The sequence below is a fragment of the Kitasatospora sp. NPDC059795 genome (assembly GCF_042732175.1).
In the GTDB taxonomy this organism is placed as follows: Bacteria; Actinomycetota; Actinomycetes; order Streptomycetales; family Streptomycetaceae; genus Kitasatospora.
The window spans coordinates 262,008-316,742 of sequence record NZ_JBHWID010000001.1 but is presented as its reverse complement, the minus strand read 5'-3'; the positions used below and the strand labels follow the sequence as shown (position 1 = coordinate 316,742).

General features: G+C 73.9%; 53 protein-coding genes, 2 pseudogenes and 1 riboswitch (1 of these 56 cut by a window edge). Of the genes and pseudogenes, 20 read left to right on the top strand and 35 right to left on the bottom strand.

Features of this window, described 5'->3' with window-relative positions:
* Together ACFV4P_RS01490 and ACFV4P_RS01485 are read left to right on the top strand one after the other, a co-directional pair.
* On the top strand, positions 1-361 hold the end of the coding sequence (locus ACFV4P_RS01490) for a hypothetical protein (protein WP_380466092.1). 1,196 nt of this gene lie to the left of the window's left edge; only the last 361 of its 1,557 coding nucleotides appear in the window; its start codon lies beyond the left edge, outside the window; its stop codon occupies positions 359-361.
* A gap of 234 nt (positions 362-595) precedes the next feature.
* On the top strand, positions 596-970 hold the full coding sequence (locus ACFV4P_RS01485; RefSeq protein ID WP_073816413.1) for an RNA polymerase-binding protein RbpA: 375 nt from the start codon (positions 596-598) through the stop codon (positions 968-970).
* Between the two features lie 169 nt (positions 971-1,139).
* Here ACFV4P_RS01485 and fxsA read toward each other — a convergent pair whose 3' ends face one another.
* From fxsA to ACFV4P_RS01465, 4 genes are all read right to left on the bottom strand, one after another.
* Positions 1,140-1,709 (bottom strand): FxsA family membrane protein, encoded by a 570-nt coding sequence (fxsA, locus tag ACFV4P_RS01480; RefSeq protein WP_380466090.1) that lies wholly within the window; start codon positions 1,707-1,709, stop codon positions 1,140-1,142.
* A gap of 137 nt (positions 1,710-1,846) precedes the next feature.
* Positions 1,847-3,421, bottom strand: coding sequence for an apolipoprotein N-acyltransferase (lnt, locus tag ACFV4P_RS01475; RefSeq protein ID WP_380466088.1), 1,575 nt, complete (start codon positions 3,419-3,421; stop codon positions 1,847-1,849).
* A gap of 97 nt (positions 3,422-3,518) precedes the next feature.
* Positions 3,519-5,132, bottom strand: a complete 1,614-nt coding sequence (locus ACFV4P_RS01470; protein ID WP_380466086.1) for an amidohydrolase — start codon at positions 5,130-5,132, stop codon at positions 3,519-3,521.
* 31 nt (positions 5,133-5,163) lie between these two features.
* Positions 5,164-5,604: an Lrp/AsnC family transcriptional regulator gene (locus ACFV4P_RS01465; protein WP_380466084.1), complete on the bottom strand. Its 441-nt coding sequence runs from the start codon at positions 5,602-5,604 to the stop codon at positions 5,164-5,166.
* A 208-nt stretch (positions 5,605-5,812) separates the two neighbouring features.
* On the opposite strand from ACFV4P_RS01465, the gene ACFV4P_RS01460 reads away from it, so the two are divergent.
* The 3 genes from ACFV4P_RS01460 (at position 5,813) to ACFV4P_RS01450 (ending at position 9,044) form a co-directional block, all read left to right on the top strand.
* Entirely contained in the window at positions 5,813-6,214 is a 402-nt protein-coding gene (locus tag ACFV4P_RS01460; RefSeq protein ID WP_380466082.1) for a hypothetical protein, read from the top strand.
* Positions 6,215-6,292: 78 nt separating this feature from the next.
* A complete protein-coding gene (locus tag ACFV4P_RS01455; protein WP_380466080.1) occupies positions 6,293-6,916 on the top strand; it encodes a uridine kinase in 624 nt (207 codons plus the stop codon).
* Between the two features lie 316 nt (positions 6,917-7,232).
* Positions 7,233-9,044 (top strand): AAA family ATPase, encoded by a 1,812-nt coding sequence (locus tag ACFV4P_RS01450; protein WP_380466078.1) that lies wholly within the window; start codon positions 7,233-7,235, stop codon positions 9,042-9,044.
* 11 nt (positions 9,045-9,055) lie between these two features.
* Here the strand turns inward: ACFV4P_RS01450 and ACFV4P_RS01445 are convergent, their stop codons facing one another.
* The gene (locus ACFV4P_RS01445) at positions 9,056-9,709 is read right to left on the bottom strand and encodes a TetR family transcriptional regulator (protein ID WP_380466076.1); all 654 of its coding nucleotides are present in this window, start codon (positions 9,707-9,709) and stop codon (positions 9,056-9,058) included.
* A gap of 68 nt (positions 9,710-9,777) precedes the next feature.
* Between ACFV4P_RS01445 and ACFV4P_RS01440 the strand changes: the two genes are divergently transcribed.
* Entirely contained in the window at positions 9,778-10,656 is an 879-nt protein-coding gene (locus ACFV4P_RS01440; protein ID WP_380466074.1) for an SDR family NAD(P)-dependent oxidoreductase, read from the top strand.
* A gap of 51 nt (positions 10,657-10,707) precedes the next feature.
* Here ACFV4P_RS01440 and ACFV4P_RS01435 read toward each other — a convergent pair whose 3' ends face one another.
* From ACFV4P_RS01435 to ACFV4P_RS01395, 9 genes are all read right to left on the bottom strand, one after another.
* Complete coding sequence (locus ACFV4P_RS01435) at positions 10,708-11,739, bottom strand: hemolysin family protein (protein ID WP_380466072.1); 1,032 nt, start codon at positions 11,737-11,739, stop codon at positions 10,708-10,710.
* A complete protein-coding gene (locus tag ACFV4P_RS01430; protein ID WP_380466070.1) occupies positions 11,736-13,076 on the bottom strand; it encodes a hemolysin family protein in 1,341 nt (446 codons plus the stop codon). The genes ACFV4P_RS01435 and ACFV4P_RS01430 overlap by 4 nt, the downstream gene beginning before the upstream one ends.
* A gap of 194 nt (positions 13,077-13,270) precedes the next feature.
* Positions 13,271-13,711 carry a PH domain-containing protein gene (locus ACFV4P_RS01425; protein WP_380466068.1) on the bottom strand — a complete coding sequence of 147 codons (441 nt, stop codon included), beginning with the start codon at positions 13,709-13,711 and terminating at the stop codon, positions 13,271-13,273.
* Between the two features lie 58 nt (positions 13,712-13,769).
* The gene (hisG, locus tag ACFV4P_RS01420) at positions 13,770-14,618 is read right to left on the bottom strand and encodes an ATP phosphoribosyltransferase (RefSeq protein WP_380466066.1); all 849 of its coding nucleotides are present in this window, start codon (positions 14,616-14,618) and stop codon (positions 13,770-13,772) included.
* Positions 14,619-14,657: 39 nt separating this feature from the next.
* Entirely contained in the window at positions 14,658-14,930 is a 273-nt protein-coding gene (locus ACFV4P_RS01415) for a phosphoribosyl-ATP diphosphatase (RefSeq protein ID WP_073816433.1), read from the bottom strand.
* A gap of 105 nt (positions 14,931-15,035) precedes the next feature.
* A complete protein-coding gene (gene ribH, locus ACFV4P_RS01410; RefSeq protein WP_073816435.1) occupies positions 15,036-15,521 on the bottom strand; it encodes a 6,7-dimethyl-8-ribityllumazine synthase in 486 nt (161 codons plus the stop codon).
* Between the two features lie 26 nt (positions 15,522-15,547).
* A complete protein-coding gene (locus ACFV4P_RS01405; RefSeq protein ID WP_380466063.1) occupies positions 15,548-16,822 on the bottom strand; it encodes a bifunctional 3,4-dihydroxy-2-butanone-4-phosphate synthase/GTP cyclohydrolase II in 1,275 nt (424 codons plus the stop codon).
* Entirely contained in the window at positions 16,819-17,460 is a 642-nt protein-coding gene (locus ACFV4P_RS01400; RefSeq protein WP_380466061.1) for a nicotinamide riboside transporter PnuC, read from the bottom strand. The genes ACFV4P_RS01405 and ACFV4P_RS01400 overlap by 4 nt, the downstream gene beginning before the upstream one ends.
* Positions 17,457-18,116, bottom strand: a complete 660-nt coding sequence (locus tag ACFV4P_RS01395; protein ID WP_380466059.1) for a riboflavin synthase — start codon at positions 18,114-18,116, stop codon at positions 17,457-17,459. The genes ACFV4P_RS01400 and ACFV4P_RS01395 overlap by 4 nt, the downstream gene beginning before the upstream one ends.
* A gap of 187 nt (positions 18,117-18,303) precedes the next feature.
* Positions 18,304-18,431, bottom strand: a riboswitch (FMN riboswitch).
* A gap of 147 nt (positions 18,432-18,578) precedes the next feature.
* Here ACFV4P_RS01395 and ACFV4P_RS01390 point away from each other — a divergent pair.
* The 3 genes from ACFV4P_RS01390 (at position 18,579) to ACFV4P_RS01380 (ending at position 21,068) form a co-directional block, all read left to right on the top strand.
* Positions 18,579-18,827, top strand: a complete 249-nt coding sequence (locus ACFV4P_RS01390; protein WP_073816441.1) for an SCO4226 family nickel-binding protein — start codon at positions 18,579-18,581, stop codon at positions 18,825-18,827.
* Positions 18,828-18,871: 44 nt separating this feature from the next.
* Positions 18,872-19,510, top strand: coding sequence for an MSMEG_1061 family FMN-dependent PPOX-type flavoprotein (locus ACFV4P_RS01385; protein ID WP_380466057.1), 639 nt, complete (start codon positions 18,872-18,874; stop codon positions 19,508-19,510).
* A 178-nt stretch (positions 19,511-19,688) separates the two neighbouring features.
* Positions 19,689-21,068 (top strand): FAD-dependent oxidoreductase, encoded by a 1,380-nt coding sequence (locus ACFV4P_RS01380; RefSeq protein ID WP_380466055.1) that lies wholly within the window; start codon positions 19,689-19,691, stop codon positions 21,066-21,068.
* 148 nt (positions 21,069-21,216) lie between these two features.
* Here ACFV4P_RS01380 and ACFV4P_RS01375 read toward each other — a convergent pair whose 3' ends face one another.
* Positions 21,217-21,867, bottom strand: a complete 651-nt coding sequence (locus tag ACFV4P_RS01375) for an ABC transporter ATP-binding protein (protein WP_380466053.1) — start codon at positions 21,865-21,867, stop codon at positions 21,217-21,219.
* Complete coding sequence (locus ACFV4P_RS01370) at positions 21,864-22,976, bottom strand: ABC transporter permease (protein ID WP_380466051.1); 1,113 nt, start codon at positions 22,974-22,976, stop codon at positions 21,864-21,866. Before ACFV4P_RS01370 ends, ACFV4P_RS01375 begins: the two co-directional genes overlap by 4 nt.
* Before the next feature lie 103 nt (positions 22,977-23,079).
* On the opposite strand from ACFV4P_RS01370, the gene ACFV4P_RS01365 reads away from it, so the two are divergent.
* The gene (locus ACFV4P_RS01365) at positions 23,080-23,667 is read left to right on the top strand and encodes a TetR/AcrR family transcriptional regulator (RefSeq protein ID WP_380466049.1); all 588 of its coding nucleotides are present in this window, start codon (positions 23,080-23,082) and stop codon (positions 23,665-23,667) included.
* Positions 23,668-23,844: 177 nt separating this feature from the next.
* On the opposite strand, the gene ACFV4P_RS01360 is transcribed toward ACFV4P_RS01365, so the two are convergent.
* A complete protein-coding gene (locus ACFV4P_RS01360) occupies positions 23,845-25,254 on the bottom strand; it encodes an FtsW/RodA/SpoVE family cell cycle protein (protein WP_380466047.1) in 1,410 nt (469 codons plus the stop codon).
* 153 nt (positions 25,255-25,407) lie between these two features.
* Between ACFV4P_RS01360 and ACFV4P_RS01355 the strand changes: the two genes are divergently transcribed.
* From ACFV4P_RS01355 to ACFV4P_RS01340, 4 genes are all read left to right on the top strand, one after another.
* Complete coding sequence (locus ACFV4P_RS01355; RefSeq protein WP_380466045.1) at positions 25,408-26,367, top strand: cytochrome c oxidase assembly protein; 960 nt, start codon at positions 25,408-25,410, stop codon at positions 26,365-26,367.
* A gap of 165 nt (positions 26,368-26,532) precedes the next feature.
* Positions 26,533-26,925 (top strand): DUF302 domain-containing protein, encoded by a 393-nt coding sequence (locus ACFV4P_RS01350; RefSeq protein ID WP_380466043.1) that lies wholly within the window; start codon positions 26,533-26,535, stop codon positions 26,923-26,925.
* Between the two features lie 140 nt (positions 26,926-27,065).
* Entirely contained in the window at positions 27,066-29,234 is a 2,169-nt protein-coding gene (locus ACFV4P_RS01345) for an MMPL family transporter (protein ID WP_380466041.1), read from the top strand.
* Between the two features lie 27 nt (positions 29,235-29,261).
* Entirely contained in the window at positions 29,262-29,429 is a 168-nt protein-coding gene (locus tag ACFV4P_RS01340; RefSeq protein ID WP_198953479.1) for a hypothetical protein, read from the top strand.
* Positions 29,430-29,490: 61 nt separating this feature from the next.
* On the opposite strand, the gene ACFV4P_RS01335 is transcribed toward ACFV4P_RS01340, so the two are convergent.
* The 6 genes and pseudogenes from ACFV4P_RS01335 to ACFV4P_RS01310 all read right to left on the bottom strand — a co-directional run.
* Positions 29,491-33,294, bottom strand: coding sequence for a hypothetical protein (locus ACFV4P_RS01335; RefSeq protein WP_380466039.1), 3,804 nt, complete (start codon positions 33,292-33,294; stop codon positions 29,491-29,493).
* Positions 33,291-33,689, bottom strand: coding sequence for a hypothetical protein (locus tag ACFV4P_RS01330; RefSeq protein ID WP_380466037.1), 399 nt, complete (start codon positions 33,687-33,689; stop codon positions 33,291-33,293). The genes ACFV4P_RS01335 and ACFV4P_RS01330 overlap by 4 nt, the downstream gene beginning before the upstream one ends.
* A 39-nt stretch (positions 33,690-33,728) precedes the next feature.
* Positions 33,729-35,738: a PQQ-binding-like beta-propeller repeat protein gene (locus ACFV4P_RS01325; RefSeq protein ID WP_380466035.1), complete on the bottom strand. Its 2,010-nt coding sequence runs from the start codon at positions 35,736-35,738 to the stop codon at positions 33,729-33,731.
* A 143-nt stretch (positions 35,739-35,881) separates the two neighbouring features.
* Positions 35,882-36,550 (bottom strand): endonuclease, encoded by a 669-nt coding sequence (locus tag ACFV4P_RS01320; RefSeq protein WP_380466034.1) that lies wholly within the window; start codon positions 36,548-36,550, stop codon positions 35,882-35,884.
* Positions 36,551-36,650: 100 nt separating this feature from the next.
* Positions 36,651-37,346 (bottom strand): HAD family hydrolase, encoded by a 696-nt coding sequence (locus ACFV4P_RS01315; RefSeq protein WP_380466032.1) that lies wholly within the window; start codon positions 37,344-37,346, stop codon positions 36,651-36,653.
* A 495-nt stretch (positions 37,347-37,841) separates the two neighbouring features.
* A pseudogene (locus tag ACFV4P_RS01310) lies at positions 37,842-38,723 on the bottom strand (ADP-ribosylglycohydrolase family protein); the annotation flags it as partial.
* Positions 38,724-38,834: 111 nt separating this feature from the next.
* On the opposite strand from ACFV4P_RS01310, the gene ACFV4P_RS01305 reads away from it, so the two are divergent.
* Positions 38,835-39,623: a phytanoyl-CoA dioxygenase family protein gene (locus ACFV4P_RS01305; protein ID WP_380466030.1), complete on the top strand. Its 789-nt coding sequence runs from the start codon at positions 38,835-38,837 to the stop codon at positions 39,621-39,623.
* Between the two features lie 93 nt (positions 39,624-39,716).
* Positions 39,717-39,926, top strand: coding sequence for a hypothetical protein (locus tag ACFV4P_RS01300; RefSeq protein ID WP_380466028.1), 210 nt, complete (start codon positions 39,717-39,719; stop codon positions 39,924-39,926).
* A 7-nt stretch (positions 39,927-39,933) separates the two neighbouring features.
* Here the strand turns inward: ACFV4P_RS01300 and ACFV4P_RS01295 are convergent, their stop codons facing one another.
* Together ACFV4P_RS01295 and ACFV4P_RS01290 are read right to left on the bottom strand one after the other, a co-directional pair.
* On the bottom strand, positions 39,934-40,677 hold the full coding sequence (locus tag ACFV4P_RS01295) for an SOS response-associated peptidase (RefSeq protein ID WP_380466026.1): 744 nt from the start codon (positions 40,675-40,677) through the stop codon (positions 39,934-39,936).
* Positions 40,678-40,729: 52 nt separating this feature from the next.
* Positions 40,730-41,701, bottom strand: a complete 972-nt coding sequence (locus ACFV4P_RS01290) for an aldo/keto reductase (RefSeq protein WP_380466024.1) — start codon at positions 41,699-41,701, stop codon at positions 40,730-40,732.
* A 114-nt stretch (positions 41,702-41,815) separates the two neighbouring features.
* Here ACFV4P_RS01290 and ACFV4P_RS01285 point away from each other — a divergent pair, with 114 nt between their 5' ends.
* Entirely contained in the window at positions 41,816-42,496 is a 681-nt protein-coding gene (locus ACFV4P_RS01285; protein WP_380466022.1) for a (2Fe-2S)-binding protein, read from the top strand.
* Between the two features lie 78 nt (positions 42,497-42,574).
* On the opposite strand, the gene ACFV4P_RS01280 is transcribed toward ACFV4P_RS01285, so the two are convergent.
* Both ACFV4P_RS01280 and ACFV4P_RS01275 read right to left on the bottom strand, forming a co-directional pair.
* Positions 42,575-43,678: a serine hydrolase domain-containing protein gene (locus tag ACFV4P_RS01280; RefSeq protein ID WP_380466020.1), complete on the bottom strand. Its 1,104-nt coding sequence runs from the start codon at positions 43,676-43,678 to the stop codon at positions 42,575-42,577.
* 80 nt (positions 43,679-43,758) lie between these two features.
* Complete coding sequence (locus tag ACFV4P_RS01275; RefSeq protein WP_380466018.1) at positions 43,759-44,538, bottom strand: helical backbone metal receptor; 780 nt, start codon at positions 44,536-44,538, stop codon at positions 43,759-43,761.
* A gap of 238 nt (positions 44,539-44,776) precedes the next feature.
* Between ACFV4P_RS01275 and ACFV4P_RS01270 the strand changes: the two genes are divergently transcribed.
* Entirely contained in the window at positions 44,777-45,283 is a 507-nt protein-coding gene (locus tag ACFV4P_RS01270; RefSeq protein ID WP_380466016.1) for a hypothetical protein, read from the top strand.
* A gap of 66 nt (positions 45,284-45,349) precedes the next feature.
* On the opposite strand, the gene ACFV4P_RS01265 is transcribed toward ACFV4P_RS01270, so the two are convergent.
* Both ACFV4P_RS01265 and ACFV4P_RS01260 read right to left on the bottom strand, forming a co-directional pair.
* Entirely contained in the window at positions 45,350-46,882 is a 1,533-nt protein-coding gene (locus ACFV4P_RS01265; RefSeq protein WP_380466014.1) for an ATP-binding protein, read from the bottom strand.
* On the bottom strand, positions 46,872-47,558 hold the full coding sequence (locus ACFV4P_RS01260; protein WP_380466012.1) for a response regulator transcription factor: 687 nt from the start codon (positions 47,556-47,558) through the stop codon (positions 46,872-46,874). Before ACFV4P_RS01260 ends, ACFV4P_RS01265 begins: the two co-directional genes overlap by 11 nt.
* Positions 47,559-47,685: 127 nt before the next feature.
* Between ACFV4P_RS01260 and ACFV4P_RS01255 the strand changes: the two genes are divergently transcribed.
* Entirely contained in the window at positions 47,686-49,065 is a 1,380-nt protein-coding gene (locus tag ACFV4P_RS01255) for a DUF2079 domain-containing protein (protein WP_380466010.1), read from the top strand.
* A gap of 45 nt (positions 49,066-49,110) precedes the next feature.
* On the opposite strand, the gene ACFV4P_RS01250 is transcribed toward ACFV4P_RS01255, so the two are convergent.
* A complete protein-coding gene (locus tag ACFV4P_RS01250) occupies positions 49,111-50,331 on the bottom strand; it encodes a PucR family transcriptional regulator (protein WP_380466008.1) in 1,221 nt (406 codons plus the stop codon).
* A gap of 311 nt (positions 50,332-50,642) precedes the next feature.
* On the opposite strand from ACFV4P_RS01250, the gene ACFV4P_RS01245 reads away from it, so the two are divergent.
* On the top strand, positions 50,643-51,077 hold the full coding sequence (locus tag ACFV4P_RS01245) for an SsgA family sporulation/cell division regulator (protein WP_380466006.1): 435 nt from the start codon (positions 50,643-50,645) through the stop codon (positions 51,075-51,077).
* Here the strand turns inward: ACFV4P_RS01245 and ACFV4P_RS01240 are convergent.
* The 5 genes and pseudogenes from ACFV4P_RS01240 to ACFV4P_RS01220 form a co-directional block, all read right to left on the bottom strand.
* Positions 51,067-51,399: pseudogene (locus ACFV4P_RS01240) on the bottom strand (transposase); the annotation flags it as partial. The gene ACFV4P_RS01245 and the pseudogene ACFV4P_RS01240 overlap by 11 nt on opposite strands.
* Before the next feature lie 25 nt (positions 51,400-51,424).
* Complete coding sequence (locus tag ACFV4P_RS01235) at positions 51,425-52,072, bottom strand: hypothetical protein (protein ID WP_380466004.1); 648 nt, start codon at positions 52,070-52,072, stop codon at positions 51,425-51,427.
* A gap of 285 nt (positions 52,073-52,357) precedes the next feature.
* Positions 52,358-53,218 (bottom strand): ABC transporter permease, encoded by an 861-nt coding sequence (locus ACFV4P_RS01230; RefSeq protein WP_380466002.1) that lies wholly within the window; start codon positions 53,216-53,218, stop codon positions 52,358-52,360.
* The gene (locus ACFV4P_RS01225) at positions 53,178-54,023 is read right to left on the bottom strand and encodes an ABC transporter ATP-binding protein (protein WP_380466000.1); all 846 of its coding nucleotides are present in this window, start codon (positions 54,021-54,023) and stop codon (positions 53,178-53,180) included. Before ACFV4P_RS01225 ends, ACFV4P_RS01230 begins: the two co-directional genes overlap by 41 nt.
* Complete coding sequence (locus ACFV4P_RS01220) at positions 54,020-54,538, bottom strand: MarR family winged helix-turn-helix transcriptional regulator (RefSeq protein WP_380465998.1); 519 nt, start codon at positions 54,536-54,538, stop codon at positions 54,020-54,022. The genes ACFV4P_RS01225 and ACFV4P_RS01220 overlap by 4 nt, the downstream gene beginning before the upstream one ends.
* Between the last annotated feature and the right edge of the window lie 197 nt (positions 54,539-54,735).

Sequence of the window (54,735 nt, the reverse complement as noted above, 5' to 3'; positions counted from 1 at the left end):
CGACCTGGAGGCCCGGGACCGGATCTCCGCCACCGTGCACACCTGCACCCGGGCCCGGGTGGTGCTCGGCCCGGTCACCTCCGAGTCCGGCTCGGCCGGGCTGGGCGTCCCGCTGGACATCGCGCCCGCCGCGCACACCCCGCCCGGCCGCGGCTACGCCCGGATCGGCACCGCGGCCCCGGTCCGGGTCCAGGTCCCGGCGACGGCGGACCCGCTGGACGAGGACTCCCCGCAGGCGCTGCGCGACGCGGTGATCGCACTGCTGCCGCACCGCGACACCCGCACCGAGGCCCCCGCGCCGGCCGAACCGGACCGGGCCGAGGTGAATCTCACCAAGGACGCCGCCCCGACCCACCCCTGACCGTCCCGGTTCCGGCCCCGCTCGCACCGAACCAGAACTACACAAAATGTGACACGCCGGGTGATATCACCGCTCAGATGTGACAAATCGGGCGACCATGGGTACAAACAGGGGCGGCACGACAGGCGGCGTATGTCCCGGACGGGAATCTTCGTCGGAGGTCGGGCGTTGGACCCATCGACGAAGAACAGCGACCACTAGTCCTGTGGGCAAGAAGCCCGGGAGGCACGATTCATGAGCGAGCGAGCTCTCCGCGGCACGCGACTCGGGGCGACCAGCTACGAGACCGACCGCGGCATTGACCTGGCACCGCGCCAGACCGTCGAGTATGCATGTCAGAACGGACACCGCTTCGAGGTGCCGTTCTCCGTCGAGGCGGAAATCCCCGTGGTGTGGGAATGCCGCTTCTGTGGCCAGGAGGCCGCACTCCTCGACGGTGAGGAGCCCGAGGAGAAGAAGACCAAGCCGACGCGCACCCACTGGGACATGCTCATGGAGCGCCGGACGCGCGAGGAACTGGAGGAGGTCCTGGCCGAGCGCCTGGCCGTGCTCCGCTCGGGCGGGATGAACCTGGCGGTCCACCCGCGCGATTCCCGCAAGTCCGCCTGACGGACGAAACACCGCACCACTGCCGAAGGGCCCCGGAAGTTCCGGGGCCCTTCGGCGTTGTCCAGTCACAGTCTCAGCGCTGTCCAGTCTCAGAAGGCCCGGCCGGGCTCGGCAGGCCCGGTAGGGGCCCAGCCGGTCTCAGAAGGCCCGACCGGGCGGCCCAGCGGACTCAGGGAGCGATCGGCGGCCGGTACTCGGTGTCCGGGCCCTTGGGGCCGGCCGGCGGGTCGACGACCTCGCCCTGGACGACCTTGCCGTCGGGCCGGTGGATGCGCAGCTGCTCCTGCAGCCGCATCGCGTCGGCGAGCCGGTCCGCGCCGACCGGGGCGGTGGAGCGCAGCACGCTGCCGGTCAGCCGGCGGGCGCCGGCCCGCCACAGGGCGCGGGTCGGCGGGAGCAGCAGGGTGACGGCCAGCAGGTCGGACAGGAAGCCCGGCAGCATCAGCAGCAGGCCGGCCAGCACCGTCATCGAGGTGCCGGTCTGCGGCTGCGCGGACTTCGGGTCCTTGGAGAGTTCGACGGCGGCGCGGAACGCCCGCGCCCCGGCGCGCTTGATCACCGTGCCGCCGAGGAACACCCCGGCCAGCAGCAGCACCAACGTCAGGAACCAGCCCACCGAGCCGGCCACCACCGTGATCAGCCAGATCTCCAGCACCAGCCAGGCGGCAATCAGCAGCGGCACGAACCGGGCGATGCGCCCGCGCCGGGTCGGACGGGCCGGGGTTGCTTGCTGGGACACGGTACGGATCCACTCCAACGCGGTGCTCTCAGCGGCGGCCGGCGGCTCCGGCTGCGTTCACGGCACCACTGTGCACAACGGCCCGGCGACGCGTCGTGTTCCGCCGCCGGGCCGCCGGCCTGCCGCGGCGCGCCGCCTCAGGACCGCTTGCCGGCCCGCCGCCGCTGCCACCCGGTGGCGGCGGCGAAGCCGCAGGCCAGCAGGCCGCCGAGGGCGAGCACCCACTCCGGTCCGGCGCCGACCTTGTCGGCGATCGTCTGGCCGTCGCGCAGCGGCACCACGGCGCTCAGCACTTCCTGGTCGAGTTCCGCGGTGCGCTGCTGCACCGTGCCGTCCGGGGTGATCACCGCGCTGACGCCGCTGGTGGCGGCGATCAGCACCGCGCGGCCGTGCTCGACGGCGCGCAGCCGGGACATCGCGAGCTGCTGCTCGGTCTGCCCGGTGCGGTTGTAGGTGGCGTTGTTGGTCTGCACGACCAGCACCCGGCCGCCCTGGTTGACGGTGTCGCGGACGATCTCGTCGTACGCGACCTCGAAGCAGATGACGTCGCCGATCCGGGCCGGGCCGAGGTGCATGACGCCGCTGCCGGTGCCGGGGTAGAAGTCGCGGCCGACCCGCTGCAGCCGGGTGATCACCTTGGACAGTTCGGCGCGGAACGGCACGTACTCGCCGAACGGCACCGGGTGCTGCTTGGTGTACGACTCCCCCGGGCCGGAGGACGGGTCCCAGACGATGCCCTCGTTGCGCACGTGCTGCTGGTCGGGTCCGTCGACCAGCGCGCCGACCAGGGTGGGCACGCCGATGGTCTTCACGGCCTGGTCGATCCGGGCGTAGGCCGCCGGGTCGGTGAACGGGTCCAGGTCGGAGGCGTTCTCGGGCCAGATCACCACGTCGGGCTTCGGCACCCGGCCGGCGGCGACGTCCGCGGCGAGCTGTTCGGTGGTGCTCGCATGGTTGTTCAGCACCAGCATCGGGCGGCCGAGGAAGTCCATGCCGGGACGGTCCACGTTGCCCTGGACGATCGCGACCTTGACGGTGTCGGCGGCCGTGGTCGGCACCGGCACCGCGTAGCCGATCAGCACCAGGGCGACGGCCGCCAGGCCGCCCGCGGCGGCGCGCCACGGCAGCACGGCCCCGTCGGAGCGGCGGGCCCGCAGCGCGCACAGCGCCGCCCAGGCCAGCAGGACGCCGCAGGACGCCACCGCGAAGGTCACCAGCGGGGCGCCGCCGAGCGCGGCGAGCGGCGTGAACGGGCTGGCGGTGTTGGCGAACGCCAGCCGGCCCCACGGGAAGCCGCCGAACGGCAGCCGGTCGCGCGCCCACTCCTGGGTGACCCAGAGCATCGCCGCCCACAGCGGCCAGCCGCGCAGCTTCGAGGTCAGTGCGAGGCCCGCGCCCATCAGCGCGAGGAACAGCGCCTCGATCGCGGACAGGCCGACCACGCCGTCCCAGCCCACCACCCGCAGCCAGGACAGCAGCACCACGAAGAACGGCACGCCGAACACGAAGCCCAGCCAGGCGCCGTGCCGGGCCCGCCGTCCCCGGGTCAGCAGCGTCAGCGCCGTCACCCCGAGGATCGACAGCGGCCACACGTCGTAGGGCGGGAACGCGAACGCCATCGCCGTTCCGGACACCGCGGCCAGCCCCGTCCGGGCCCACCATCCGCCGCGGCCGCGGCGCTTCGGCGCCCCGTCCTGCTTCCCCTCGGCCACCGGCCGCTCCTGCGAAACGGGCAGTGACACCTGCGCACCATCTCTCTGCTTCGTACGACGTTCCCCGAAAGGTACCTCACCCGTTCGGGCGGTCCGGCTACCCGTGGCGGGTGTGCACGGTCCGGCCGCGGACGACGGTGCGCAGGCAGGTGGGGAGGGGTTCGCCGGGGGTGAGGTCGGGCAGGCCGGGGGTGCCGGAGCGGGGGTCGGTGGACCAGCCGGCGATGCGGGTGTCGGGGGCCTGGACGACCAGGTCGGTGGTGGCCCAGACGGCGTAGGAGGCGATCGCGCCGGGGACGAGGACGCCGTCGGTGTCGTGGCCGAGGGCGCGGTGGCCGCCGCGGGTGTGGGCGGTGAACGCGGCGCGCACCGAGATCCGGTGCTCGGGGGTGCGGTGGAACGCGGCGGCGCGGACGGTGCCCCACGGGTCGAGCGGGGTGACGGGCGCGTCGGAGCCGAACGCCAGCGGGATGCCGGCCCGCAGCATCGCGGCGAACGGGTTGAGCTGCGCGGCGCGTTCGGCGCCGAGGCGGGCGACGTACATGCCGTCGGGGCCGCCCCAGGCGGCGTCGAAGGCGGGCTGGACGGAGGCGGTGAGGCCGAGTTCGGCGAACGCGGCGAGGGTCTCCGGGGTGAGCGCCTCGGCGTGCTCGACGCGGTGCCGCATCGCCTTGACGCGCTCCGCGCCGAGCCTGTCGGCGGCGGCCCGGACGCCCTCGACGACGGCGGCGATCGCGGCGTCGCCGATGGCGTGGAACCCGGCCTGCAGGCCGGCCTCGGTGCAGGCGGCGACGTGCTCGGCGATCTGCTCGGCATTCAGGTAGGAGACGCCGGTGTGGTCGGTATCGGCGTAGGCGTCGTGCAGGCAGGCGGTGTGCGAGCCGAGCGCGCCGTCGACGAACAGGTCGCCGCCGGCGCCGACCGCGCCGAGCCGCTTCGCGGTGGCGACGCCCTCCGCGCCGAGCTCGCCCCAGTAGCCGAAGACCTCGGGGCCGTCCGTCGCGGCGGCCAGCGCGAGCAGCGCGGCGAGGTCCTCGGCGGAGGAGATGTCGGGGCCGGCGCACTCGTGCAGCGCGCCGATGCCGAGTTCGGCGGCGCGGCGCAGCGTGGCGAGTTGGGCGTCGCGGCGCTGGGCGGGGGTGAGGTGGGCGAGCGCGGCGCGGCGGACGGCGTGGTGGGCGTCCTGGGTGAGCGGGCCGTCGGCGGAGTACCCGGCGCAGTCGGCGAGCGCGGGGACGAGGGCGCGCAGGGCGCCGGTGGCGAGGCCGGAGTGGACGTCGGTGCGGGACAGGTAGAGCGCGGCCCCGCCGGCGGCGGCGTCGAGTTCGGCGAGGGTGGGCGCGCGGTGCTCGGGCCAGCGGGTCTCGTCCCAGCCGTGGCCGAGCAGGACGCCGTCGGCACGGCGCTCGGCGAACGCGGCGATCGCGGCGAGCGCGTCGGCGAGCGAGGCGCTGTCGGTGAGGTCGAGGCCGGTCAGGGCGAGGCCGGTGGAGGTGGCGTGCACGTGCGCGTCGACGAACGCGGGGGTGACCAGGGCGCCGTTCAGCTCGACGATCTCGTCGGCGACGTCGGCGTACGCCTCGGCGGCTCCGTCGCTGCCGACCCAGGCGATGTGTTCGCCCTCCACCAGCATGGCGGTGGCGAAGGGGTCGGCGGGGCTGTAGACGTTGCCGCCGCGCAGCAGGACGGTCCGGTCGGTGCGTTCGGTCATGGCGACCAGTCTCGCACTACGGACAGTCCCGCTAGAGCTTCGGGGGGCGGGCCTCGTAGGGGGTGGAGAGGACGACGGTGGTGCGGGTGGAGACGCCGGCGGCGGCGCGGATGCGGGCGAGCAGGTCCTCCAGGTCGCCGGGGGTGGGGACGCGGACCTTGAGGATGTAGTTCTCGTCGCCGGCGACGCTGTGGCAGGCCTCGATCTCGGGGAGGGCGACCAGGCGTTCGGGGGTGTCGTCGGGGGCGCTCGGGTCGAACGGTTTGACGGAGATGAACGCGGTGAGCGCCAGGTCGACCGCCTCGGGGTCGACGATGGCGGTGTAGCCGCGGATGACGCCGCGCTGTTCGAGGCGGCGCACCCGCTGGTGCACCGCCGAGGTGGACAGGCCGGTGGCCTTGCCCAGGTCGGTGTAGCTCATCCGTCCGTCCTGCAGCAGCAGCTGGACGATGCGCTGGTCGAGTTCCTCCACAAGGCGTCAACCTACTCGATGCGGGCGGGGCTGTGCAGACAGCTCATCGGGGGCGCATTCGGGGGGCACATGCCAATGGAATGTGGCGAGGAACACACTTGGTGCATCACCGTGCGCCGGGGCGCAGGGTTATGACGCGGTGTCAGCGGGAAGTGCTGGTGGTGGCGCGGACGACGAGTGAATCCGGCCCGATCCGAGGGGGATCAAAATGCCTTCCACCGACCAGCGTCCCGACGTCGAGGACGAACGCGGCGCGCCCGAGCCGTCCTTCGGGGCGGACGCGGGCGCGGCCGACAACTGGGAGATCGTCCGGGTGGACTGCCCGGCCTGTGACCGCCCGATCGCGTTGATCGGGGACGAGGAGCGGCTGCCGCAGCACGCGGTGCTGCCCTCCGCGTGGAACCCCTTCCAGTCGGCGATCTGCCGGGGCACCGGCACGCCGACGGCCGACCTGCCGGAGTCCGTGGACCAGCCGGAGCAGGACGGCGCCGAGAACCTGGTGCCGCTGCCGACGGCGTTGGACTGGCGCACCCAGCCGTTCTCGCACGCGGGCGCCCACCGCGCGGTGCGGGCGCTGCTGCCCGTCCAGCGCGACCGCCGGGCGGCCTGAGCGCCGCCTCTCCCGCCGAGGGCGCCGTCGCCCCGGCGCCCTCCGGGACTCCCCCGCCCGGCCCCGTAGGCTGGCCGGATGACCGACGCCTTCCCCGACCTGTCCGCGCTCGCCGCGGGCCTGCTCGCGCTGCCCCCGTCGCTGGGCCCGGTGCGGCTGGTCGCGGTGGACGGGCACGCCGGTTCCGGCAAGACCACGTTCACGGGCCGGTTGTCGCAGGCGCTCGGCGGTGCGCCGGTGGTGCACCTGGACGATCTGGCGACCCATCGGGAGCCGTTCGGCTGGGTGGGCCGGCTGCGCGCCCAGGTGCTGGAGCCGCTGGGGCGGGGCGAGGCGGCCCGGCACGGCCTGTACGACTGGACGGCACGGGAGTTCGACGGTGTCGCGGTGGTGCCGCCGGCCCCGGTGGTGCTGCTGGAGGGGGTCGGCGCGGGCCGGCGGGCAGTGCGCCCGGCGCTGGCGGCGCTGCTGTGGATGGAACTGGACGCGGCGGCGGCGCGGGCCCGCGGGGAGCTGCGGGACGGTCCGGAACTGGCCGAGTTCTGGGCGGGTTGGGCGGTGGCGGAGCGGGCGCATTTCGCCGCCGATCCGAGCCGCCCGTTCGCCTCGCTGCGGGTCGACGGGATCACCGGGCGGATCGTCGGGGACACCCTGAGTGAACCGGTTGAACCGCTCTTGACCTGCGGCGTCGTCAGGATTTAAGTTCTGCGTGTCGCGGAAATCAGTTGAATCCGCAACCACAGACACGGCGTCTCCGGTTTGTTCCCCCGTGAGCCGGAGACGCCGTTCTCCTTCGCGCCGGGTGCCGCTCAGCACCCCAACACCCGATCGTCTCGCGCCATTTGACCCGCGCGGCACCCTCACGGATCAGCTCCGCGCCGGTACCATGCCCACGCAGGCCCGTTTGAAGCGGCCCGAGGTCTGGCGGGGGGCGTCAGTGACGGTGGAGAGTTCCGGCGGCAAGGGGCCCGCCGCGGCGGGGCCGGATCCGGAGGCCGACCGCTTCTGGACGCGTGCCATGGATGCCTACACGGCGGGCTCGTACGCCCGTGCCGAGGAGGAGTTCCGGGCCGCGGTGCGGATCGATCCGGGCATGGCGGACGCCTGGCTGGGCCTGCACGCGCTGCGCAGCGACACCGCGGGCGCGCTGCTGGCGATGCACCGGCACCGCGAGCGGTTCGGCGAGCAGCGCGAGCGCCACCGCCGTCCGCTCAGTTCCTGGTACTGGCTGGGCTGGTGGGTGCAGCCGGTGCTGGAGACCGCGCAGGACCTCGCCCTGGCGCATGCCTCGCACTGGCTGGACGGGCGTCATCTCACCGAGCTGGACCAGGCGTTGGCGGCCTGTCCGGAGCCGGAGCAGGTGCCCGCGGTGCGGTTCCTGCAGGCCTGCCGCTCCTACCTGTTGAAGGACTGGGAGCAGCTGATCCGGGACACCGACCGCCTGTTGGACGATCCGGTGCTGGGCATCGAGGCAGGCCTGTTCGCGGGCATGGCCCGGGTCCGGCTCGACATGTGCGCGCAGGCGCAGCGCCCGCTGGCGGCGTCGCTGGCGCGCTGCCGCTCCGAGCAGCCGCAGCGCAAGGAGTTGCGGTACTGGCTGGGCCGGGCGTACGAGGGCGCGGGGCGCAGCGCGGCGGCGTTGCCGCTGTACCGGGCGGTGCACCGGGCCGATCCGGCGTTCATGGACACCGAGCAGCGGCTGGCGGCGATCTCCGCCGAGGACGGGCTGCTGGACGGGGCGGCGCTGGGCGAGTACGGCGAGTACCGGGGCACGGCGGTGGAGACCGCGGTGGAGACCGCGCTGGAGACGGTGGAGGATCCGGAGCCGGAGCGGGCGCAGCCGTCGGGCGGGGAGTCGCGCGGCGGGCAGGTGCCCGAACGGGCGTCCGGTGCTTCGCCGTTACCCCTGCGGCTGGGCAACTGGCCGGCGGCGGCGGCGATTCCGCCGGCCGGTCCGAACCCGGCGCCGGCGGCCCGGATGGAGCTGGACCAGGCGTTGGCGGAGCTGGAGGGGATGGTCGGCCTCGATCCGGTGAAGCGTCAGGTCCGAGCGCTGTCGGCGCAGTTGAGGATGGCGCGGCTGCGCGCGGACCGCGGTCTGCCGGTGCAGCCGCCGAAGCGGCACTTCGTCTTCTCGGGGCCGTCGGGCACCGGCAAGACCACGGTGGCGCGGATCCTCGGCCGGGTGTTCCACGCCCTCGGGCTGCTCTCCGGGGACCACCTGGTGGAGGCCCAACGGGCCGATCTGGTGGGCGAGTTCCTCGGCCAGACGGCGGTGAAGGCGAACGAGCTGATCGACTCGGCGTTGGACGGCGTGCTGTTCATCGACGAGGCGTACTCGCTGGCCAACTCCGGGTACAGCAAGGGCGACGCGTTCGGCGACGAGGCCCTGCAGGTGCTGCTGAAGCGCGCCGAGGACAACCGGGACCGGCTGGTGGTGATCCTGGCCGGCTACCCGGAGGGCATGAACCGGCTGCTGGCGACCAACCCGGGGCTGAACTCGCGGTTCACCACCCGGGTCGACTTCCCGTCCTACCGTCCGTCCGAACTCGCCGAGATCGGCGGGCAGTTGGCGCACACCGACGGCGACGAGTGGGATGTCGACGCGGCCGAGGAGCTGGCGTCGATCTGCCGCCACGTGATCGCGGAGGGCTGGATCGACCAGCTCGGCAACGGCCGCTTCATCCGCACCCTGTACGAGAAGTCCTGCGCCTACCGGGACTTGCGGCTCTCCGCCCTGCGCGGCGTCCCGTCCCGCGAGGACCTCGCCACCCTGCGCCTGCCTGACCTGCTGCAGGCGTACGGCGAGCTGATCGACGGCCGCCAGTGACGGGCTGAGAGTCAGGTCGCCCGTACTCCGGTCAGGTAGGCGGTCAGGACGCGGCGCAGGCGGGGTTCGACCTCGACGATGGCGTGGCCGAGGCGGGGGTCGGAGGCGTACAGGGCCTTCAGTCGCGGGCCGGGGGTGGCGATCTGCCAGAGGGCGCCGGCCATGCCGGTGGCGGTGGCGGCGAGGTCCAGCACCTGCTGCTCGGTCAGGTCGAGCAGGCGGTTCAACTCCGCGCCGATCAGGGCGACTTCGTCCAGGGTGACGAGCTTGAAGGCGCGCACCGCGTCCAGCGAGACGTTGCGTTCCAGGTTGAGCGGGGCCTGCGCCAGCAGGTCGCAGAACATCGGGCGGGCCGACAGCGTCGCGGCGAGCAGTTCGGCGACCTCGGCGGGGGTGGCGTGCTCGCGGGCCGCGAGGTCGGCGCGCAGGGCGGCAGACCACTCGCGCCAGCCCTGGGCGGTGAGTTCGAGGAAGATCTGCTCCCTGGTCTCGAAGTACCGCAGCAGCGCCGACTTGTGCATGCCCACGTCGGCGGCGATGTCGGTGAGCGTGACGTCGCGGATGCCGCGCCCCTCGCCGAGCGCCCGGGCCGCGTCCAGGATCGCCCCTTCGCGCGCCTGCTTGGCCTCGGCGCTGCGCGCCCGTCGGAATGCCGGCTCACTCATGTCACCATCATAGGAGTCGTTAACACAACGGCGTTGCGCTAATAAGAGAACGGTGTTTCACTAACGGCATGAGCGAAGAGACGCGCACCACCCGGCAGCAGGTCTGGTTCATCACCGGTTCGTCCCGAGGCTTCGGCCGCGCCCTGGTCGACGCCGCCCTGGCGGCGGGCGACCTGGTCGTCGCCACCGCCCGCCGCCCCGAACCCCTCGCCGCGGAACTCGCCGGGCACGGCGACCGCGTCCTCACCGTTGCGCTGGACGTCACCGACCCGGCGGCCGCGCAGGCGGCGATCGACGCCGCGCTGGCCCGCTTCGGCCGCATCGACGTGCTGGTCAACAACGCCGGCTACGCCAACGTCTCCCCCGTCGAGACCTCGGACGACGCCGACTTCCGCGCCCAGTTCGAGACCAACTTCTGGGGCGTCTACCACGTCACCAAGGCCGCACTGCCCGCGCTGCGGCGTCAACGCTCAGGCACTGTGGTGCAGTTCTCCTCGGTCGGCGGGCGGGTCGGCGGGTCGCCGGGCATCGCCTCGTACCAGGCCGCCAAGTTCGCGGTGGACGGCTTCACCCGGGTGCTGGCCGCCGAGACCGCGCCGTTCGGCATCCGGTACCTGGTGGTCGAGCCGAGCGGTTTCGCCACCGACTGGGCGGGCGCCTCGATGACGGCCCACCCCGTGCCGGAGGCCTACGACGAGACGGTCGGCGCGATGAACCGGCGGATGCGGCAGGGCGAGGCCGGCGCGGCCGGCGACCCGGTGCGCGCCGCCGAGACCATCGTCCGCACGGTGCGGCGGGCCGAGCTCCCCAGCCACCTGCTGCTGGGCGTGAACGCGGTGACCATGGCGCTGGAGTACTCCCGCCGCCAGCTCGCCGAGGCCGGGGCCTGGGAGCAGGTCAGCCGCTCCGCCGACTTCGCCGAGCCGTACCCGGTCGAACTCCCGTAAGAGGAACGGCCCCGCCGCAGGAACTGCGACGGGGCCGGAGGCGACAGGGCGTCAGCGCCGGTGGTCCGGGTCGTGGACCTCGCCGACCAGCTCCTCCAGGACGTCCTCCAGGGCGACCAGGCCGAGCTGCCGGCCGTCCGCGTCCACCACGGCCGCCAGGTGGGCGGCGTTGCGGCGCATCGCGGCGAGCGCGTCGTCCAGCGGCAGGCCGGAACGCACCACGGTGATCGGCTGCCACAGCCGGTCGGGGACGGGCGCGGTCAGGTCGTCGACCTCCAGCGAGTCCTTGACGTGCAGGTAGCCGAGCACGATGCCCAGCTCGTCGACGACCGGGAAGCGCGAGAAGCCGGTGCGCACCGCGAGCTGCTGGATCTGCTCGCCGGTGACGTCGCGGCCCACGGTGACCAGCTGGTCGGCGGGCAGCATCACCTCGGTGACGGGGCGGCTGCCCATCTCCAGGGCGTCCTCCAGGCGTTCGCGGCGGGTGTCGTCCAGCAGGCCGGCCTCGCCGGAGTCGGCCAGCAGGAGCAGCAGCTGCTCGCTGGTGAACACCGAGTTGACCTCGTCCTTGGGTTCGACCCGGAACAGCCGCAGCACGCCGTTGGCGAAGGCGTTCAGGAAGGTGATCACCGGGGCGAGCCAGCGGGCCAGCCGGTCCAGCGGCGGGCCGAGCCACAGCGCGGCCCGGGCCGGGCCGGCCAGCGCCAGGTTCTTCGGCACCATCTCGCCCAGCACCATGTGCAGGAACACCACCAGGCTGAGCGCGACGGCGTAGCTGAGCAGGTGCATCGCCGACGCGGGCACGCCGAGTGCGTGGAAGACCGGCTCCAGCAGGTGAGCGATGGTCGGCTCGGCGAGCGCGCCGAGCAGCAGCGAGCAGACGGTGATGCCGAGTTGGGCGGCGGCCAGCATCGCGGAGACGTTGGACAGCGCGTGCAGCACGGTGCGGGCGCGCTTGTCGCCGGCCTCGGCGAGCGGTTCGATCTGGCTGCGGCGGACCGAGATGACGGCGAACTCGGCGCCGACGAAGAACGCGTTGCCGAGCAGCAGGAGCAGCGAGAAGGCGAGTTGCAGGGCGCTCATCGGTGACCGTCCTGGTCGTCGTGGTCGTCCTCGGCGCGGGTGCGGCGCACCTCGACCCGACTGGTGCGGTGGCGGTCGACGGCGGTCACCGTCATCTCCCAGTCGGGCAGTTCGGCGCTCTCGCCGACGGCGGGGAGCTTGCCGAGCAGGTCGGCGAGGAGTCCGCCGAGGGTTTCGTAGGGGCCGTCGGGGGCGTGCAGGCCGATCTTGGCGAGCTGGTCGAGCCGGGCCCGGCCGTCGGCGTCCCAGACCGGCAGTCCGTCGCGCGGGGCGAGCGGGCGCAGGTCGGGGGTGTCGTCGGGGTCGTGCTCGTCCTGGACCTCGCCGACGACCTCCTCGACGATGTCCTCGATGGTGGCGACGCCGGCGGTGCCGCCGTACTCGTCGACCACCACGGCCATCGGTTCGCGGCCGCGCAGCAGGTCGAGCAGCCGCTCGACGGGCAGCGTCTCGGGGACCAGCAGCGGCGGGGAGGCCAGGTGGCGGACCTTGGTGTGGTCGCGGCGGCCGGCGGGGACGGCGAGCGCGTCCTTGAGCGTGACGGTGCCGGTGACGTTGTCCAGGCTTTCGCTGTACACCGGGAAGCGGCTCAGCCCGGTGGCCCGGGTGAGGTTGAGCACGTCGCCGGCGGTGGCGTCCTCCTGGAGCGCGGAGACGTCGATCCGGGGGGTCATCACGGATTCGGCGGTCAGCTCGCGCAGGCCCAGGGTGCGCACGAACAGGGCGGTCGACTCCTCGTCCATCGCGCCGGCCTGGTAGGAGTGCCGGGCGAGCGCGAGGAGTTCGTCGGCGGTGCGGGCGTGGCCGAGTTCCTCCTGCGGCTCGACGCCGAGGGCGCGGACCAGCCGGTCCGCGGAGCCGTTGAGGAACGCGATCAGCGGGCGGCAGGCGGCGGAGAACGCGCGCTGCGGGCCGACCACGGCGTAGGCGACCTGCATCGGGTGGGAGATCGCCCAGTTCTTCGGGACGAGTTCGCCGATCACCATCTGCAGCACGGTGGCCAGCAGCAGGCCGACGATCAACGCGGTGCCGCGGGCGGCCGGGTCGGGCAGGCCGACGGCGGTGAACACCGGGGACAGCAGGGTGGACAGCGCCGGCTCGGCGAGCATGCCGACCACCAGGGAGGTGATGGTGATGCCGAGCTGGGCGCCGGAGAGCTGGAAGGACAGCTGGTGCAGGGCCTTGGAGAGCCTCTTCGCCCGACCGTCACCGGTGGCCGCGGCGCGTTCCACGGTGCCGCGGTCTGCGGTCACGAACGCGAACTCGGCGGCCACGAACAGGCCGTTGGCGAGGATGAGCAGGATTGCCGCGAGCAGCAGGAGCCAGGCGGTGGTCATCGGGCCGCCCGCCTTCCCTGGCTCGGAATGTGCGTGGCGGCGCGGGTACTACCGGACGGATCGTCCATCGAGGGGAGGTGTCACTCCTCAGGTCGCGGGTCAGGGCGGCAGGCCGGACACTCTTGGGCTTTGCCGCGGTTTTACCAGCGTAGACGATACCCGAACGGTTCTCCGGCCCGCCCGGAGCGGCCGGGTCAGCCCCGGCTCGCGCCGCGTTCCTCGACCAGGTCGCGCAGCGTGCGGGCGGCCGCGACGGCCTGCTCGCGGCCGCCGGCGGGCTGGATGCCGACGGCGGCCAGCGCGGTGCCGTCGGCGAGGTCGAGCATCACCCACGGGTCGCCGTGCTTGAGGTTGACCCGGACCACCTCGGCCCAGGCGAGGCGGCGGCGGCGGACGAAGTTGACCACGGTCAGTCCGTCGGCGTCGGCGACCACCTTGGGGCGGGCCAGCATCAGGCCGACCGCGGCGAACAGCAGGCCGCTGAGCACCATCATCACCCGGTCCCGCAGCTGCCAGTTGTCCGGCAGCGCGAAGGCGAGCACGGTGAACAGCACCACCATCACGCCGCACAGTGCGAGCAGCACGGCGCGGTTGCGGCGGGGGGCCCACGTCACGGGCAGGGCGGACACAGACACGGGTGGCTCCAGGAACAAGCGGGGGCCGCCGGGCGGGCGGCCCCCGTTCGGCAGCGGGTCAGATGCGGCAGGCGTGGATGTTGGTGACCAGGATGGCGCGGGCGCCGATCGCCCACAGGTCGTCCATGATCCGCTGGGCCTCCTTGCGGAGCACCATGGAGCGGACCGCGACCCAGCCGGCCGTGTGCAGCGGCGAGACGGTCGGCGACTCCAGGCCGGGGGTGAGCGAGACGGCGGCGCCGACCTGCTCGGCGCGGATGTCGTAGTCCATCAGCACGTAGCGGCGGGCCACCAGCACGCCCTGCAGGCGGCGCAGGAACTGCTCGACGGCCGGGTCCTCGCCGGCGCCCTTGGGGCGGATCACCACGGCGTCGGAGACCAGGATCGGGTCGCCGAACACCTCCAGGCCGGCGTTGCGCAGGCTGGTGCCGGTCTCCACGACGTCGGCGATGACCTCGGCGACGCCCAGGTGCACGGCGGTCTCGACCGCGCCGTCCAGCTTGGTGACGGTGGCCTTCACGCCGTGCTCGGCGAGGTGCTGCTCGACCAGGCCGGTGTAGGAGGTGGCGATCCGCAGGCCGTCCAGGTCCTGGACGCCGTTGATCTCGGCGCCGACCGGCCTGGCGAACCGGAAGGTGGAGGCGGCGAAGCCGAGCGCGAGCACCTCCTCGGCGTCCGAGGCGGAGTCCAGCAGCAGGTCGCGGCCGGTGATGCCGATGTCGAGGCGGCCGGAGCCGACGTAGACGGCGATGTCGCGCGGGCGCAGGAAGAAGAACTCGACCTGGTTGTCCGGGTCGACCAGGACGAGTTCCTTGGCGTCCTTGCGCTGCCGGTAGCCGGCCTCATGGAGCATCTCCGCCGCGGGACCCGAGAGCGAACCCTTGTTGGGGACGGCGATGCGGAGCATGAGAGGGGAACCCTTCGTCGACTGCGGTGCGGTGGGGAATTACAGGTACTTGTAGACGTCTTCGAGCGTCAGCCCGCGGGCGATCATCATCACCTGGACGTGGTAGAGGAGTTGGGACATCTCCTCGGCCGTCTCCTCGGGCGACTGGTACTCGGCGGCCATCCAGACCTCGGCGGCCTCCTCGACGACCTTCTTGCCGATCGCGTGGACGCCCTGCTGCACGAGCTGGGCGGTGCGGGAGGTCGCGGGGTCGCCGGTGGCGGCCTTCTGCTGGAGCTCGGCGAAGAGCTCCTCGAATGTCTTCGATGCCATGATGGCCTCACCTTACGGGGTGCGGACGGACGGACGGTAAACGGTTCCGCACCGTGGACAGTCCGCTGGACATCGCAACGGACCGCCCCCGGTGCGATCGTCCGATCACCGCCAGGGCTCGACCACCTCGCGCAGCACGGCGGCGGTGGCGACGGCGGCGGTGGCCGCCTCGTGGCCCTTGTCCTCGACGGAGTCCGGCAGCCCGGCCCGGTCCAGCGCCTGCTGCTCGGTGTCGCAGGTCAGCACGCCGAAGCCGACCGGGACGCCGGTCTCCACCGAGACCTGGGTCAGGCCGAGGGTCGCGCCCTGGCAGACGTAGTCGAAGTGCGGGGTGCCGCCGCGCACCACCACGCCCAGCGCCACCAGCGCGTCGTAGCCGCGGCCCGCCAACTGCTTCGCGGCGACCGGCAGTTCGAAGGTGCCGGGGACGCGGACCACGGTCGGCTCCTCGATCCCCAGCTCCTTCAGGGCGCGGTGCGCGCCGTCCAGCAGTCCGTTCATCACCTGCTCGTGCCACTGTCCGGCGATGATCGCGACCCGCAGGTCGGCGCAGTTCTTCGGGGACAGCACAGGGGCTCCGTGACCGGCCATGTCGTGCTCCTCTTTCCGTGGTGCGGCTACTTGTTGTCGTCGTCGAGCCACGGCAGGTCGTGGCCCATCCGGTCGCGCTTGGTGCGCAGATAGGTGAGGTTGTGGGCGCCGGCGGCGGTGGGCAGCGGCCGGCGGGCGGTGACCTTCAGGCCGTGCTCGGTGAGCGCGGCCTGCTTGGCCGGGTTGTTGGTGAGCAGGGTGAGCGAGCGCACGCCCAGGTCGGCGAGCATCTGCGCGCCGATCGAGTAGTCGCGGGCGTCGGCGGGCAGCCCCTGGTCGAGGTTGGCGTCGACGGTGTCGCGGCCCCGCTCCTGGAGCTCGTAGGCGCGCAGCTTGTGGGCCAGGCCGATGCCGCGGCCCTCGTGGCCGCGCAGGTACAGCACCACGCCGCGGCCGGCCTCGGCGACGGCGCGCAGCGAGGCGTGCAGCTGCGGGCCGCAGTCGCAACGCAGCGAGCTGAACACGTCGCCGGTCAGGCACTCGGAGTGCACCCGCACCAGCACGTCCTCGCCGTCGGGGAGCTTCCCGTCGGCGTCCAGGCCGCCGGCCACCAGGGCGAGGTGTTCGACGCCGTCGATGGTGCCGCGGTAGCCGACGGCGGTGAAGTCGCCGTGGTCGGTGGGCAGCGCGGTGACGGCGGCGCGGTCGACGTGCAGTTCGGTGCGGCGGCGGTAGGCGATCAGGTCCGCGATGGAGATGATCGCCAGGCCGTGCCGGCGGGCGAAGGCGTGCAGTTCGGGCAGCCGGGCCATGGTGCCGTCGTCGTTGACCACCTCGGCGATCGCCCCGGCGGGCGGCAGGCCCGCCAGGCGGACCAGGTCGACGGTGGCCTCGGTGTGCCCGGGGCGCGCCAGCACACCGCCGTCGACGGCGCGCAGCGGGAAGACGTGGCCGGGCCGGGTGAGGTCGGTGGCCTCGGTGGCGGCGGAGCCCAGCAGCCGGACGGTGCGGGCCCGGTCGGCGGCGGAGATGCCGGTGTCGACGCCGTCGCGGGCGTCCACCGAGACGGCGTAGGCGGTGCCCTTGCGGTCCTCGTTGACCTGGGTCATCGGGGGCAGCCGCAGCCGGTCGAGGTCGGCGCCCGGCATCGGGACGCAGATCACGCCGGAGCTGTAGCGGACGGTGAACGCCATCAGCTCGGGGGTGGCGGCGGACGCGGCGAAGACGATGTCGCCCTCGTTCTCGCGGTCCTCGTCGTCGACCACGATCACGGCGCGGCCGAGCGCGATGTCGGCGACGGCGCGCTCCACCGGGTCGAGCGCGAGCGGCTCCCCGGAATCGACGGGCTCTTCGGCGCTCATGCGGCAACTCCCTCGACGGGCAGGGCGGTTCGTGCGGTGCGGGCCTTCGTCCACCAGCTGGCCAGGCCGGCCACCACGAGGACGAAGTAGATGGTGAAGGTCAGCGCGGAGAAGACGTACCCGTGGGCGTAGCTGTAGGGCACGCTGATCACGTCGACGGCGATCCAGGCGAACCAGAACTCCACCCAGCCGCGGGCCTGGGCGTACATGGCGGCCAGCGTGCCGGTGAAGATGTACGCGTCCAGCAGCGGGTTCCAGGACAGCTTCGGGTAGGCGTTGAACAGCGCGGCGACGGCGAGCGTGCCGGCCGCGGTGGCGGCGATCAGCAGGATCCGCTCGCGCCGACCGGCGAAGCGGACGGCGATCTCGCCGCTGTCGCGACGGCCGCGGTTCCACTGGGTCCAGCCCCAGATCGCGGTGACCACGACGATCACCTGCTTGCCGATCAGTCCGGGGACCTGCCCGCCGAGGAACACGCTGATCAGCACGGCGCCGGCCAGCAGCTGGGCGGGCCAGGTCAGCACCGAGCGGCGCCAGCCGAACGCCAGCCCGGCGAGCCCTATCAGGTTGCCGACCATGTCGGCCACCTTCACCTGCTCGCCGAAGGCGGTGAAGGTCAGATCTGCGAGCGTGCTCACTTGGTTTCCCCCAGGGTGTCGGGCAGTGCACGGTTTTCGAGCAGTCGTTCCACGTACTTGGCGAGCACGTCCACCTCCAGGTTGACGGGGTCGCCCACCGCCTTCACCCCGAGCGTGGTCAGGGCGAGCGTGGCGGGGATCAGCGAGACGGTGAAGCTGTCCCGGGCGGCCTCGACGACGGTGAGGCTCACTCCGTCCACGGTGATCGACCCCTTCTCCACCAGGTAGCGCGAGATCGGCTGCGGGAGCGAGACACGCACCACCTCCCAGCGCGGATTCCCGTCCGCGTCCAGGTCGCCCGGCTCGCGGGAGATCACGGCGCCGGTGCCGTCGACGTGGCCCTGCACCAGGTGGCCGCCGAGTCGGGCGCCGAGCGCCATCGCCCGTTCCAGGTTGACCCGGGAGCCGGGGCGCAGCGCGCCGAGGCTGGAGCGGCGGAGCGTCTCGCGCATCACGTCGGCGCTGAACTCGCCTTCGCGCTTGGCGAGTTGTTCGTTGTCGTCGACGACGGTGAGGCACACGCCGTTGACTGCGACGGAGTCGCCGTGCCGGACGTCCGCGGTGACCAGCGGGCCGCGCAGGCGGATTCGCGAGGACTCACCGATCTCCTCGATGGAGACGACCTCGCCGAGCTCTTCAACAATGCCGGTGAACACCCGGGTTCTCCTCGCGCTTGGGGCGCGGACTCCGGGGCGGCGATCGGGAGTTGACTGCGGACGTGGCGCGTCGGGAAGGCCCGCCGTGCGGCCGGGGACCTGCCCCGCGGCACGGGTGAGCTGCCGACATGCCGTGCTTCGGCACCCCGGCCCTCGGGTGGGCCGCGGTGTGAACACACCTGTCCGCCGCGCACGCCTCCCATCCGGACTTTAACCGTCGGTCCAGGAATTTCACCTGGTCAACCGGCCGCTGGCTGCGGACGGGTCGCGGACTGTAACCGCCGGCTCGGAATTTCACCGACCCCGGAGTGCGCTGAACGTCACTGCTACTGCACCAGCATTCTTGCACGCGCATCTATGCCCAAGGCAAGAGCGCGTCCTGTGGCCTGGTTCACGCCCCGGGGCGCACGGTGGAGGTGAGTGCCCCCGCACGGGGGCTCCCGGCCGAGGAGTTGAGCGACGATGACGATGTTCATGGACGTCCACCACGGGATGGCCGGCATCACCGCCGAGCAGTTGAAGGCCGCGCACGAGGCGGACCTCGCGGTGCAGCACGAGGAGGGCGTGGAGTTCCGGCAGGCCTGGGCCGACCCCGACTCCGGCACCGTGTACTGCCTGTCCTCCGGCCCGTCCCGGGAGGCCGTCCAGCGCGTCCACGAGCGCACCGGACACCCTGCGGACGAGGTGCACGCGGTTCCGCTCCAGATCTGACCCCCTCGCCGCCGCCGAGGTGAACGGGGATAGGGTCGGGTCGCGTGATCTTCGACGCCCTCGCCGCTGAGGCGATCCGCGACCCGGCCCGGCTGCGGGAGTTGTACGAGCAGCCGAGCGACATGGTGCAGCGCAAGCAGGTCGACCGCCTGCACGAGGAGGCCCGCCTGCTGATCGGCTGCGCCTCCCTGGTCTTCGTCGCCACCGCCGACGCGGACGGCAACTGCGACGCCACCCCGCGCGGCGGCCCGCCCGGCTTCGTCTCCGTCCTGGACGAGCGGACCCTCGCGATCCCCGACGCCACCGGCAACCGCCGCCTCGACAGCCTGCACAACATCGCCGCCACCGGACAGGCCGGGCTGCTCTTCGTCGTCCCCGGCCGCGCCGCCACCCTGCGGGTCAACGGCCGGGCCTGCGTCAGTGCGGACCCCCGGCTGCTGGAGCGGCTCACCCCGGTCGGCAAGCCGCCGCGCACCGCGATCGTGGTCTCCGCGGACGAGGTCTACGGGCACTGCCCGAAGGCGTTCCTGCGCGGCTCGGCCTGGCGTCCCGAGCAGTGGCTGCCCGCCGACGCGGCGCCCAGCTCGGCCTCGATCACCCTCTCCCACCTGCGCGATCCCTCGCTGACGCTGGATCAGGTGCTGGCCGCCGAGGAGGAGTCGCTGCGCCTGCGCTACGAGTGATCGCCCCGGCCGCGGCGACTCGTGCATGCTGGGGGGCAACGGGGACGCCGCATAGGCCGAACTTTGGGGGGCCATAGCTTCGCCTTATGACGACATAAGGCGAAGCACCGTACCGGGCGCGTCCGCCCGCCGTAAGGCTGGCGGTACGCGCCCAGAGCCGAACAAGGAGTACCTGCCCATGTCCCGCCCCGTCCGGGTGGCCATCGTCGGTGCCGGCCCCGCCGGGATCTACGCCGCCGACGCGCTGCTGAAGTCCGAGCTGGCCACCGCCCCCGGTGTCTCCATCGACCTGATCGAGCGGCTGCCCGCCCCCTTCGGCCTGATCCGCTACGGCGTAGCCCCCGACCACCCGCGGATCAAGGGCATCGTCACCGCCCTCCACCAGGTCCTCGACAAGCCGCAGGTCCGCCTGCTCGGCAACGTCGACTACCCCGGCGACCTCTCCCTGGACGAGCTCCACCGCTTCTACGACGCCCTGGTCTTCGCCACCGGCGCCGAGGCCGACCGCGACCTCGCGATACCCGGCATGGAACTCGACGGCTCCTACGGCGCCGCCGACTTCGTCTCCTGGTACGACGGCCACCCCGAGGTCCCCCGCGAATGGCCCCTGGAGGCCGAGCAGGTCGCCGTCCTCGGCGTCGGCAACGTCGCCCTGGACGTCGCCCGCGTCCTCGCCAAGACCGCCGACGAGCTGCTCCCCACCGAGATCCCGCCGAACGTCCACGCCGGCCTCGCCGCCAACCGCGCCGTCGAGGTCCACGTCTTCGGCCGCCGCGGCCCCGCGCAGGCCAAGTTCTCCCCGATGGAGCTCCGCGAGCTCGACCACTCCCCCACCATCGAGGTGATCGTCGACCCCGAGGACATCGACTACGACGACGCCTCGATCGCCACCCGGCGCGCCAACAAGCAGGCCGACATGGTCGCCGCCACGCTGGAGAACTGGGCGATCCGCGACATCGGCGACCGCCCGCACCGCATCCACCTGCACTTCTTCGAGAACCCCGTCGAGGTCCTCGGCGAGGACGGCCGCGTCGTCGCCCTGCGCACCGAACGCACCCAACTCGACGGCACCGGCAACACCGTCGGCACCGGCGCCTTCCGCGAATGGCCCGTCCAGGCCGTCTACCGCGCGGTCGGCTACCGCTCCGACGAGCTGCCCAAGCTGCCCTTCGACGCCCTCTCCGCGACGGTTCCGCACGAGGCGGGACGCGTCCAGGAGGCCGGCGCCCACCTCCCGTCCGTCTACGTCACCGGCTGGGTCAAGCGCGGCCCCGTCGGCCTCATCGGCCACACCAAGGGCGACGCCAACGAGACCGTCGCCTGCCTGGTCGCCGACCACGCCGCCGGCGCGCTGCGCCCTGCGGCCGAGCCCGCCGAGGACGCGGTGGTCGACTTCCTGCGCTCCCGCGGCGTCGACTTCACCACCTGGGAGGGCTGGCACCGGCTCGACGCCCACGAGAAGGCCCTCGGCGCTGCCGAGGGCCGCGAGCGGGTGAAGGTCGTCGACCGCGTCGCCATGCTCAACGCCTCGGCCAGCGAGCGGTCCGCCGAGCGGTAGGGAGGACAGGGCGCGGGGAACTGCGCGACAAGCGCAGGTCACGTCCGCAAGGTCGCGATCACGTGCAGGTCGCTGCCCTGCGTCGCGATCTTGCGGACGTGGCGCGCTCTCCCTCGCGCAGTTCCTCGCACCCCTGGTGGTTCACTCCCTACATCGAAACGGTCGCTGCCGCCGCGTCGACGACCACCGGGTCGTGCGTGGCGACCAGCGCCACGCAGCCCCGTTCGCGGGCCTTGTGGGCGATCAACTCGGTGAGGGTGCCGGCCTGTTCACGGTCGACGGCGGCGGTGGGCTCGTCGATGAGCAGGAGGTCGGGTTCGAGGAAGAGTGCTCGTGCGAGCGCGACGCGCTGCCTCTCGCCGCCGGAGAGCTGGTCCGCGCGGTGTCGCAGCCGGTGTCCGAGGCCGACCTCTTCGAGGGCCGTCTCCGCCGCGGCGCGCAGCCGCCTCGCCGGCCGGCCGGCGACGGACGCGGCGGCGAGCAGCTGCTCGACGGTGGTGAGGCCGCCCAGCAGGTTGCCGCTCTGGAACATGTAGCCGATCCGTTCGCGCCGGACCTTCGCCCGTTCGCCGTCGTTCAGGGACGCCAAGTCGCTGTCACCGAGCAGCACTTGACCGCCGTCGGGCCTGAGCAGCGCGCCGGCGACGGCGAGCAGGGTCGACTTCCCGGAGCCGGACGGGCCGACCAGCGCGGTCAGCACCCCGGGCCGGCAGGTCGCGTCGACGCCTCGGAGGACGGGCGTCCTCGCGTCGCCGTGACCGAGCGAGACGGACACCTGGTGCAGGGTCAGAGAGGTCATCGTCCGGCTCCGAGCATGGTCATCGGGTCGGCGGTGGCGACCCGGCGGAGGGTGAGGGCGGCGCCGGCGAGGGCGGCGAGGGCGACCGTGGCCATGGTGGCGGTGAGCGCCAACCCGGGGAGGCTGAACGGGACTTCGGTGCCGACCAGGAGTCCGACGGCGGAGGCGAGTGCCGCGCCGGCCAGGGTGCCGCCGAGGACGACGGCCGCGGCCTGGACCAGGGTGTGCCTGAGGAGTCGGCGGCGGGAGGCGCCCATCGCGCGCAGCAGGGCGAGTTCGGGCTGCCGCTGGACGGTCCAGACGCCGAAGAACGCGCCGACCACCAGCGGGGCGATCAGGTACAGGAAGAACTGGATGGACGTCATGGTGACGCGTTCGCCGGTGTAGCCGGGCGCGGCGGCGTACGCGTCGGTCGTCGCGACGGTCCGGGTGCCGAGCTCGCGGTCCGCCGCCGCCAGGTCCGCGTTCGAGGCGGCCCGCAGGGCGATCGCGCTGTACTGCTGCGGGAGCCCCGCGGCGGGCGCGCTCGCGCCGGGGGTGGTGAAGCGGATCGCCTGCCAGGTGCCGGTGGTGACGTACCCGGCCGGGACGTGCCCGTAGGAGGCGCGGCCGGTGATGCCGGTGACCTTGAGGGCGATGCCGAGCCGGTCGACGGTGAGGGTGTCGCCGATCGCGACGCCCTCCTCGGCGAGCTTCCGGGAGATCACCAACTGGCCGTCGCCGCCGAGGCGTTGGCCGTCCTCGACGCCGGGGTCGAGGAACGATCCGGGCTCGACGCCGAACGCGGCGAGGTCGACCTCGGCGTGCCGGTCGGTGGTGCCGCGGGTGATGGTGACGCCGAGCGGGGTGGCCTGCACGCCGGGGCGCTGCTGCCAGCCGGCCAGGGTCTCGGCGGGGACGAGGCTGCGGGCGAACTGGTCGGACTTGGCGTCCGGGGAGAACGCCAGGTGGGTGGCGGGCAGGCGGCGCAGGGCGGAGACGGTGTCGTCGCCGAGTCCGGTGGTGAAGCCGGAGACGATTCCGACCAGGGCGGCGACCAGCAGGACGACGCAGCCCATGAGCAGGAAGCGGCCACGCGCGGCTTTGAGTTCGAGCAGGGCGAGGTACACCGTGCTCCTTCCGAGATGGGGACAGTGCGTCCCCAAGATAGAACATGGCGACGCCGCGTCCCCAACGCGGGGGGCGCCCTCCCGCGACTCCTAGACTGTGGGGGTGCCGAAGATCAGCGCCGCCACGGTCGCCGACCACCGCGCCCAGCAGCGCCGGGCGCTGGTCGAGGCTGCCCGCGCACTGCTGGAGTCCGAGGGGGACGCCGCCGCCGTCACCTTCGCCGCGGTCGCCCGCAGCACCGGCCTGGCCCGCAACAGCGTCTACAAGTACTTCGCGGACCGCGCCGAACTGCTGGCCGCCGTGGTCCGCGAGTCCGCCCCGCGCTGGACGGAGCGGATCACCGCCGCGATGGCCGCCGCCGGGACGCCCGAGGCGCGGGTCGCCGCGTACGTCCGCGCCCAGTGCGAGCTGGTCCGCGACGGCGAGCACCGGATCGCCCGGGCGCTGGCCGGCGACCGCGACGCGGCGGCGCTGCGTGAGGCGGCGGGCCACGCGCACCGCGAGCTGCTCACCCCGTTGATCGCCGCCCTCACCGAACTCGGCGACAGCGCACCGGAGTTCACCGCCCAGCTGCTCCAGGGCCTGGTGAACGCGACGGTCACCGCCCTGGAGTCCGGCGCCCCGTACGACGCCACCACCGACCGCGCCACGGCCATGGCGGTCGCCGCGCTCCGGGGATTGCACCAGTAGGCGCACGCGGCGACGCTCCGACCGACCACGGTGACGGAGCAGGTGCGAACCGGCATCACCGCCCAGGACAGCACCCCGGAGCCGGACGCGCAGGGCAACCCGACCGGCCGCACGCCGGAGGGCGCGGTCACGGTGCGGCTGGACGCCGGTGAACTCGCGGCCGCTCGCAGCAGGAAGTCACCCGCCCCGGGCCGCGTCGAGCGGTACCGGGGCGGGTTCGAGTTCGGCGCGGCCCGCCGCGTCGGAGAGTTTGATCAGGATGGCGGTGAGCAGCCAGTTCGCGGTCAGCGAGGATCCGCCCGCGGCGAGGAACGGCAGCGCCTTGCCGGTGATCGGTATCAGCCCGCTGACGCCGCCGACCACCACGAACACCTGGAGCGCGACGGCGGCGGACAGGCCGGTGGCGAGGAGTTTGCCGAACGGGTCGGTGATGGCGACGGCGGTGCGCAGGCCCCGCTGCACGAACAGGCCGTAGAGCAGCAGGACGGCCATCGTGCCGGTCAGGCCGAGTTCCTCGCCGATGGTGGTGAAGATGAAGTCGCTGCGCCCGGCGAACCCGATCAGGAACGGTCTGCCCTGGCCGAGTCCGCTGCCGAGCAGGTGGCCGCTGCCGAGGCCGAACAGCGCCTGTGCGGGCTGGTCGGAGACCAGGTGGGGGTCGTGCACCGGTTCGTAGTAGTCGAGCGGGTGCAGCCAGCCCTCGACCCGGCCGTGCACGTGCGGTTCGAGGTCGCCGACGACGGCCGCGCCGACCACGGCCATCAGCAGGCCGATCAGCACCCATCCGGTGCGTTCGGTGGCGGTGTAGAGCATCACCACGAACACCCCGAAGAAGATCAGCGAGGTGCCGAGGTCGCGTTCGAAGATCAGTACCAGCAGGCTGATCACCCAGATCGCCAGCACCGGCCCGAGGTTGCGGCCGCGCGGCAGGTTGACGCCCCACACCCGGCGGCCGGTCAGCGCGAGCGCGTCCCGGTTGGCCGTCAGGTAGCCGGCGAAGAACACCGCGATGGCGACCTTGACGAACTCGTCGGGTTCGAAGGAGAGTCCGCCGACCATGATCCAGCGCTTGGCGCCGAGGGTGTCGCCGGGGAAGAACGCGGGTGCGGCCAGCAGGATCAGCGCGCCCGCCATGATCAGGTAGACGTACTTCTGCAGCAGCCGGTGGTGCCGGACCACGATCAGCAGCACGACGGCCGCCAGGGTGGCGACCACCGTCCACTGCACCTGGCTGGGCGCGGCGGGGATCTTCTGCCAGTCGCCCTTGGCGGCGTGCCAGATCGCGTACGAGTAGTCGAGGCGGTCGAGCAGCACCAGGCCGAAGCCGGTGAACAGCACCGCCAGCGCCAGGATCAGCGGGTCCGCGTAGGGCGCGAAGCGGCGGACCGCGAGGTGCAGGGCGAGGGTGAGGCCGGTCAGGCCGCCGCCGAAGGGCAGCAGGCCGGGCGGGAGGGTGCCGCGCAGCGCCAGGTTCGCGCTCACCCAGCCGGCCAGGCAGACCGCCACCGCGAGGGCGAGCAGGCCGAGTTCGAGGTTGCGACGGTGTGCGGCGCGTCGGCTGCCGACGCTGCGCCTCGCGCGTCCCACCCGGGCCCCCCGTTCGGTCGATTTTCTACATGCGTGTAGAACTTCAATGCCGGATCCTCCCACGGACCCGGCGCTGCGACCGACGCCGGGCGGCCGCCCCCGGTTCCGTCCGGCGGGCGACGCGGCCGGAAATCGACCGAAGGAGCCACCGCCATGCCCCACCCCGCGGCCGTCGCGCCCTGGCACTGGTCGGCGCTGGCCGACACCTGGACCCTGGAACCGGCGGTCGCCGCCCTGACGGTCCTGCTGGCCGGCGGCTACCTGGTGGGCGTGCGCCGCCGCGGCGGCTGGCCCTGGTACCGCACGACGGCGTTCCTCGGCGGGCTGGCGGTGTGGGTGTGGACGACGGGTTCCGGCCTCGGCGTGTACGAACGGGTGCTGTTCGCCGACCGCGCCGTGCAGCTCGTCCTGCTGCTGATGCTGGTGCCGCTGCTGCTGGCCCTCGGCGCGCCCGTCTCGCTGCTGGCCGACACCCTGCCGGCGGCCGGCCGGGAGCGGCTGCGCGCGGCGCTCGGCGGGCGGGTCTCCCGGGTGCTGATGTTCCCGCTGGTGTCCACGGTGCTGCTGGTCGTCCCGCCGTGGCTGCTGTACTTCACGCCGCTGTACCGGGAGACCCTGACCAGCACCGCCGGGAACATCGGCTTCCACCTGCTGCTGGTGCTGCTGGGCCTGCTGTACTTCTGGCCGCGCCTGCAGCTGGACCCGGTGGCGCACGAGTACCCGCTGCTGCTGAGCGTGGTGATCACCTTCGTCGAGGTGGTGTTCGACGCGGCGCTCGCGCTGGTGCTGCTGTACGGCGGCCACCTGGTCGCCGAGCCGTACTACGCGTCGCTGGCCCGCGACTGGGGCCCCTCGCTCGCCCGGGACCAGTTCGTCGGCGGCAACGCGATCTGGATCCTCGGCGACGTGGTCGGCCTGCCGTTCCTGGTCGCGCTGATCCGCCGCCTGATCGTCACCGGCCGGGCCGAGACCGCCGCCGTGGACGCCGCGCTGGACGCCGCCGAGCAGGCCCGGGTCTCCGACCACGAGGCCTCCGACGGCGAGCGGGCCTCCGACGGCGAGCGGCCGTGGTGGCTGGACGACCCCAACCTGCGGCATCGCTACGGCGGTTGACCGGGCCGGCCGGCGGTGAGACGGACGTCACCCGCCGCGCCCGGGAATGGACCTCCCGCCCGCCCGGTTGCATCGGACGTACGCTTGAATACCCTCGGGGGTATCGAAGTGCTGCAACAGCGACAAACCAGGACACCGAAGCACTGACCAGAGAGGTTCGGCGACATGACCGACGACTTCACCGCCACCCTGACCGGCATCCCGTTCGCGGACGCCGCCGGCCGGGTCCGCGCGGCCCTCGCCGAGCAGGGCTTCGGCGTCCTGACCGAGATCGACATGACGGCCACCCTGCGCGCCAAGCTCGGCGTCGAGGTGGAGGACTTCCTGGTCCTCGGCGCCTGCAACCCGCCGATCGCGTACCGGGCCCTGGAGGTGGACCGCCGGGTCGGCCTGCTGCTGCCGTGCAACGTGGTGCTGCGTGCGGTGGACGGCGGCGTCCTGGTCGAGGCCATGGACCCGCAGCTGATGATGCAGTTCACCGGCCGTCCCGAGCTCGCCGAGGTGGCCGACGACGCCGCCGTCCGGCTGCGCGCCGCGCTGGCCGCACTGAAGGCCTGACCCCGCACCCACCCGACAGGGGGCGCCCCCGTTGCGCCCCCTGCTCCCCCGCACCCAGGGCCCCGCCTGCCCCCGTATATACCCCCCCAGGTATTACCCTTGGATCGGCGGACCCCCCGCCCGCTTGGAGAGAAACACCCGTGAACCGCTCCGCCCCCGCGCCGGCCGCCTCCGCGCCCCCGGCCGTCGCCCCGCCCCGGGACGGGCTGCTCGGCCGCCTCGGCGTCTGGTCCGTCCACCACTTCAAGACCGTGCTGGTCGGCTGGCTGATCATCGTGATCGGCCTCGGCGCGTTCGCCCCGAAGGTCACCACCGCGCTCTCCGGCGCGGGCTGGCAGGCCAATGGCTCCGACTCGGTGAAGGTCCGCACCCTCGCCGAGGAGCACTTCGCGGGCAACGCCTCCTCCGCGATCCAGATCGTGGTGCACGCCGACCGCCCGGTGACCGACCCCGACGTGCAGCAGGTGGTCGACCGGGCCACCGCGCTCGCCACCGCCGACTCCCGGATCTCCACCGTCGTCCCGCCGCAGCCCGGCGCGACCGTCAGCCAGGACGGCCGCACCGCCGTGCTGCTGGCCGGCGCCGCCGCCTCGCCCGACGACATGGTGCGCGCCGCCGACGACCTGAAGGAGCCGCTGCGCGAGCTGTCCGGCGGCGGCGTGGACGTCACCGCGACCGGCGCGTCCGTGCTGTGGAGCGACTTCAACACCGCCAACCACGACGCGATGATGAAGTCCGAGATCATGTCCTGGCCGGTCACCCTGGCCATCCTGGTGCTGGCCTTCGGCTCGCTGGTCGCCGCCGGGCTGCCGCTGCTGCTCACCATGGCGGGCCTGGCCGCCTCGGCCGGTTCGCTGGTGCTGATCAGCCACCTGTTCCCGGTCTCCATCTGGGCGATGAACTTCGCCATGATGTTCGCCCTCGCGCTGGGCATCGACTACGCGCTGTTCCTGGTCGTCCGGTTCCGCGCCGCCCGCGCCAACTCGAAGCGGGGCAGCGACAGTTCACGCCCGGTCGCGGAGACCATGGACACCGCGGGCAAGGCCGTGCTGCTGTCCGGCGCGACCGTGCTGGTCAGCCTGTCCGCCGTGATGCTGGTCCCGTCCCCCGCGTTCCGCTCGATGGCCGGCGGCATCATGCTCGCCGTGCTGTTCGTCCTGGCCGCCACCCTGACCCTGCTGCCCGCCATTCTCGGCAAGCTCGGCCACCGCATCGACGCCGTGTCGCTGCCGTGGGCCAAGCGCGAGGCGCAGACCTCGCCGCGGTTCGAGGCCTGGGGCGAGCGGCTGTGGAAGCAGCCGCTGCGCTGGGGCGCGCTCGCCCTGGTCGCGCTGCTGGCGCTGGCCGCGCCGGTGATCGGACTGCGCACCGCGATGCCGTCCATCAACGTGCTGCCCGAGGACGCCAGCGCCCGGGCCGGCTACACCGTCGTCCAGCAGGCCTTCGGCGACGGCGCCCCCGGCACCCTCCAGATCCTCACCCCGACCGACCAGGCCGCGGCCACCGCGCAGACCGTCGCCGCCACCCCCGGCATCGCCGGCGTGATGCCCGCGATGCCCGCCGCCGACGGCGCGAACCTGTCGCTGATCCAGGCCGTCCCGTCCGTCGACCCGTCCGACCCGCAGCTCGGCCAGACCGTGAACACGCTGCGCGCCGAACTGCCCGACCACACCCTGGTCGGCGGCGCCGCGGTGGAGAACCTCGACCTCCAGCACCTGCTGACCGAGAAGACCCCGCTGGTCATCGGCGTCGTCATGGTCCTCGGCTTCGTCCTGCTGCTGTTCGCGCTGCGCGCCCCGCTGATCGCGGCGCTCGGCACCGTGGCCAGCCTGCTGTCCACCGGCGCGGCGTTCGGCGTCGCCCGGCTGGTCTTCCAGGACGGCCACGGCTCCGGACTGCTGGGCTTCACCCCGCAGGGCTTCCTGGACGGCTGGGCGCCGGTGTTCTTCTTCGCGATGATCTTCGCGATCGCGATGGACTACACCGTCTTCCTGCTGGCCTCCGCGAAGGAGCAGTACGAGCGCACCGGCGACCCGCGCAAGGCCATGGTCGGCGCCCTCGCCCACTCCGGCCGGGTGATCTTCGCGGCGGCCGCCGTGATGGTCGCGGTGTTCTTCACCTTCGCCATCTCCGGCCCGCTGCCGCCCAAGGAGATGGGCATCGTCCTCGGCGTCGCCGTCCTGCTGGACGCCGCCCTGATCCGCCTGGTCCTGCTCCCCGTCATGCTCCGCCTGACCGGCCGCGCCGCCTGGCACACGCCCCGCTGGCTCGACCGCATCCTCCCGAACATCCCCTTCTCGCACTCCTGACACCCCCGCCCCGGAAGGACCACCCCCATGTGCCGTCGCACCACCTGCAAGACCTGTAACAAGCCCTCCTACGCCGGCTGCGGCATGCACGTCGAGCAGGTTCTCGCCGGTATCCCCAAGTCCCAGCGCTGCTCCTGCACCGCCGCCGACAAGGCCGCCTCCGGTTCCTGGCTGAGCCGGATCTTCGGCCGCTGACCCGCCCGAACCGCGCCCCCGCCCACCGTCAGGGCGGGGGCGCTCGGCGTTTTCGGGGCCTTCAGCAGGTCGCGCGGTACGGCACGGAGGCCACCCGCGCCTCCCACTGCCGGGCGTCGAGCGGGCCGGCGGTCGCGCAGATACGGGCGGCCACCTGTTCGGGGTCGAGGTGCCACAGGCCCACCGCGCCGCCGTCGGTGGTGGCGGCGAGCATCCGGCCGTCCGGGCTGAAGGCGGTGACGGAGAGCGGGCCGGTGCTGGTGGTGAGGGGCTCGCCGATCGGTTTGGGCTTGGCGCGGTCGGCGAGGTTCCAGCGGAGCAGGGCGCCGGTCGCGTCGTGCAGGGCGGCGGCGAGGGTCCGGCCGTCGGGGCTGAACGCGACCGCCCAGACCGGGCCGGGGGTGGCCAGCGCGGAACCGAGGGGGGACGTGTGGTGGGGGTCGGTGGTGTCCCAGAGGGTGACGCCGCCCTGGCTGCTGCCGACGGCCAGCGTGTGCCCGTCGGGGCTGAACGTCGCCCACAGCGCCGATCCGGCGGGCTGTTGCAGGGGTTGGCCGAGCCGGACGGTGTCGTTGCTGCGGACGCGCCACAGGCCGATCCGGCTGCTGCTGGCGTCGCCGCCGGTGGCCATGGTCTGCCCGTCAGGGCTGAAAGCGACGGAGAAGACGCTGCGGATGTCGTCGGGCTCGATGCCGGCCCGGGAGACCGGCTTGCGCGGGTCGGTGACGTCCCACAGGTCGACGCGGTTGTCGGCGGTGACCGCGAGGGTGTGCCCGTCGGGGGTGAAGGCCAGCGACATCGCCACCCCGCCGAGGCCGGTCAGCGGGTCGCCGATCGGGGTGGGCCCGGCCGGGTCGGCCATGTTCCACAGGTGGACGGCGCCGCCCCCGTCGCCGGCCGCCAGCAGGTGGCCGTCGGGGCTGAACGCCAGCGAGTCCACGGGCTTGGTCGGGCCGGTCAGCGGGCCGCCCTGCGGAGCCGGGCGCTCCGGGTCGGCGAGGCCCCACAGGCTGACGGTGCCGTTCTGGTTGCCCGCCGCGAGGAGTCGGCCGTCGGGGCTGAAGGCGGTGGCGTTCACGTTCCCGCCCGCGCCGGTCAGCAGGGTCGGCGGGAGGTTCCACAGGTCGACGGTGCCCTCGACGCTGCCGGCCGCCAGGGTGTGGCCGTCGGGGCTGAAGGCGAGCGCATTGACGGCGCCGTCGGTGCCGGTCAGCGGTCGCCCGAGCGGGAGGGCGTTGCGGGGCGTGGACACGTTCCAGCGGTGGACGGCGTGGTCGGCGCTCGCGGCGGCGAGGGTGCGGCCGTCGCGGCTGAACGCCACCGCCAGCACCGGGTACGCCGGGCCGGCCAGCGGGTCGCCGAGCCCGGCGGGCCGGCCGGGGTCCGTGACGTCCCAGAGCCGGACCTCGCTGTCCGCGCTGCCGACGGCCAGGGTGTGCCCGTCGGGGCTGAACGCCACCGTGCTCGCCTCCTTGGCCGAGACGGCCAGCGGGGCGCCGAGCTGCGCGGGCCGGCCCGGGTCGGCGACGTTCCACAGCCGCACCTCCCCGCCCGCGTCCGCCGCGGCCAGCGTGCGCCCGTCCGCCGCGAACGCCACCGACCGGACCGGGTGGGCGGGGCCGGAGAGCGGCTCGCCGATCGGGGTGGGCCGGCCCGGCCCGGTGAGGCTCCACAGCCGGATCTCGCCGCCGGAATCGGCCGCCGCGAGCACCCGCCCGTCGGGGCTGAACGCCACCGATTGGACGGCGCCCCAAGGGAGTTGCTCGACCGTGCCGAGGGTGTGCGGGTGCGCGGCGCTGCTGACGTCCCACAGGTCGAGGACGCCCGACCCGACGATGCCGTCGCGGGTGTGGTCGCCGCTGTGCCCGCCGACGGCGAGGGTGCGGCCGTCGGGGCTGAACGCCACCGACCGGATGGAGTCCACGGCGGGGTCCTCGGGCAGCGGCAGCCCGAGCGGCGTCGGCCGGCCCGGGTCGGTGACGTCCCACAGCCGGACCGTCGCGCCCGTGTTGAGCCCGGTGGCCATGGTCCGCCCGTCCGGGCTGTACGCGACCGTCCCGACCGGGCCGGTGTCGCCGTCGACCCGGGCCTCGGTGGCGGTCGGGGCGTTCTGGGTGCTCAGCAGCCGCGAGGCGGTCGCCTCGCCCGGGAACAGCCGGTAGGCGGCCAGCGCGATCCGCGCGGACAGCGCCGAGTCGGTGGCGGCGAACTGGAGTGTCTCGGAGGCCAGTTGCGCCTGGACGGCCCGGTCCCGCTGGGCGCGGGCGCTGGCGTCCTGCCGGACGGCGACCACGGCCGCCGCCGAGGCGAGCACCGCCAGCGCCGTGATCGCGGCCATGGCGGCGCGCCGCACGGTGCGGGCGCGGCGGTCCTGGCCCCGGGACGCGTTCAGGTAGGCCAGCGCGCCCGCGCTCAGCTCGCGTGGGTGCGCGTCGGACCACGTGACGGCCGCCTCCAGCCGGCTGCCGCGCAGCAGTGCCGCGCGGTCGCGCCCGTCGCGGGCCCAGCCGGCCGCGGACTCCTCCAGGTCCTGACGGACCGGCGCACCCGCCCGGTCGTCGTCGATCCACTGGCGCAGCGTCGGCCAGGCCCGGATCAGCGCCTCGTGGGTGAGCGTGACGTGCTCCTGGTCGCGGGTCAACAGGCGGGCGCCGGTGAACACTTCGACCACTTCGGAGGCGGCCTCCGGGTCCGGCAGGCCGTCCAGCAGCTCGTGGTGGCGCACCCGCCGCCGGGTGTCGTCGGCGTCGGGCCGGACCACGACCAGGCGCCGGAACAGCAGGCGGGCGAGGTCCCGCCCCTGCGAGGAGAGGCCGAGGTAGCGGGCCTCGGCGGTGGCGGCGATGGCCCCGGTGATCCCGCCGGCGCGCCGGTAGCCCCTGATCGTGAGCAGCGCCCCCTCGCGGGCGTACCAGGTGGCCCACAGGGCGTGGGCGAGCAGCGGCAGCCGGCTGGCCCGGGCGGCGGTGTTCCAGGCGCCGCCCGGGTCGCGCGGGTCGGCGGCGCCGTCGAGTTCGGCGAGCATGACGTCGACCAGGCCCTCCTCGACGGCGAGGCCGACGTCCCCGGCGGGCCGCAGGATGGCGTCGCGCAGTTCCTCCGCCGTCATCGGGTCCAGCAGGACGGGGTCGGCGCGCAGCGCGGTGCGCAGTTGCCGGTGGTCGGTGCAGGCCGCGAAGAAGTCGGCCCGGACGGCCAGCAGCACCAGCGTCGGGGGCCGGTCGGCGGCGGGCCGGGACAGCAGGTCGAGCACGTCGACGAACCACTGGCGCTCGGCGAACTCCGTTCCCGGCGTGAAGAGTTCCTCCAGCTGGTCGACGACGAGCAGCAGGCCGGGCGCGGCCCGGGCGGCGTGCGCGGCGAACTCGCGGGCGCACCGCTCGGCGTCGCCGCGCCAGGCCCGGGCCGCCTCCCGGGCCGCGTCCGCCGTCAACCCGGCGGCGGTCACGAGCGCCTGTGCGGGTGAGGCGGTCGGCGTCAGCACGACGGCGGCCCAGTCCCGGGAGCCGGCCCGGGCCAGGCGTCCGGCGGCCAGCGCGGGCAGCACGCCGGCGGCGAGCAGCGAGGACTTCCCGGCGCCCGACGGGCCGATCACCACGAGCGGGCCGCCGGCGTCGGCCCGGACCTCCAGTCGGGCGCAGACGGCGTCGACGGCCTGCGCGCGGCCGTGGAACCACCGGGCGTCGTCCTCGCCGAACGCGGCCAGACCCGGGTACGGGCACCCGGTGGCGGCCTGTTCCGTTCCGAACGGCGCGTGCTGCTTGTACACATGGACGACCATGCCGCCGCCGGCCTGGTAGCCGTCGCCGCCGCCGGAGACCTGCAGGTGCAGGTCGGCCGGGGGCCGGTTCGGGTCGTCGCTCACGCCCGGCCGCGCCGGTCTATGGTGATGTCCCGGGCGGCCTGGTAGCCGTCGCCGCCGGAGACCTCCATCCGCAGGGTGATCTGCTGCGGCGCGGAGGCGGGCGGCGGGTCGAGGAGTCGGCGCAGTTCCTGGGCGGCCTCGGGCCGGTCGGCGAGCAGCCGGACGAACCGGTCCTGCCACTCCTGCGCGAGCTGCGCCCGCAGCTGCTCGGCGGTGTCCTGGTCGGTGGCGCCGGTCAGGGCGAGCCGGGTGTCGGCGAGGTCGGCGTCCACCCGGTCGGTGCGGGAGTGCCGCCACAGTGCGGGGAGCGCGGACGTGGCGGCCTCCCAGCCGTCGGTGCTGAGCAGGTCGACGAGTCTGCCGGCGGCGAGCGCGGCCAGGGCGGTGTCCACCATGTGCGGGTCCTTCCGGGTGCGGGTGCCGCCGATCGGGCGTCAGCCGTGGGCGGCGATCGCGGTGAGGGTGAGGTTGGCGGAGACGTAGACCCGGTCGCCGCCGACCGTCCAGCGCAGTCCGATGCGCGGTGCGGCCGGGTCGTTGTACTTCCAGCGGGCCTTGCCGGTGGCGGCGTCGATCGCCCACAGGTTCTCCTGCGAGTCGGTGGCGAGGACGGTGTCGGCGGTGCAGCGGGCGTGGGTGCCGGAGAGCGAGAGGCCCTGCTCCCACAGGACGTGCGCGGGCAGCACGGCCACCCACTTGACCCGGCCGTCGGCCGCGTCGAGGGCGCACAGATCCTGGCCGACCGGGATGTAGACCGTCGCGCCGTCCGGGCTCGCGAAGGGGGTGCCGAAGCGGACGTCGGGCTGGTCGTCGGGCTTCAGGTCCCAGGCCTGCTTGCCGGTCTCCGGGTCGACCGCGACGATCCGGTCGACGCCGAAGACGAACCGGCCGCCCGCCCAGCAGGTCATCGCGGGGCCGTTCTGGAAGTACCACTTGCCGTGCGGCACGGCCTGCTGCCAGCCGCGGGCGCCCTTCGCGGCCGCGTCGAGCACGACGACCTGGCCGTCAGGCTTGGAGACGGCGCTGGCCGCCAGCAGCCGGTGCCCGGTCGGCGGGATCAGCACGTTGCACAGGTCGGTGCCGCTGGTCTTCCAGCGCGGGTCGCCGTTCGCGACGTCGAAGGCGGCGAGCACGCCGGTGTAGGTGTCGTCGTCGGTCGACGCCTGCCGGCCCGCGCTGACGTACACGGTGTCCCCGGCCGCCGCCACATCGACGGGCCGGTTGCCGTCGCCCAGCGCGGCCGGCAGCGAGACCGCCCACTTCGGGGTTCCGGTGGCGCCGTCCAGCGCGGCCAGCGCCGACTGCTGGCCGCGGACCATGCCCAGCACGAAGAACGTCCCGTTCGCGTACGTCATCTGCGTCAGGCTCAACGAGGAGTCGAAGACAGTGAGTTGGTGCGGGTCGCCGACGGGTTTGCCGGCCCGGTCGAGGAACCGGGTCGACTTGTCCGACGCGACGGCAATCACCTGGTCCGAGGCCGCGAGGTCGCTCGGCTTCTCGTCGAGCACGATCTGCCAGGCCGGAGTCGGCGGCGTGCCCGTCAGCTCGATCCGGACCACGTCGGTCGGGGAAGGGGACGGGGAGGGTGAGGCCGGTCCCGGGGACGGGGGTGCGGCGGCCCCGCCCGGCGCTTTCGGTGCCGAGTCGCGCGGCCAGACGAGTGCGGTGGCCAGACCGGCGACGGCGACCGCGCCGCCCGCCGCGCCGAGCAGCAGCGTGCGGCGGGCGATCCCCGGGGTCTTCCCCACGGCAGCGGCGGCAGCGGCGAGGGGCGGCGGCAGCCAGCCGTCGGCCTCGGCGGGCGGATCGCCGAACAGGGCGACCAGCCGCCGGACGGCGTCCTGGCCGGCCGGGGCACGGAACTCCTCGACGGCCTCCCGCAGCAGCGGCATCAGCACGCTCGCCGGCGCCACGTACCCGCCGGCCCCGAACTCCAGCACCGCCGCCAGGTCCGCCAGGTCGTCCTGCTGCGCCGCCGCCCCCGACACCCGGGCCGGCAGCAGCGGCGCGGGCACGGCGAGCAGCACCGCGTTCGGGGTGAGCGCTCCGTGCGCGAAGCCCGTGGCGTGCACGGAGGCGAGCGCCTGCGCGAGGCCCCGGGCCAGCACGGCCAGGGTCGGCCACGGCAGCGGGCCGTACTGCTCGACCGCCTGCCGGAGCGTGACGGCGGGGACGAAGGTCTCGGCCAGCCAGGGGGTCGGGCCGGCCAGGTCGGCGCCGAGCAGGGGTGCGAGGCCGGGGCCGCCGAGTTTCAGCGCCGCGCCGACGTCCGCCCGGAACCGCGGGTCCTGCGCCAGCGCGTCCGGCACCGCAGTGACCGCCGCCCGCACCCCGCCCGGCCCCCGGCCCAGATGGACGGGGCCTCCCAGCATCCCGTCGGGGAGCCGCCCCACCAGTCGGTACGGCCCCAGCTGCCTCGGCTCGCCCGCTTCCGAACGATTCATCGCCCCAACCCCCCGGCTGTCGCAGTACCAGGAGGCTACCGCCGAACGGGTCGTCCGACACCGAACATTGACGCTCCGTCCGGTTCTACGGCCGTCCGCGGGGCGCGCTGGGCGCGTGGGGGGCGCGCGGGGCTTGCGGGGCGTCAGACCGACGCGGTCTGCGCGGTGTCGGGGGTGGCGGCCAGGACGCGTTCGGCCATGGCGGGGTCGAGGGCGGCGCGGACGAGGGCGTCGCCGAGGCGGTGCAGGTCTTCGGGGGCGATGAGGGCGGCGAGTTCGGCGGGGTCGGTGGGCAGGCCGAGGCGTTCGGCGCCGGCGGTGGCGCGGGGGTCGAGGGCGGGGCGCAGGTGGGGCCAGACGGCCTGGGCCTCGCGGCAGAAGGCGGCGGCGCCGGCCGGGCCGATGCCGGGGAAGCGTTGCAGCAGGGCGCGGGTGCGCTCGGGGCGGCCCTGGGCTGCGGCGGCGAGTTTTCGCAGGTCGCCGCCGTATTCGTCCTGAGCGAGGCGGGCGCATTCGCCGAGCCTGGTGGCGGTGCCGTCGGCGAAGTGCTGGTAGCGGCCGGCGATCAGCGCGTCCTTGCGCTGCTGCCAGTCGAGTTCCAGCGTGCCGGCGGGGGTGTCGGCGCCGGCGGCGACCAGGGAGGCCGTGCCGGTGACGGCGATCTCGGCCTGGATGCGGGCCGAGACGAGGTTGCTGAGCATCAGCAGCTGCCACAGTTCGGCGGGTCGGTCGGCGATCTCGATGCCCGCCTGTTCGGCGTAGGTGGTTCCCGCGTCCGCCACCAGTGCCGCCACTCGTTGCCTCGTGTCCATATCGGCCTCCCGGAGTCCCTTCGCTGACGAACCGTCAGCCGTCCGGCCCGACGGTACGCGGCGGGGGGCCCGGGCGGCCCGAAGCCACGCCGACCGGCCTTCAGCCGAGGAGCGGGGCGACCTCGGCGAGGGTGTGCACCCGGGGCACGGTGACGTCCGGCGCGCCGGTGGGCTCGCGTTCCAGCCAGATGCCGAGCAGTCCGGCCTCGGTGGCGGCCTGCGCGTCGACGTCCAGCCGGTCGCCGACGTACGCGGTGCGGGCGGGGGCGACGCCCAGGGTGCGGCAGGCCAGGTGGAAGATCTCCGGGTCGGGTTTGGCGCAGCCGGCCTCGCCGGAGGCGGTGGTGTGCGCGGCGAGGGCGTCGAGGCCGACGGTGCGCAGCTTGTCGCGCTGGATGTCGCCCTCGCCGTTGGTGATCACACCGAGCTGTCGTCCAGCGCCCAACTCGCGGACGGCACGCGGGACTTCGGGGAAGGCCCGCCAGGAGCGCCGGTATCGGCGGAGGTAGCCGGCGAACCAGGCGTCGGCCCGTTCGTCGGACCACTCGCCGAGCCCGAGGTGCCGGGCCAGACCGAGGGCGCGGGCCCGGCGCTGTTCCTGGACGGTCAGTTCGCCGGCCAGGTAGCGGTCGTACTCGCGGCGTTCGAGGTCGCGCCAGAAGTGCAGCAGTCCGTCGCGGTCCAGCGGCTGTCCGGGGACTTCGGCGGCCGCGCCGGCCAGGACGGCGGCCTCGGCGGCGCCGTCGTGGTCCAGCAGTGTGCCGTCGAGGTCGAACAGCACCGCTTCGATGCGCATCGTCCCCTCCTCAGCCGCCCACCGGTGGATTTCACCCTATCCGGCCGCCCGACGGGTCGTCACCAGGGGCCGTCACCAGGGGCCGGCCGGCAGCGGGCCCCCGGTCCGGACGAGGCCTTCGAGCTCCATGAGGACGAACTCCACCTCGCCCCCCTTGCTGCGGCCGCCTCGGTAGAGCGCGGGGTGGGCCTCGATCTGCACGCCGACGGCATGGTGGCCGCCGCGGTGCGGGGCGACCCGGACGGCGAGCACCTCGCGTCCGGTGGTTGCCTCGTGCAGGTGCAGGACGCCCTCCTCGGCGCGGGCCACCCAGCGTGCGGCCCGGTAGCCGGAACGGTAGCGGTTCCACACGTCCTCGCCGAAGGACAGCCGGTCCGGCACCGGGCAGGGCCGGGGCAGCACCATCGGGACGAACCGCGGCACGGCCGGGGGCTCCACCGCGGACCCGGTGTCCGGCCAGGTGGGCGGCGGGACCTGGGCGTCCTCGGGGAACGCCCAGGCCGGCAGCGGTTCGCGGGCGGCCAGCCAGGCGGCGGGGATGCCGTCGGCGCCGGTGCGGGCGGCGACCACGCCGCCGGCGATCGCGGCGACGGTGTCCATGTCGCCGCCGCCGCCGATCGCCGCCCGGACGGCCGCCGGGTAGTCGTCGAGCCACCGGGCGGCGCACCAGAGCGCGAACGGGACGGTGTCGAGGGCGCTGGTGTGGCGGCCGTTGCCGAGCACCGCCGCGACCGCCCGGACGTCGGACCGGTCGAGCAGCCGCCTGGCCTGGTCCAGGCCCTCGCGGACGGGCCCGAACGGGGTGAGGTCGGCGACGGCGGACAGGAAGCGGTCCGGGGCGACCGGCGCGCTCCGGCAGCGCACCGCGTGGGCGGCGGCGACGGCCACCGCGATCGCGCCGTCCACCGCGTCGGGGTGGGTGTGGGTGGTCTCCGCGGTGTCGGCGGCGGGCCGGACGACGGACGCCGGGTCGTGCGCGTACGCGGCCCCCAGCGGGGCCACCCGCATCGCCGCGCCGTTGCCGAACGAGCCCTGGCCGTCGAAGAGTTCGGCCGCCAGCCGGCGGGCGTCGCCGCCCTCGCGGATCAGCCGGAGCAGCCGGTTGGCGGTGGGCCCGTAGCCGCGGTCGAAGTCGTGGCGCCGGGCGAAGGCGCAGGCCAAGTCGTAGCTGTCGATCGCGCCGCGGGCGACCTGCATGGCGTACACCGAGCAGGCCATCTCGGTGTCGTCGGTCCACGGCCAGGGGCCGGGCGGGACGGTGGCGGCGCCGAAGTGGGCGCGGGCGGTGGCGGGGACGAAGAACTGGGCGCCGAGGGCGTCGCCCACGGACAGGCCCTGGAGGGCGTCGAAGGCGGGGCCGGCGTGCAAGGCAGTCATATGGCTCCTACCGAAGCGCGCGGGTGGCGTCGCGTCAAGTCGCGTCAAGTCGCCTCGCTCGGACGGAAATTCGCTTGCCACTGCCGGGCGTTCGGCCGAGACTCCGTCCCCATGGGTACCGTTCTGTCGCCGCAGCAGGTCGAGGGTTTCGTCACGGACGGCTTCGTCCGCCTGGAGGGTGCGTTCTCGCCCGAACTGGCCGCCGAGTGCCGGGAGTTCCTGTGGCGCGAGATGGGCCTGGATCCGGACGATCCGGCGGGCTGGACGCAGCCGGTGGTCCGGCTGGCCGGGTACGCGGACGAGCCGTTCCGGCGGGCCGCGACCACCGAGCGCCTGCACGGCGCGTTCGACCAGCTGGTCGGCGAGGGCCGGTGGCGGCCGCAGCCGTGGTTGGGCGGCTTCCCGATCCGCTTCCCGCACCCGGACGACCCGGGCGACGCGGGCTGGCACCTGGACGCGAGCTTCACGCCGGACGGCGAGGAGGGCCTGTGGCTCAACCTGGTCTCGCGCGGCCGGGCGCTGCTGATGCTGTTCCTGCTGTCCGACGTGGACGAGGCGAACGCGCCGACCCGGATCAAGGTCGGCTCGCACCTGGACGTGCCGCGGCAGTTGGAGCCGGCCGGCGACAAGGGCGTGGAGTTCTTCTCGTTCTGCGCCGAGCTCGACCGGGCCGGGCTGCTGGACCACCCGGAGCGGGAGACCGCGCTGGCCACCGGGCGGGCGGGGGACGTCTACCTGTGCCACCCGTTCCTGATCCACTCCGCGCAGCCGCACCACGGCACGGTGCCGCGGTTCCTCGCCCAGCCGGCGCTGCTGTCCACCGGCGACCTGGTGCTGGAGCGCGCGGACGGGGCGTACTCGCCGGTGGAGCGCGCCGTCCGGCTCGGTCTGGGGCGCTGAACGCGGGGAACTTCGCGGAATCGCCACTGCGCCGTGCCGCCGCACCGCGCCCACCTGCGATGATGCGGGGGAATCGTCGGGGAAGGGGAAGCCGTGATCGGTGTGGCGCTGGTGATCGTTCTACTGCTCGTGGTGGGCGGCTGCGGCTGTGTGGTGTGGGCGGAGCGCGGCGGGCCCGCCTGGGTCCGGGGGGTGTCCCGGGCGACGCTCGGCGTGGGTGAGATGGTCCGGCGGGACGCGCGCCGCCGCCGGGCCGAGGACCGCCGCCGGATCGGCAACACCGGCTCGGGCGACTCGGACTGACGGACCGTCAGTCGGCGACGCCCAGCGGGTCGGGGGCCTCGGTGAGCAGCCGGGGGCCGTTCTCGGCGACCCGGTTGACGGCCGTGGGCACCGCGCGGACGCGGATGTCGCCGTCGGCGGGGCGGTGCAGCAGGTGGTGCAGGTCGGCCCGGTCGCTGTTCGCCGGGTCGAGCCAACTGCCCAGCTCCTCACGGGGAATGGTGAGCGGCATCCGGTCGTGCACCCGCCCCGCGCTGTCGGTGGCGTCGGTGGTCAGGATGGTCGCCGTCGCCAGCCACGCCGCCGGGTCGTCCTCCGGCACGCTCGCGTCCCGCCAGAACTCGTACAGGCCGGCCATCAGCATCAGTTCGCCGGTGCTCAGGAAGTACGGCTGCTTGTACGCCTTGCGGCCGTCGCCCGCCGGGACGGGCCGCCACTCGTAGTAGCCGTCGGCGGGGATCACGCAGCGCCGGGCGGCGAACGCCTTGCGGAACGAGGGCTTCTGGTCGACGGTCTCCGAGCGGGCGTTGATCAGCCGGGCCGCGCCGGAACGGTCCTTCGCCCAGGACGGCACCAGGCCCCAGCGCAGCGTCCGCAGTTGGCGCACCACCTCGCCGGTGTCGTGGTCCACCCGTTCCAGTACCGCCTGGATCGGGTCGGTCGGCGCGACGTTCCAGCTCGGCGCGAGCGCCTCGGTGGGGTTCCAGCGCGCGACGTCGAGCAGGGCGACAAGGTCACCGGGCTCGGTGGTGGAGACGAAGCGACCGCACATGGGCCCCCACTCTGCCACCGAACCCCGACAACCGCACGCAGCGACGCCACCCTCAGGAGTAGAAGTTCCGGTCCCAGCGGTGTCCGGCCAGCACCTTCAACTCCCTTTCGCCGAGCGGCACTCCGTCCCCGACAGCGGCGTTGCGCTCGACGTTGCGCACCGAGCGCATGCCCGGGATCACGGTGGACACGGCGGGCTCGCTCAGCACGAACCGCAGCGCCGCCTCCGCCAGCCCGTCCGCCTCTATGCCCAGGTCGGCGGCGATCGCGGCGGCCCGGCGCTCGACCTCGGCCAGCCGGTCGCCGCGGAAGTAGCGCCGCCGGAAGTCGCCGTCCGGGAACACCGTGTCGGCGGTCAGCCGGCCGGTCAGCCCGCCCTCGTCCAGGGCGACCCGGACGATCACCCCGACGCCGTGCTCCCGGCAGGCCGGGAACAGTTCGTCCACCGGCGACTGGTCGAAGATGTTGTAGATCACCTGCACCGCGTCGACCACGCCGCTGCGCACCAACTCGACGGCGGTGTGCGGCTCGTGGTCGTTGACCGAGACGCCGAACAGGCCGATCAGGCCCTCGTCCTTGAGCGCGCCGACGGTCTCCAGCCAGTCGCCGCGGCCGAGCCACTCGTCGTGCCAGACGTGGAACTGCAGCAGGTCGAACCGCTCCAGCCCACTGGCCCGCAGCGAGGTCTGCACGCTCTCCCGGATGTGCGCGCCCGGGAACGCCTGCGCCGGGTCCACGCGCGGGCGGGCCGGCCACTGCCGGTTCAGCGGCGGGACCTTGGTCGCCACCCGCACCTGCCGGCCGGCCGCGGCGCACTCCCGCACCACCTTGCCCACCAGCCGCTCGCTCTCGCCGTAGCCGCGGGCGGTGTCGACGAAGTCCACGCCGAGGTCGATCGCGCGGCGCAGCGCCGCCAGCGACTCGTCCTCCTGCGCGCCGATCCAGCCGGAGGCGCCGATCCCCCACGCGCCGAAGCCGACCTCCGACACCTCGATGCCGCTGCGCCCCAACTGCCGCTTCCGCATGCGTTGTTCCTCCCTCGCGTGCCGGTTGTCCGTCAGCTCGCGACGATAGGCGGCGGGGGCGGCCGGTGGCCAGCGAAATCCTGGCGCCGACGGGGCCCGACTACACTCCGCGGCATGACCGCCGTCCCGCCGTTGGCCGCTCTCGGCCCCTACTTCGCCACGCTGTCCGGGCCCGTGCCGGCCGGGTTCCGGCCGCTGCGCGAACTGTCCGCGCCGGACGGGCCGTTGGCCGGGCGGGTCGCCGAGGTGGCGCGGGTGCTGGGCACGGACGAGGCGCGGGTCGCCGCGTCCACCGCGCACCTCGGGCTGGCGGCGCGCCTGTGGTCGGTGGCCCTCGGGGCCGCCGTCGCCACCGGGCGGCTGCCCGACCTGGACGGCGCCCGGTTCGCGCTGCCGCCGCAGGGCCCGTTCGACCTGTGGCTGCCCTCCGACGACGGGCCCGACGCCTCGCCGGGGGCGCTGCACGCGCTGGTGATGGACGGCCACCTGCACCCGCTCGCCGCCGCCGTCCGCGCCCTCACTCCGCTGGCCGCCGGCCTGCTGGCGGGCAACGCCGCGTCGGCGCTGGTCGGCGCCGCGCGTCAGCTCGCCGCCGTCCCGCCGCTGCGTGTCCCCGCCGCGGCGCTGGCCCGCGAGCTGCTCGCCTTCCCCGACCTCGCCGCCGCCGGCGCGGTCACCCCGCCGGGCGGCCCGCTCGCCTTCCGGCGTGCCTCCTGCTGCCTCTACTACCGCGCGCCCTCGGGCGGCCTCTGCGGCGACTGCGTGTTCACGCGGGCCCCGAAGTCCCGTCCCTGATCGCCCCGTCCCTGATCGGTGACGCATCCGCTCAGAGGTCGAGGTCGAGGGCGGGGGCGGGGGCGGGGGCCTGGGTCCTCAGGCGGTGGCGGCCTCGGCGATCAGGGTGCTGAGCTGGTCGGCGGTGGTGGCGGGGCCGGGGAAGAACCGGTTGCGGGTGAGGGCGAAGGCGAGGCCGGTGGCGGGGTCTGCCCAGGCGGTGCTGCCGCCCATGCCGGGCATGCCGAAGACGGTGAGGGTCCGGTGGGGGTCGGCGCCGGGGCGGCCGAGGTTGTAGCCGAGGGCGCGGGGCGCCGGGAAGCCGATCATGCGGTCGGTGTCGGCGGTGGCGAGGGCGGTGATCTCCCGCAGGCGGGCGTCCGGGACGAGGCGGACGCCGTCCACCTCGTCGAGGAGGGCGGCGTACATCCGGGCGACGGCGCGGGCGGACATCGTGCCGCCGGAGGGGATGTCGGAGCCGAGCACGAGCGGGTTGTTGCCGTAGTCCGCGCCGGGGGTGAGGGCGGGCGGGGTGGCCTTGAAGAGCGGCAGGTCGGCGGGCATGGCCGCCATCGCCTCGGCGCTGCCGGGCGCGTCCACGAGCCGGGCGATCCGGCCGAGTTCGGACGCGGGGACGCCGAAGTACAGCTCGTCGGCGATGCCCAGCGGCGCGGCCACCTCTTCCCGGAGCACCTGCGAGATCGGCCGGCCGGTGGCCCGACGGACGACTTCGCCCAGCACGTATCCCCAGGTCACGGCGTGGTAGCCGGTCGCGGTGCCGGGTTCCCACCAGGGTTCGGCGTCGGCGATCAGCGCGCACATCGCGTCCCAGTCGGCCAGGTCGGGGACGGTGAGGTGGGCGGGGACGGCGGGCACGCCGATCGAGTGGGTCAGGGCGTGCCGCAGGGTCGCCTTCTGCTTGCCGTGCGCGCCGAACTCCGGCCAGAGGTCGACGATCGGGGTGTCGTACCCGAGGACGCCGCGTTCCGCGAGGACGTGCACGACGGTCGCCGTCACCCCCTTGCCGGTGGAGGCGGCGAAGAACGGGGTGTCGGGGGTGACCGGCCGGCCGGTGGCCGGGTCGGCGACGCCGGCCACCGCGTCCACCACCGGCCGGCCGTGCCGGTACACGGCGACCTGGATGCCCAACTCCTCGCCCGAGGCGACGAGCAGGTCGATGGTCCGTTGCACGAGCTGCTGCATGACGGGGTGGCCCTCTCGGTTCTCGACTGCGGTGCTCACGGGCACCGTTCACCCGACAGTCGGACCCGCCGAGGGGATCTCTACACCGTCCCGGCGGCGAGTTGGGCGGCGAGGACGGCGGGGGCGTCGGCCAGCGAGGGCCCGTACCAGGTGAGGCGGCGGCCGTCGAGCAGGGCGTACGGGAGGCCGGGGAACGCGTCGGGGCCGTCGGTGGCGGTGAACCGGTACGGCTCGTCCGGCAGGGCCAGCAACTCGGCTCCCGCATCGAGGAGTTCGGCGAGCGGGACGCGCGGGTAGCGGCCCGACCGGCCGGCCGTGACGACGGTGACGCCGAGGCGGCGGAGCAGGTCGGCGGCGAAGGTGTCCGCGCCGAGAACCATCCACGGCCGCCGCCAGATCGGCACCACCGCCCGCACCGACGCCACCGGCGCCGGCACCTCCGCCCAGGCCTGCCGCGCCGACAACAGCCAGGCGGGCTCCGGCAGTTGGCAGGCGTCGACGAGGAGCCGGCGCAGCGAGTCGAGCGCCTGGTCGAGGTCGCGGATCCGGGTGGTCCACACCGCCGCCCCGGCGGCCCGGAGCGCGGCGAGGTCGGGGGCGCGGTTCTCCTCCTCGTTGGCGATCACCAGATCGCCACGGAGCGTGACGATCCGGGCGACGTCGGGGTTCTTGGTGCCGCCGATCCGGGGCACGTCCAGGCCGGCGGGGTGGGTGCACCAGTCGGTGGCGCCGACCAGCAGGCCGGGGGCGGTGGCGGCCACCGCCTCGGTGAGCGAGGGGACCAGCGAGACGATCCGGCGGACCTCTCCGAGCCGGACCGCGCTCCCCTCGTCGTCCGTCAACTCCCTTGTCACACGCATGAACACCACTCTACCCGCCGCCGTCCGAGGGTCACCCGGCCGGGACGTGACGGCGTTGTTCGGCGACCGCCCCAGAGCCAATCAGACGTACACGGATTTTTGGGTCGCTCTCGCCGCGCGCCTCCTCGACGGCTGGCCTAGCGTGAGTCTCGCCCCGGTCGGTTGCGGGGATCCACAGGTGGGCGCCCCCCTGTCAATCAATCACTCTCAGTCACACCCTCAGTGAAAGTGGAACGACATGGCATTCGGAAAGATGCTCAGCGCCATCGGTGTCGCCTCGGCTCTGGCCCTGACGACGGTCGGCACGGTCGGCTCCGCCGCCTTCGCGGCGGACACCGCGGCCCAGCCCGCGGTCAAGCCCGCGGTTCAGCCCGCGGTTCAGCCCGCGGCCCAGACCAACCCCATGACCTCGGCCCTTCCTGTGATCTCCGCCGCGAACAACACCGCGGCCGCCAACGAGGTCCAGACCCCCTCGGTCACGCTGGCGCAGCCGAACAACCTCCCGTCCGTGCACTCCGACGGGACGGCTCAGGGCATCGCCCCGCTCAACCTGGTGTGCGGGAACTTCTCCTTCAACGGGCCGAGCTTCACCGAGACCTGTAACGGCCCGCTCTGGCAGCCCTTCATCGACTGCTCGGACGGCAACCGCTACGTGTCCACCGTCCTCTTCTCCGGCCAGTTCCGCGTCCGCCTGACCTGCCCGGTCGGCGTGGCGGTCGCCGGCGGCGCCTTCGACCTGTCGTAAGCACCGGTGCGGTGAATCCGGCCGCCGGCCATGCCCCCTCGGGCACGGCCGGCGGCCCTGCGGCGTCTACCGCGAGCCGCCCGCCACCGGCAGTCGCACCACCAGCCGTGCGCCGGGCAGCCGGCCGGGCGCTGCGGCGACGGCCGTGCCGCCGAGGCCGTGGGCGATGGTGCGCACCAGGGCGAGGCCCAGGCCCGCGCCGCCGCGGCCCCGGTCACGGGCGTCGTCCAGGCGGACGAAGCGCTCGAAGACCCGCTCCCGGTCGGCGGCCGGGATGCCCGGTCCGTCGTCCTCCACGGCGAGTTGCGCCCATCCGTCGGCGACGGTGAGCGTGACCGCGACCCGGCCGTCCGCGTGCCGGGCCGCGTTGTCCAGCAGGTTGCGCACCAGGCGGCCCGGCAGCAGCTCGCCGCCCGCGAGCACCGCCTCGGCGAGCTCGCTCTCGTACGTCAACTCTCCTTCGCCGTACTGCCGTTCGGCGAGCTGTTCGGCGATCACGTCGTGCAGGTCGACGGCGCCGTCGATGCCGTCGGCGGCGCGTTCGGCGGCGCGTTCGGCGCGGGCCAGCAGCAGCAGGTCGTCGGCGAGGTCCTGGAGCCGTTCGGTGTCGATGAGCGCCCCGCGCACCACGGCCGGCCAGTCGGCGGTGTCCGGGCGGGCCAGCGGCACTTCGAGTGAACTGCGCAGCACGGCAAGCGGACTGCGCAGTTCGTGCGAGGCGTCGGCGACCAGTCGACGCTGTTCGTCCAGGGCCTGCTGGAGCCGGTCGAGGGTGTCGTTGGTGGTGCAGGCCAGCCGGTGGATGCCGTCCCTGGCGCGCGGCACGGGCACGCGTTCGTGGAACGCGCCGCCGCGCACGGCGGCCATCTGGCGCCGGATCGACTCCACCGGGCGCAGCGCGACTCCGGTGGCGAGCCAGGCGACCAGCGCGACGAACAGCGAGGTGAAGGGGGCGACCACGGCGAGCAGGAGGCCGGTGACGACGTCGGTGGTCTCGTCGGCGACGGTCGGGTCGATCAGGACGTAGAGGGTGAGCTGCTGTTCGGGCATTTCGGGAGCGGGCCGGCGCCCGTCCGGGACGAGCAGGGCGAGTCGTTCGCTGCTCACCGGCTCGGTGAGCGTGCGCAGGAAGTGGTAGGTGCGGGGCGCGGGCGAGGCCAGCCGGTAGTAGGGGGAGAGGCCGGCCGGGTAGCGGACGGCGACGGCCTCGACGGGGTACGCGGGCTCGGGCGGCAGGGCGGCGCCGCTCGCGGGCTTCGCCCGCCGCAGGGGTGTCAGGACCAGCGCGGGGTCGTCGTCGCGGTGGTCCGTCAGGAAGTCCCCGGCGAGCCACTCCCCGTCCTCGGTGAGCGCCACGTACGGCTGGCCGCCCAGGAGTTCGCCGTCGGCGCCGTCCCGGATCCTCGCCTGGAGGTTGCGCATGGCGTCCATCGCACTGATCTCGGCCTCGCGGTAGAGGAGGGCGTGGACGCCGTCGCCGACCAGCGGCGCGGCGACCACGAACGCGAGCACGGAGGCGACCAGCGCGGCCACGGCGGCCCGGGCCCGGACGCCGAGGGCGGGCCACCAGCGCCACCAGCGCCGGCGGTCAGCCGACATCGGCGGGCGACGGGGTGAGCCGGTAGCCGATGCCGCGGACGGTGTCGATCCGGGCGTGCGCGCCGGCCCGGTCGAGTTTGCGGCGCAGCGCGGCGATGTACACCTCGACGATGTTGAGGTCGCCGCGGAAGGCGGAGTCCCAGACGGCGTCCAGGATGTCGGTCTTGGGGACGGCCTGGTCGGGGCGCCGCAGCAGGCACTCCAGGACGCCGAACTCCTTGGCGGTGAGGCGTAGTTCGGCGTCGGCGACGGTGCAGCGGCGGGCCGCCGGATCGATCCGCAGGTCGGCGGCGGCGAGCACGGCGGGCCGGCCGGCCGCGCCGCGGCGCAGCAGGGCGCGGAGGCGGGCGGTGAGCACCACGAAGGAGAACGGTTTGCCGAGGAAGTCGTCGGCGCCGCAGTCGAGGGCCTCGGCCTCGTCGTATTCGCCGTTCTTCGCGGTGAGCATGAGTATCGGCACGGAATTCTCCTCGGCCCGCAGGCGTCGGCAGATCCGGAAGCCGTTCAGGCCGGGCAGCATCACGTCGAGCACCACCAGGTCGTACGTTCCGGAGCGGGCCAGCTCCAGGCCGCTCGGGCCGTCGGCTGCCACGTCGACGGCGTAGCCCTCGGCGCGCAGGCCCTGGCTGAGCGACCGGGCCAGCCTTTCCTCGTCCTCGACCATGAGTAGGCGCATCGGGCCAGCGTAATTCAATTCGGGCGTCCGAAAAGGACGTTGACCGATGTGCCGGTTTTCTCCTGGCTGAAGAAATCCTCAGCTTCTTTCAGAATCGGCTCAGCAGGCCTTTCCTAGCGTCGTCCGGGTGCGAATACTCTCCCGGGTCCGTCCGTGCTGGCTGCCGGTGCTGCCGGTGCTCCTGTTCCAGTTGGCGTTGTCGTTGCCCCGGCATTGGCGGATGCAGACCAACGGTTTCGACCTCGGCATCTTCGAGGAGGCGGTGCGCGGTTACGCGTATCTCGGGCCGCCGGTGGTCACGTTGAAGGGCGCCGGTTATGTGCAGCTGGGCGACCACTTCAGCCCGGCGCTGGCCGTGCTGGCGCCGTTCTACCGGCTGTGGCCTGCGCCGGAGACGCTGCTGGTGGCGCAGGCGGTGCTGTTCGCGCTGTCGGTGGTGCCGGTCACGGACTTGGCGGTGCAGTGGCTGGGGCGTTCCCGGGGCGTCCTGGCCGGGCTGGCGTACGGGTTGTCGTGGGGGTTGTGGCAGGCGTCGCTGTTCGACATGCACGAGATCGCGCTGGCCGTCCCGCTGCTGGCGTGCGCGACGGTCGCGCTGGCGCGCGGGCGGTGGCGGGCGGCGGTGTGCTGGGCGCTGCCGCTGCTGCTGGTGAAGGAGGACCAGGGACTGCTGCTGGCCGGCGTCGGCGGCTACGTCCTGCTGGTGGGCCGCCGGCGGGGGCTGGGCGTGGCGACGCTCGCGGCGGCCGTCCTCGGCACGCTGCTCACCGTGCTGGTGCTGATCCCGGCCGCGAACCCGCTGGACGCCTGGTCGTACGGTGCGACGGCGGCGCCCGGCGGCGGCGATCCGCTGACGCGGCTGCTGTGGCCCTCCGACAAGTGGTGGACGCTCGCCGCGCTGCTCGCGCCGACGCTGCTGCTGGCGCTGCGTTCGCCGCTCGTACTGCTGGCGGCGCTGCCGTTGGCGGCCCGCTACTGGTCGTCCAACCCGGCGTACTGGAGCATCGGTTGGCACTACAACGCGGTGCTGATGCCGATCGTCTTCGTGGCCGCGCTGGACGGCCTGCGCCGCCTGCCCGCCCGGCCGGCGCTTCGGTTCGCGCCCGCCGCGATGCTCCTCGTGGCGCTGTGCGCCGCCCCGACGCCCGACCTCTCGCGGCCCTCCGCCGACGTACTGACGGCCCGCCAGGTGCTCGCCACCGTGCCGGACGGCGCGCGGGTCGCCGCCGCCAACCGCCTTGCCCCGCAGCTGACTTCACGCTGCACCGTGTCGCTCTTCCCGTACCTCACCTTCCCCTCCGACGCCGGCTCCACCCGCCTCTCCCCCGACGACCGCCACCCCCTCTTCCGCCCCGTCGCCGAATGGGCCGCCACCCTCGACACCCCCGACGGCTTCCCCACCCCCACCCCCGCCGACCTCACCGCCCAGAACTCCCTCGCCACCGCCGGCTACCACCCCGTCGCCCAGGGCGCAGGCATCACCGTCTGGCACTGGCAACCGAGTTGACGCCACCCCAGGAAACGCCCGCCTGCCACGGACGCGGGCAGGAGGTCACTGCAAGGGGTCGCGCACCACTCCCGGGAGGTGCAGGACGGCTTGCAGGGCGACGTACAACTCGGCGGAGTCGAGGCGTCGTTCGAAGTCGCGGCCGGAGAGCTGTTCGATTCGGCGGAGTCGGTAGCGGATGGTGTTGGGGTGGCAGTGCAGGAGTTTGGCGGCCCGGTCGGCGGAGCCGTCGACGGTGAACCAGGTGGACATCGTGGTGAGCAGCTGGTCGCGCTGCCCGTCGGGAAGGTCGAGCAGGCGGCCGAGCACCTGGTTGCCGATCCGGGAGGCGGTGGAGGGGGCGGAAGCGACCAGCATCGGCAGCGGGTTGGCGTCGAACAGGGTGACGGTCTCGTCGGGGCGGGCCGCGCTGGCCACCGCGACCTGGGCGAGGTGCAGCGCCTGCGGGGTCCGGTCGAGGCGGGTGTAGCAGGGGCTGACGCCGGCCCGGCGGACGGCCTGGCTGCGCAGCGCGTCGACGAGTTGGTCGATCGCGGCGGCGGCGCGCAGCGAGACGATGCCGATGTGCGCGTCGGGGGTGAGCCGCCAGGCGGAGCCCATGTCGTGGGCGCGCAGCGCGGGTTCGATGTCGGGCAGGGCGTGCCGGGCGAGGCCGGGGGCGTGCGCGACGACCACCGCGAAGGTGCCGTCGTACGGGAGGGTGAGCATGTCGGCGGCCTCCAGCACGGAGCCGGGGTTGCCCATGCCGCCGCGCAGCACGACGTCGACCAGGGCCGAGCGCTCCTGGTCGCGACGGAGCATCAGCAGGGCGGCGGCCCGGTTGAAGGCGTTGGTCATGGCGGTGGTGGATTCCTCGTTGAACCGCCAGACGTCGGTGGCCATCTGCACGAGTTCGGCGCTGGTGGCGAGGCCGTGGCGGAGCGACTCGGCGGCCATGGTCTCCCACAGGTGGGCGAAGCCGATCCGGAACGCGGACTGCACGGTGGCCAGCGGGACGCCCTGTTCGGCGCGCCGGCGGCCGGTGCGGCGCGGGGCCTCCAGGCTGAGGCCGTCCTCGTGGGCGAGCCGGCGCAGGGTGAACTCGATGTTGCTGCGGACGGATTCGCCGAGGTCGCCGGCGGGCAGCGGCCCGGCGGTGCGGTACACGCTGATGCTGTCGCGGATCCGCCGGACCGTTTCCTCGGTCAGCCACGGCAGTCGTTCCAGCAGGTGGCCGGCCAGTCGCGCGGCGGAATCCACCGGCGCCTCGGTGAGTCGGGTGACCATGCGGTGAGCCTAGGCGGCGCACGGCGGCGCGTGTGCTCGGCACGGGGGCGCGCCGGTCGCCGGGCACGCCCTCAGGTGCCTCTCGGGGCATTGACGGAACGGTCGTTCGAACGGTGAATCAGGGCGCGGGACTTGACGCTCCGTCAGCCCTTCGGCCCTCGGTGTTTGTCCCGGCCCACAGGTGGCGGCGGCCCCGGCTGTCGAGCGCGACAGCGTTGGCGTCCACGGCCCGGGGCATGCGCGGGGCGGCTCTACTCTCGGGGCAGTCCCGCCCGGAGCCGCCGGGGCGGCCCGAATGGAAAGACACCGCGATGGAGAGCCCCGCCGAGCTGTGCCTCGATCTGGTGCTGGATCTGCTGCTGTCGCCGGAGGAGGCGTTCCCCGTCCCGGCGCAGCTGCGGTACTCCGCCGACGACCCGTACGCGGTGCACATCGCGTTCCACATCGACTCGGCGCAGCCGATCGGCTGGTACTTCGCCCGGGACCTGCTGCTGCACGGCCTGCTGCGGCCGACCGGCCTGGGCGACGTCCGGATCTGGCCGACCGTGGTGGACGGCCGCCGCACCGTCACCCTGATGCTCTGCTCGCCCGACGGGGACGCCTTCCTGCAGGCCCCGGCGGCACGGCTGGCCTGCTGGGTGCGGCAGACACTGCGACTCGTCCCGCCCGGCGGCGCGGCCGAACGAGACCGGGTGGACCACGCGCTGGACGCCCTGTTCGCAGCGAACGGCGCCCCGGAGGCGTAGGGCCTGTCCGGCGGGCGCGGCCGGCGATCCGGTCGCGGCGTTCGGGGATGGTCGCCCTGATCCGCCGGCGCCGCAGCAGCCGGCGGATCCTCCGCGAGGAGTAGGCCTTGTCGACCACGACCCGGTCCGGCCTGGTCCTCGGCCGCCCGCTCCCGACGCGCGGGCCGGGCAGGTCACGCCACGGGGCACCCGTGCGCAGCCGCCACAGCACCCCGTTCACCACCTGCCGGTGATCACGCCAAGGACGCCCGGCACCGTCCCGCCACGGCAGCAACGGCTCAACCCGAGCCCACGCGGCATCCGTTGCCTCTCCCCGACCCACCGCAAGATCAACTATGAGACACGGCCTAGCCGGTCAGCCGGAGTTGAAGCCCGCAGCCGCCGGGCCGGTCGTCGGTGTCGATGCGGATGGAGAATTCGCGGTCGTTGGCCACGGGGCTGAAGGTGCCGCTGTCCGGGCCGGCGTTCCCGCACTGGGCGCGGTCGCCGTCCGAGAAGTAGTTGACTCCGAGGCCGATGCTGGTTGGACTCGACAGCGCGAACGTCAGAACGCATCCGCCCGGCCGGTTGTCGGTGTCGATCCGGATGCTGGGGCCGAAGACCCGGGACGTCTTGCTGATCGCCATCCGATGGGTGCCCGGGTTTCCGCACTGCGCAGGATCGCCGCCGGGAGTGGCCTCGAAGGTGTACGTGTAGGACGAACTCGACAGCAGATCGTCCGGGTCGAAGATACCGAACGCGAGCCGACAGCCGCCGGGGCGGGAGTCGGTGTCGAATCGGATCGGTTCGGTCCCGTCGAATTCGTTCGCCCACTGTTCGCCTGTTCGTCCACCGCACTGGCCGGGATCGCCGTCGGGGTTGAACTGGATGCCGAGCTGAGGGAAAGGGATCAGTTCGGTGCGAGCCCGGGCGAGGGGTGCCGGGGCAACGCTGACGGCGGCCACCGTTGCGGTGGCGGCGGAGAGCAGCAACACCCGCTGCGTGATGCTCTTCACGGCATCGATTCCCTTCGTGCGGAGAGCAAGGTTTCCGGAGTGCAGAATTCCGGCACTCCGGAGACCCCAAACCCGCCACCGGGAAGTAAGGGGACACTCCGTCCGAATGGTCCAGCACCAGCTTTTCCCGCCCACCACCGACGTCCGGCGACGGCCGACGGGCCTGGTAGTACGGCTCAGTCCTCAGCCTCGGATCGGCCCGGCCCGGCCCGGCCCGCAGCGACGGCGGCGGCGCGGTCGCTCGTCATCCGGCCACGCTCGTGATCGCCAGGACATCACCTGGGCTCAGCGGGCCAGCCGGCCGAGCAGGCCGGACGCGGCGGTGATCCCGACGACGGTGGCGAGGGCCAGCACCCCGAAGTCCAGCGCCAGGTGCGACGGGGTGCCGATCAGCAGGCCGCGCAGCGCGTCCACCTGGTAGCTGAGCGGGTTGGCCCGACTGACCGCCTGGAGCCAGCCGGGCATCAGGTCGACGGGGTAGAGCGCGTTGGAGCCGAAGAACAGCGGCATGGTGATGGCCTGGCCGATGCCCATGAGCCGGTCCCGGGTGAGCACGATCCCGGCGATGGTCATCGACAGGCAGGAGAAGAACGCCGAGCCGAGGATCACCGCGACCGCAACTCCCGCCAGCCGCAGCGGATTCGCCGTCATGCCGACGCCGAGCAGCGCGGCCAGCACCACCACCACGGCGGCCTGGACGACGGCCTTGACCCCGGCGGCGAAGGCCTTCCCGGTGACCAGCGCGGCCCGTGGGGTGGGGGTGACCAGCAGCTTGGTGAGGACGCCGGCGTCCCGCTCCCAGATGATCATGATGCCGTAGAAGATCGCGACGAACATCGCGGACTGGGCGATGATCCCGGGCGCCAGGTAGTCCAGGTACGGGATGCCGCCGGTCGGAATGGCCTTCAGCCGGGTGAAGGTCTCGCCGAAGATCAGCAGCCAGAGCGCGGGCTGGACGGCCCGGGTGTACAGCTCGGTGCGGTCGTGCCGGAGCTTCTGCAGCTCGACGGCGCACATCGCGACCACCCGGGCGGGCACCACGCGCCACCCGGTGCGGGCTCGCGGCGGCACCAGCAGCAGGCCGAATTCGGGGCCGGCCGCGGCCTCAGCCGACGCGGCTCGCGGTGCGGCGGGTACGGCGGACATCTCCGAAGTCTCCTTCCTTGGCGTCGGTCAGCGTGCGGCCCGAGAAGTGCCGGAACACGTCGTCGAGGGTGGGCGCGGCCAGCGCCGGGTCCTCGACCGTCACCCGGGCCTTCAGCTCGGCGGGCGTGCCGAGGGCGCGGATCCGGCCGCGATCCATCAGCGCGACGCGGTCGCAGTGCCGGTCCGCCTCGTCCATGTAGTGGGTGGTGACCAGGACGGTCATGCCGGTGGCGCGGCGCACCGCGTCCACCCGGTCCCAGACGCCGGCCCGGGCGATCGGGTCCAGCCCGATGGTCGGCTCGTCCAGCACCAGCAGGCGCGGGGCGCTGACCAGGGCCTGGGCGAGTTCGAGGCGGCGCACCATGCCGCCGGAGTAGGTGCCGGCCATCCGGTCGGCGGCCTCGGTCAGGTCGACGGCGGCCAGCGCCTGGGCGACCCGTTCGGACCGTTCGGCGCGGGCGACGTCGTAGACCCGGGCGAACAGTTCGACGTTCTCCCGGCCGGTCAGCCCCGCGTCGGCGGACAGTTGCTGCGGGACATAGCCGAGCAGGCGGCGCACCGCGCTGCGGTCGGTGGTGCAGTCGTGGCCGAACACCGCGACCATGCCGCGCGCGGTCGGCAGCAGGGTGGTGATGGCGCGGATCGTGGTGGTCTTGCCCGCGCCGTTCGGCCCGAGCAGCCCGAACACCTCGCCGGCCCGCACCGTCAGGTCGATGCCGTCCACCGCCCGGGTGCCGGTCTTCTTCCGGCCGTGCTCGAAGGTGTACGTCAACGCGCGGCACTCGACCGCGGCCCGGTCGTTCATACGATCGCTCTCCCGTCGCCCGCACCAACCGCCGCACCCACGCCCGCTCCCACGTCCGCTCCGAGGTCCGCACCCACGTCCGCTCGACCGCGCAGGCCGGTGGCGACCGCCCGCAGCGCGGGCATCGCCTGCGCCAGTGCGGCCCGCTGGTCGGCGGGCAGGTCGGCCAGCACCTCGGCGACCAGCGCGGTGCGCCGGGCCCGCCAGTCGGCCAGCCGCCGGGCGGCCTCCCCGGTGGCGTACAGCAGCGCCGCCCGCCGGTCGGTCGGGTCGGTCTCCCGGCGCAGCAGGCCCTGCCCGACCAGCTGGTTGACCAGGGTGGAGACCGAGTTCCCGGCCAGGAACAGCTCCTCGGCGGCGTCCGAGACCCGCAGGCCGGGGCTGTCCACGACCAGCCGCAGCAGCTCGACCTGGGCGCCGCGCAACGGCGGGTGGGCCAGACCGGAGCGCAGCCGGCGGCGGATCAGCCGTTGGATGCCGACCAGCAGGGCGGAGAACTCCTCGACGTCGTCCACACTTTCGAGGTTAGCTCTGAGTGAGAGGTATTCGGGAGGGTGCGGCGGGCAAAACCCCCGCCAAGAACGGCCGCGGGCAAGAACGGCCGCGGGCCGGCCTCCCCGGTGGGTGGCCCGCCCACCACAGCGTGGGCCGGGGTGGCGGGGGGGCGGGGTTGAGGGGCGTCGGGGTTAAGCTCAACAGTACGTTTTGGAGT

What these genes read in the sequence shown, in the direction of transcription:
- ACFV4P_RS01485 (WP_073816413.1), top strand. Translation starts at nt 596, where the DNA reads ATGAGCGAGCGAGCTCTCCGCGGCACGCGACTCGGGGCGACCAGCTAC.
- ACFV4P_RS01470 (WP_380466086.1), bottom strand. Translation starts at nt 5,132, where the DNA reads ATGACCGAACGCACCGACCGGACCGTCCTGCTGCGCGGCGGCAACGTC.
- ACFV4P_RS01460 (WP_380466082.1), top strand. Translation starts at nt 5,813, where the DNA reads ATGCCTTCCACCGACCAGCGTCCCGACGTCGAGGACGAACGCGGCGCG.
- ACFV4P_RS01455 (WP_380466080.1), top strand. Translation starts at nt 6,293, where the DNA reads ATGACCGACGCCTTCCCCGACCTGTCCGCGCTCGCCGCGGGCCTGCTC.
- ACFV4P_RS01450 (WP_380466078.1), top strand. Translation starts at nt 7,233, where the DNA reads ATGGATGCCTACACGGCGGGCTCGTACGCCCGTGCCGAGGAGGAGTTC.
- ACFV4P_RS01445 (WP_380466076.1), bottom strand. Translation starts at nt 9,709, where the DNA reads ATGAGTGAGCCGGCATTCCGACGGGCGCGCAGCGCCGAGGCCAAGCAG.
- ACFV4P_RS01440 (WP_380466074.1), top strand. Translation starts at nt 9,778, where the DNA reads ATGAGCGAAGAGACGCGCACCACCCGGCAGCAGGTCTGGTTCATCACC.
- ACFV4P_RS01435 (WP_380466072.1), bottom strand. Translation starts at nt 11,739, where the DNA reads ATGAGCGCCCTGCAACTCGCCTTCTCGCTGCTCCTGCTGCTCGGCAAC.
- ACFV4P_RS01430 (WP_380466070.1), bottom strand. Translation starts at nt 13,076, where the DNA reads ATGACCACCGCCTGGCTCCTGCTGCTCGCGGCAATCCTGCTCATCCTC.
- hisG (WP_380466066.1), bottom strand. Translation starts at nt 14,618, where the DNA reads ATGCTCCGCATCGCCGTCCCCAACAAGGGTTCGCTCTCGGGTCCCGCG.
- ACFV4P_RS01415 (WP_073816433.1), bottom strand. Translation starts at nt 14,930, where the DNA reads ATGGCATCGAAGACATTCGAGGAGCTCTTCGCCGAGCTCCAGCAGAAG.
- ribH (WP_073816435.1), bottom strand. Translation starts at nt 15,521, where the DNA reads ATGGCCGGTCACGGAGCCCCTGTGCTGTCCCCGAAGAACTGCGCCGAC.
- ACFV4P_RS01405 (WP_380466063.1), bottom strand. Translation starts at nt 16,822, where the DNA reads ATGAGCGCCGAAGAGCCCGTCGATTCCGGGGAGCCGCTCGCGCTCGAC.
- ACFV4P_RS01390 (WP_073816441.1), top strand. Translation starts at nt 18,579, where the DNA reads ATGACGATGTTCATGGACGTCCACCACGGGATGGCCGGCATCACCGCC.
- ACFV4P_RS01380 (WP_380466055.1), top strand. Translation starts at nt 19,689, where the DNA reads ATGTCCCGCCCCGTCCGGGTGGCCATCGTCGGTGCCGGCCCCGCCGGG.
- ACFV4P_RS01375 (WP_380466053.1), bottom strand. Translation starts at nt 21,867, where the DNA reads ATGACCTCTCTGACCCTGCACCAGGTGTCCGTCTCGCTCGGTCACGGC.
- ACFV4P_RS01355 (WP_380466045.1), top strand. Translation starts at nt 25,408, where the DNA reads ATGCCCCACCCCGCGGCCGTCGCGCCCTGGCACTGGTCGGCGCTGGCC.
- ACFV4P_RS01350 (WP_380466043.1), top strand. Translation starts at nt 26,533, where the DNA reads ATGACCGACGACTTCACCGCCACCCTGACCGGCATCCCGTTCGCGGAC.
- ACFV4P_RS01340 (WP_198953479.1), top strand. Translation starts at nt 29,262, where the DNA reads ATGTGCCGTCGCACCACCTGCAAGACCTGTAACAAGCCCTCCTACGCC.
- ACFV4P_RS01330 (WP_380466037.1), bottom strand. Translation starts at nt 33,689, where the DNA reads ATGGTGGACACCGCCCTGGCCGCGCTCGCCGCCGGCAGACTCGTCGAC.
- ACFV4P_RS01325 (WP_380466035.1), bottom strand. Translation starts at nt 35,738, where the DNA reads ATGAATCGTTCGGAAGCGGGCGAGCCGAGGCAGCTGGGGCCGTACCGA.
- ACFV4P_RS01320 (WP_380466034.1), bottom strand. Translation starts at nt 36,550, where the DNA reads ATGGACACGAGGCAACGAGTGGCGGCACTGGTGGCGGACGCGGGAACC.
- ACFV4P_RS01315 (WP_380466032.1), bottom strand. Translation starts at nt 37,346, where the DNA reads ATGCGCATCGAAGCGGTGCTGTTCGACCTCGACGGCACACTGCTGGAC.
- ACFV4P_RS01305 (WP_380466030.1), top strand. Translation starts at nt 38,835, where the DNA reads ATGGGTACCGTTCTGTCGCCGCAGCAGGTCGAGGGTTTCGTCACGGAC.
- ACFV4P_RS01295 (WP_380466026.1), bottom strand. Translation starts at nt 40,677, where the DNA reads ATGTGCGGTCGCTTCGTCTCCACCACCGAGCCCGGTGACCTTGTCGCC.
- ACFV4P_RS01290 (WP_380466024.1), bottom strand. Translation starts at nt 41,701, where the DNA reads ATGCGGAAGCGGCAGTTGGGGCGCAGCGGCATCGAGGTGTCGGAGGTC.
- ACFV4P_RS01285 (WP_380466022.1), top strand. Translation starts at nt 41,816, where the DNA reads ATGACCGCCGTCCCGCCGTTGGCCGCTCTCGGCCCCTACTTCGCCACG.
- ACFV4P_RS01280 (WP_380466020.1), bottom strand. Translation starts at nt 43,678, where the DNA reads ATGCAGCAGCTCGTGCAACGGACCATCGACCTGCTCGTCGCCTCGGGC.
- ACFV4P_RS01275 (WP_380466018.1), bottom strand. Translation starts at nt 44,538, where the DNA reads ATGCGTGTGACAAGGGAGTTGACGGACGACGAGGGGAGCGCGGTCCGG.
- ACFV4P_RS01270 (WP_380466016.1), top strand. Translation starts at nt 44,777, where the DNA reads ATGGCATTCGGAAAGATGCTCAGCGCCATCGGTGTCGCCTCGGCTCTG.
- ACFV4P_RS01265 (WP_380466014.1), bottom strand. Translation starts at nt 46,882, where the DNA reads ATGTCGGCTGACCGCCGGCGCTGGTGGCGCTGGTGGCCCGCCCTCGGC.
- ACFV4P_RS01260 (WP_380466012.1), bottom strand. Translation starts at nt 47,558, where the DNA reads ATGCGCCTACTCATGGTCGAGGACGAGGAAAGGCTGGCCCGGTCGCTC.
- ACFV4P_RS01250 (WP_380466008.1), bottom strand. Translation starts at nt 50,331, where the DNA reads ATGGTCACCCGACTCACCGAGGCGCCGGTGGATTCCGCCGCGCGACTG.
- ACFV4P_RS01245 (WP_380466006.1), top strand. Translation starts at nt 50,643, where the DNA reads ATGGAGAGCCCCGCCGAGCTGTGCCTCGATCTGGTGCTGGATCTGCTG.
- ACFV4P_RS01230 (WP_380466002.1), bottom strand. Translation starts at nt 53,218, where the DNA reads ATGTCCGCCGTACCCGCCGCACCGCGAGCCGCGTCGGCTGAGGCCGCG.
- ACFV4P_RS01225 (WP_380466000.1), bottom strand. Translation starts at nt 54,023, where the DNA reads ATGAACGACCGGGCCGCGGTCGAGTGCCGCGCGTTGACGTACACCTTC.